The organism is Rhodobacter sp. 24-YEA-8, assembly GCF_900105075.1.
Taxonomy (GTDB): Bacteria; Pseudomonadota; Alphaproteobacteria; order Rhodobacterales; family Rhodobacteraceae; genus Pseudogemmobacter.
Genome location: NZ_FNSK01000001.1, coordinates 499609 through 557279 on the forward strand (window position 1 = coordinate 499609; position 57671 = coordinate 557279).

Here is a 57671-nt window from a genome sequence, read left to right on the forward strand (position 1 = left end):
CTGACGCGGGAAGCCGTTTGCCACGCCACCGAGCGAGATGACCGCATCGCGCAGCGCACGGTCGTTCATGTCCATCACGCGGCGCCAGGCGATGCGGCGCTCGTCGATGTCGAGCTCATTGCCCCAGTAGATATGGTTGTCGATCATGCAGGACAGCAGGTTATGTGCTGCGGTGATCGCGTGGAAGTCACCGGTGAAATGGAGGTTCATTTCCTCCATCGGCACGACCTGGGCCATGCCGCCACCGGCCGCGCCACCCTTCATGCCGAAATTCGGGCCGAGCGAGGCCTCGCGGATACAGATCACCGCTTTTTTGCCGATGCGGTTCAGACCATCACCCAGACCCACGGTGGTGGTGGTCTTGCCTTCGCCTGCCGGCGTCGGGTTGATCGCGGTCACGAGGATCAGCTTGCCATCGGCCTTGCCTTCCAGCGAACGGATGAACTCCTGGCCGACCTTGGCCTTGTCATGGCCGTAGGGCAGCAGATGCTCCGACGGAATGCCCAGTTTCGAGCCGATCTCCATGATCGGCTTTTTCTTCGCTTCCCGTGCAATCTCGATATCAGACTTGAACGCCATTGTGGCTCTCTCCCGTTGGCACTTTTCCCGCTGATGCATCCTTGTCTCGGATGGCACCAGATTCCCTTAACGCGTCCGGCCCCGGCAGGCCCGTCTCACCGGGCTATGCACCCGGGCGGCGGGCGCGACAGCTCGGCTGACGCGCTATTATTCTCGATAATAAATAGATATTCCTGACGGTCAACAAGTGACAGGTTCACAAACCCAGTTTCGCGCGATTTCTCTCCCATCTGGCGCGCCCCCCAGGTGCCGAGGGCGGTGACACTGCCCGCAAATGTCGCAAGGGCCAGAGAACATGATGTTTATTTGCTCTGTGCGGCTGAAACCGGCAATTCAGTGTAAATTTCCGTAGCCCGCAGACAGAGTTCGCCGATGCGCGATTCTCTTGCCTTCAGACAGGTGGTAGCGCAAACAGTAGCCGTGGCGCCGCAGCAGCAGACCAAAACAAGGAATATCGGCGATGAGCGACCAGGCCCCGATCCTGACCCTGACCCTCAATCCGGCGCTGGATATGGCAACAGATGTGGCCGAGATGCTTCCGGGCTGCAAGCTGCGCTGCTCCGAGCCGATGCTTGATCCCGGCGGCGGCGGGCTGAATGTCAGCCGGGCGATTCTCGCGCTTGGCGGCGACAGTCTGGCTCTGGTGGCGATCGGCGGGCTGACCGGTGACCGGCTTTCGGGTCTCATCCGCGAGGCAGGGGTGACCTTCCTGACGCTGCCCGGCCCGGGCGAGACGCGGCAATCCCTGACCGTCACCGAAGAGATCAGCGGCCAGCAGTTTCGCTTCATGCTGCCCGGACCCCTTTGGGGCGAGGCCGAGCGCAACCGGGTCTTCACACTCCTGCGTGCAACCTCGCGCCCCGGTGGCTATTCGGTCATCTCCGGCAGCCAGCCGCCCGGTGTTCCGGCGGACTTCCCGGCCCAACTGGCAGCTGCGATGCCGGGCTGCCGCGTGGTGCTGGATACATCCGGAAAACCCCTGACCGAGGCGGTGCGGGCACCAATCCCGGGGCTCGAAGTCCTGCGGATGGATGCCGAAGAGGCCGAAAGCCTGACCGGCCATGCCCTGGAAAACCGCGAGGCGACGGCTGATTTCGCGCAAGACCTCGTCCGGCGCGGCGTGGCGCAAAAGGTGGTGGTCGCGCGCGGTGCCGAAGGCAACATCCTCGCCACCGCTGAACGCCGCCTCTTCGCCAATGCCCCTAAGGTTAAAGTGAGATCGGCGGTCGGGGCAGGGGACAGTTTCGTCGCGGGCCTCGTCCTCTCGCTCGCGAGGGGGCAAAGCGATGATGAGGCACTCGCTCTTGCTGCCGCTGCCGCCGCCGCTGCGGTCTCCACTGATGCGACCCAGCTTTGCCGCCCGGCAGATGTCATGCGCCTGCGGCCCGGCGTCACGGTGGTGGAAATCTGAAGAATTTCTTTGCCGTCTGACGACGGCAATGCCTCCGGCGGGGATATTTAGAGACAGATGAAAAACCTTTGCTGCTTTCATCTGTCCTTAAATATCCCGGGGGTAAGCCGCAAAGCGGCGAGGGGGCAGGGCCCCCTTACCCGGCTGCGCGCCCCGAGATCAGGCCAGATGCGGCCGGAACGCCGCCACCACCTGCTCATAGACCGCGCGTTTGAACGGCACGATGGCCGAGACAAGGTCATCGGCCCGGATCCAGCACCAGGACGAGAATTCCGGGTGGGTGGTGGCGATGCCGATCTGATCATCGCTGCCGAGATAGCGCAGCAGGAACCATTTCTGGCGCTGGCCGCGATACTTACCCCCCCAGACTTTGCCGATCAGCTCTTCCGGCAGGTCATAGGTCAGCCAGTCATCCGTCTTCGCGATCTTTTCGACGAGATCGGCGGTCACGCCGGTCTCTTCCCACAGCTCGCGCAGCGCCGCGGCCTTTGGCGTCTCGCCCTCGTCAATCCCGCCCTGGGGCATCTGCCAGGCCAGCCGGTCGGGGGGGCTGGTGGCCCGCCCCCCGTCGATACGCTGCCCTGCAAAGATCAGGCCTTCAGAGTTCACCAGCACGATCCCGACGCAGGGCCGGTAGGGCAGATCCGCCGCCTTCACCATCACAGTCACTCTTCCCGGAGGGTGTTCAGCCCCTTCAGAATATCCACCGCATAGGCGAGCTGATAATCCTCATCGCGCAGTTTGGCGGTCTCTTCCGCATGTTCCTGCTCTTCGAGATAGAGCTTTTTCTCATCCTCGGTCATCGAATCATTGGTGATCGCACCGCGCAGCCCGGCTTCGGTCCGGGGCTGGATTGCCGTTTTGGGCTCAGCCGCGGGGGTGTCGGTCGCCGGATTGGGGCGCGCCGGCTGCTGCACCACGATATCGGGCGAAATGCCGAGCGCCTGGATCGAACGGCCCGAGGGCGTGTAATAGCGCGCCGTCGTCAGCCGCATCGCGCCTTCGTCGCGCAGCGGGATCAGCGACTGGACCGAGCCCTTGCCGAAGCTCTTGGTGCCGACCACCACCGCGCGGCGGTGATCCTGCAACGCGCCGGCCACGATCTCGGAGGCCGAGGCCGAGCCGCCATTGATCAGCACGACCATCGGTTTGCCTTCAGCCAGATCGCCGGCTTTGGCGTTGAAACGCTCGCCGTCTTCGGGGGTGCGGCCACGGGTCGAGACGATTTCGCCCGAATTCAGGAAAGTATCCGAGACGGTGATCGCCTCGTTCAGAAGCCCGCCCGGATTGTTCCTCAGATCAAGGACCACGCCGTCGATATTCTCAACGCCGCCAAGCTCTGCAATGCCTTTTTCAAGTGCGGTTTTCAGATCGCTGGTGGTCTGGTCGTTGAAGGTGGTCACGCGCAGGACCACCGCCTTGCCGACGGTGCGGCCCTTGACCGCGTCAACCTTGATCGTATCGCGGATGACCGAGACGTCGAAGGGCTGATCAGTCCCGACCCGCACGACGGTGATGATGATCTCGGAGCCAACCGGCCCGCGCATCAGATCCACCGCCTGGTTCAGGTTGAGCCCGAGGATCGATTCCCCGTTCACATGGGTGATGTAATCGCCCGCCTGGATGCCAGCCTTGTCGGCGGGGGTGCCATCCATCGGCGAGATCACCTTGATGAAGCCCTCTTCCTGGGTGACCTCGATCCCAAGCCCGCCGAATTCGCCCTTGGTCTGGACGCGCATATCTTCGAAATCTTTCGCGGAAAGATAGGACGAATGCGGGTCAAGCGAGGTCAGCATGCCGTTGATCGCGGCCTCGACCAGTTTCTCGGTATCAACCGGTTCGACATATTGCGCGCGCACACGGTCGAAAATGGTGCCGAACAGATCGAGTTGCTCATAGACCGAACTGTCACGGGAGGCCTGCTCGGCGATCAGGGGACCGACTTGCGAGGTCAGGACCACACCGGCGACGGCACCGCCCACGGCGGCAAGCACGAGTTTCTTCATAAGGACCTCAGTCTCCTGTCGAGGCAGTGGCGGCGAACCATTCGGTCGGATCGACCGCAGTGGCCCCCATTCTCAATTCCAAGTAAAGCGTTTCCGTGGCTTCTGCACCAGCCCCGCTTTTCGATCCGCCCGGTGCAAGCGGCGCCTGTTCGGTGGGGACCGGCACGGATCCGCTGCCGTCACTGCCGCCCATCAGCCCAAGCGGCGCGCCGGTTGCGACAACTTCGCCCACTTCGCCATAAACCGTCCCGAGCCCGCCCAGAACCAGAAGATAGCCGTCACCGAGCTCGAGGATGATCACATTTCCGTAGTCGAGCAGTGGCCCGAGATAGCGGATGGTGCCGGGCCAGGGGGCGGTGACCAGAGCGCGGTCGCGGGTGGCAAGCGTCATACCGGGGCGGCGCACGCCGGCGCCATCGGCTTCATCGGGGCGCCGGATCAGGCTCCCCACCACCGGCAAAGGCAATACACCCATCGCGGTGACAAAGGGGCGCGGTGCCGCGCCATCGGTCGAGGTCTCGATCAGCCCGGCGGCGAAGCTGTCCAGCGTATCGGCGCTTTCCAGCAAGGCGCGCAGGATCACCGGATCATCGGTGAAGCGTTTGGGCAGATCGGTGCGCGCCGAGATTGCCTTTGACAGCGCGGTACGTGCCGCCTGGGCCGAGGCGAGCCCGTCGGTCAGATGCTGTCCGGCCGAGACCTGCAGCGCCCTGAGATCGGCCAGTTCCTGAAGTTCGCGTCGCAGCTGATCGGCCTCGGCCTGGATCAGCGGCGTGACTTCGGCCACCAGCATGCCCGAGCGGGCAGTGCCAAGCGGCCCTGCCGGATGGATCAGCAATAAGGGCCCGCGGTTCTGTTCCATCTGCGCCAGCGCCGAGACCAGCTGCCCCACGCGGTCGCGCTTGGCATTAAAGCGGAGTTTCAGCACTTCCTCGCGTAGTTCTGCCTGGCGCAGGGCTTCGCGCAGCGCGGCGAGGCCTTCCTCATAGGCGCGCACGGTCTGGGTCAGCGCGGCCACCTGGGCGCGGCCCGTGGTCGCTGCCTCCATTGCCGCCACAGCGTCACGCAGCTGACCAGAGGCACGCGCCGCCTGGTCGGAAACCGTCAACCCGGCATCGGTCGTCACTGCTGGCTCTGCCACCGGCAGCGCGGCTGAAATCTCGTCCGGCTCTGCCTCCTGCGCGCAGGTCATCGCGGGCGCCAGCATCAGCGCGAGCGCGAGACCGCCGCAGAGAAAAGAGCCGTGCGCGGATATCATCGCAGGATCAGGCTTTCGCCGGTCATCTCGGCTGGTTTGTCCAGCCCCATTAGATCCAGCAGCGTCGGTGCCAGATCGGCAAGCCGGCCACCGCTGCGCAGATGCGCGCCGCCCTGAATGCCGGTCGGCCCGCCAACCAGGATCACCGGCACCGGGTTCAGCGTATGGGCAGTATGGGGCTGATGCGTGACCGGATCGGTCATCACATCGCAATTGCCGTGATCGGCACAGATCACCATGGCGCCACCGGCTTTTTCCAATGCGGCAAGCGCAGCCGTCAGACCCTGATCCACCGCCTCGCAGGCCTTTATGGCGGCCCCGATCTTGCCGGTATGGCCGACCATATCGGGATTGGCGTAATTCACCACGATCAGGTCATAGCCTTTTTCAATGGCTTCGACGAATTTCGCAGTCACTTCCGGCGCCGACATCTCGGGTTGCAGGTCATAGGTCGCCACTTTCGGCGATTGCGGCATGAAGCGATCTTCACCGGGGAACGGCTCTTCACGGCCCCCATTGAGGAAGAAGGTCACATGCGGATATTTCTCGGTTTCCGCGAGGCGGAACTGGGTCTTGCCCTGTTTCGCCACCCATTCGCCCAGCGTGTTCACGATATCCTGCTTGGGGAACATCGTGGTCATATAGTGGTTATGGGCCTCGGAGTAATCGACCATGCCGAGGCGCGCGACCAGATGCGGGCGGGTGCCGGGGTCAAAGCCGTCGAAATCCGGCTGGCCAATGGCGGCGAGGATCTCTCGCGCGCGATCGGCCCGGAAGTTCAGGAAAAAGAGCCCGTCGCCGTCTTTCATGCCCTGGTAATCGCCCAGGACCGTCGCCGGGATGAATTCATCGGTCACGCCCGCAGCATAGGCCCGGGCAATCGCCTGACCCGCACTGTCTGCCGTCTCGCCTTTGCCATGCACCATTGCCTCATAGGCGGTGGCAATGCGTTCCCAGCGATTGTCGCGGTCCATCGCGAAATACCGGCCGGTGACGGTGACGATCTTCACCGAAGGCGGCAGCGCGGCTTCGATCCCGGCAATCTGGCTCGCAGCGGAAGAGGGCGCCACGTCGCGCCCGTCGGTGATTGCATGGATCACGACCCTGACGCCTTCGGCCGCGATGATCTTCGCGGCTTCGATCAGATGCGCCTGATGGGCATGGACACCGCCGGGCGAGCAAAGGCCTGCCAGATGCGCGGTGCCGCCAGAGGCCTCAAGCGCCGCAATGAACTGCCGGAGCGCCGGCTCCGCGCCGAAAGAGCCCGTCTCGATCGCGAGGTCGATCTGGCCCAGATCCATCGCCACCACGCGGCCCGCGCCGATATTGGTATGGCCGACCTCGGAATTTCCCATCTGCCCGGTCGGCAGCCCGACATCGGGACCAAAGGTCACGAGGGTGGAATTGGGCCGCGTGGCCATCAGGTTGCGGAAGGTCGGGATATTGGCCTGGGCCGGGGCCGAGGTTGTCGGATCCGGTCCGATCCCCCATCCGTCGAGGATACATAAAACGACGGGTTTCGGAACAGACATGCGCGACCTCTCAGGCAGTAACGGGCCAAGTTTTACGCGCGGCCCGGGGGCAGAGCAACCGCAGAAAGCCGCCATTCCCACCCGCCGGGGGCTCTGTCACAGAGCTTTGTTGTTCCGTGCGCGAACCCGCTGCCGCCAGAGCGTGAAAAGCCCGGCCGCGACCACGATCACCGCCCCGATCACCACATTGATGCGCAGGTTCTCATTGAGGAAAACCAGACCGAGGAAAGACACGAATGGCAGCTGGAAATAGGCAAAGGGCTGGATATCAGAGGCCTCGGCCACATCATAGGCCTTGATCAGCAGCCAGTGCCCCAGCACGGCGGTGCAGCACAAAATGGCCATCAGGCTCCAGTCGAAGCCGGACATGTTCTGCCAGTGCATCAAGCCGAAAGGCGTGATGAAAACGGCACCCGAAATCCCGGTCCAGAAGAAGCTGGTCGAGGCACTGTCCTCGCGCGCCACATAGCGGGTCAACAGCCCGTAAAGCGCAAACATGGCCGCAGCCGAAAGCGGCAAAAGCGCCCAGGGGGTGAAAACGCCGCCGCCCGGGTTGAGGATGACAATCACCCCGATAAAACCAACCAGCACCGCCAGCCAGCGCCGCCAGCCGACTTTTTCACCAAGGATCGGGCCCGAAAACAGCGTCACCAGCAGCGGATAGACCACGAAAACCGCATGGGTCTCGATCAGGCCAAGTCTGATGAAGGCCACAACCATGACGCAGATTTCTGCCACCAGCAGAAAGCCGCGCAGGATCTGCAACAGGGGATAGCGGCTCTTTGCCGCCGCTTTCAGCCCGCCCGGGCTGCGCGCGGCCAGCGCCAGCACGAAAACGGTCATGAACCAGAAGCGGATCATCACCACCATATAGATGTTCACCGACTCGCCGAGATGGCGCGAAAGACCATCCTGAATCGCAAAAATCGCCGAAGTGGCGATCATCAGCAGGATACCGAGTCGGGTGTTTTGGGGCGCGCTCATGATGCTGTCACCGCTATCACGGAGAACAGGGCTGCAACAGGGGCGAGGGCCGCGATCCTGCCCCCGTGACATTTCAGGCAGCCTTGCGCTTTTTGCATGGCACTGTCGGTTCAGCCCGGCCCGGCGTCCCGGCCCGGCAGGACGGGCGTGGCGTCCGGGGCCAGCTCCTCGAAGTCGAAATTATCAAGCCGGCGGGCTCGTTTTCCGGCCTTGTCCGAAGAGATACGGATCTCTTCTATATCCCGCACCGCCATCTGGAAATGACGGTCAAGATTGCCGACCCGCGCGCCAAGCCGATCCACATCCTGCGACAAAAGCGAGAGCTCTTTGCGGATGGCGCCGGCCTGTTCGCGCATCCGCGCGTCTTTCAGCACCGCGCGCATGGTGTTCAGCGTCGCCATGCAGGTTGTGGGCGAGACGATCCAGACCCGGGCGGCAAACCCCTCACGCACGAGCTCGGGGAAATTCGCATGCAGTTCGGCATAGACCGCTTCCGAGGGCAGGAACATCAGCGCGCCATCTGCGGTCTCGCCCTCAAGGATATAGCGCTCGGAGATGGCGCGGATATGGGCGCGCAGCGCCTGGCGCAACTGCTGGGCAGCCTCATGGCTCTGGCGCGGGTTTTCGGCGCGGCGCAGCGCCTCGTAGGGTTCCAGCGGAAATTTCGCATCGATCACGATGGGGCCGGGAGGCTTTGGCAGATGCACAAGGCAATCCGCACGGCGGCCATTCGGAAGCGTCGCCTGCATCGTATAGCTGTCGGCGGGCAGCGCTTTCGAGACGATGTCATGCAGCTGGATCTCGCCAAAGGCGCCCCGGGTCTGTTTGTTTGCCAGAATATCCTGCAAGGACAGAACGTTGCCGGAAAGTTTCTCGATCTTTTCCTGCGCCTTGTCGATGGTTTCCAGCCGCTGGTGCAATTCCCCGAGAGACCGCGCCGTGCGGGTCGATGTGCCATGCAGCGCCTCGGTCATCTGGCGCTGCACATCGGCAAGGCGGGCTTCCATCAGTTTCAGCATCGAGACCTGCGATGCGGCCTGCGCTTCAGATACATGGCTCAGCCCGCCCGAGAGCCGCTCCTGCCCCTCGGACAGGGCCTGGACGCGGTGGCTCATCCAGGCGATCTCGTTCATCAGGGGCTGCGCGGAATTGCCCGCTCGACTGGCGGCCCGCAGGATCAGGATCAGAAGGGCAATGATCCCGAAGCCGATCGCGCCGCCGATCAGGATCTCAGGGGCGCTCCAGGCATAAGTCTGGCCGAAAAGCGTGATCATCTGCGCCCGAAAAGCCGTTCGATATCATGGAGCTTCAGCTCGACCCAGGTGGGGCGGCCGTGATTGCACTGGCCGGAATTCGGTGTGACCTCCATCTCGCGCAACAGCGCGTTCATCTCTTCGGGGCGCATCTGCCGGCCAGAGCGGACCGAGCCATGGCAGGCCATGCGCGACAGCACCGCGTCGATTTTCGCGCGGGTCAGCTGGCTGTCGCCCTGATCCGACAACTCGTCGAGAATATCGCGGATCAGCGCGGCCGCGTTGACTTCGCCGAGGATCGCCGGGGTTTCGGTCACCGATATCGCCGAACCGCCGAAGGACTCGATGATGAGGCCGGCGCCGGCGAGGCTTTCAGCAGCCGAGAGGATCAGGCTGGCATCGGGCGAAGAGAGGGTGATGATCTCGGGGATCAGCAGCACCTGACGCGGGATCTCGCGGCTGGCCATCTGCGCCTTCAGCCGTTCATAGACGAGGCGTTCATGTGCGGCATGCTGGTCGACGATGACGATGCCGTCCGGCGTCTGGGCGATGATCCAGTTTTCGTGCAGCTGGGCACGCGCGGCGCCGAGGGGGAAGCTCTGCGGCGCGGGCGCGGGCCCTGCCGGATCCTGATCCCGGATCTGCGCCGGGGTCGCGCCCAGGTCTGCAATCGTGTTGACCTGAGGGGCTTCGGCGAAGCCCGGGGCGGGCAGGGGCGCCTGAAAGGCGAAGGCCTGGGCGAGGCTGCTCTGCGCAGGACGGTGCGGCAGGTCATGCGCATAAGTCGGTCGCATCGGCTGGGGCGCGAGGCTCTGGCCCGGCCGGAAAGCCCCGATTGTCTCGGCCCCCACGGTGGTCGAGGCCCGATGGCCCGCTCCGCTCAGGGCCGTCCGGATCGCGGTGACGATCAGCGAGCGGGCGGCATCGGGCTCGCGAAACCGCACCTCGGATTTCGCCGGATGCACGTTCACATCCACCCGTTCGGGATCGACAATCAGGTTCAGCACCGCCGCCGGATGGCGGTCGCGTGACAGCACGTCGAAATAGGCGGCCCGCAGCGCACCGAGCAGCAGGCGGTCATTCACCGGGCGACCATTGACGAAGAGATATTGCTGCGTCGAGGATCCGCGCGAATAGGTCGGCAGCGCGGCATAGCCCAGCAGGGCGAGACCGTCGCGGCTGGCATCAATCGCCATGGCATTGGCGGTGAAATCCGCGCCGATGACCCGCGTAAGCCGCCCCTGCAATGCGTCAAACAGATCGCCCTGTTCGGGGTCAAGGCGCAGGATCACTCTTGGCCCGTCTGCGGTAACCTCGGACAGGGTAAAGCCCACCGCCGGCTCGGCCATGGCAAGACGTTTGACCACTTCATGGATCGCCTGGGCCTCGGCCCGGTCTGATCGCATGAATTTCAGCCGTGCGGGCGTTGCATGGAACAGATCGCGCAACTCGACCACGGTGCCCGAGGTCAGTGCGGCCGGTCGTGGCCCGTCAAGCCGCCCGCCGGTGCAGGTGATCAGGGCTGCGTCAAATCCCGCCGCGCGCGAGGTGATCGCCAGCCGCCCGACGGCGCCCAGGGAGGGCAGCGCCTCGCCGCGAAACCCGAAAGACCGGATGTTCAGCAGATCACTGCCGTCGATTTTCGAGGTGGCATGGCGGCTCAGCGCCAGCGGCAGATCCTCGGGCGTCATGCCGCAGCCATCATCGGTGACCCGGATCAGCGTCTTGCCACCATCGGTATATTCGATCCGGATCCGTGTCGCGCCTGCGTCTATCGCGTTTTCCACCAGCTCTTTCACGGCGGATGCGGGCCGCTCCACAACTTCACCTGCGGCGATGCGGTTGATCGCGGCTTCGTCCAGCTGACGGATCACAGGACGCGTGGTTTCTTGCGAGAGGTTGGGGGCGAACTGGCTCATGCCGCAATATCTAGCAGCGGATGGCGAGTCGCGAAAGGCCCGCCAGATCTTGCCCGGCCTGCGGGTCTCCCCGCACAGATCCCCCCGCGCGCGGCGGGGAGGGGGCCGGGGAGGGTAGCCCTCCCCGGCTTTGTTCAGGAAAACACCGCCCTGTCAGGTGCTGCGCCGCGCGTCACGGTGACGGGGTCACATCCACCGGCTGGCCCACCACCACGAAACGCAGGGCCTCGGGCTGATAAAGCCGCGCCGCGACCCGTTTCACATCCTCCATCGTGACCGCTTCGATCTTCGCATTGCGGGTGTTCGGATAGTCGATCGGCATCCCCTGCATCTGCATACCCACAAGGATCGAGGCAATCGGCGCATTGCCGTCAAAGCGCAACGGATAGGCGCCGGTCAGATAGGTCTTCGCATCGGTAAGCTCTTTCTCGCTGATCCCTTCGATCGCGATTTTTGCCCATTGCGCCCGGATCACGCTGATCGCCTCGGCGACCTTGTCATTTGAGGCCTGGAACTGCCCGAGATAGCTGTCCGAATGATCCATCCCCACGAGGTAGGTGCCGATCCCATAGGTCAGGCCGCGCTTGTCGCGTACCTCGGTCATCAGCCGGGCCGAGAACCGCCCGCCGCCCATCACCTCATTCAGGATGAAGGCGGCAAAGAAATCCGGATCCTTTTGCGAAATTCCCGACTGACCAAACACCACCACCGATTGCGGCGAGGGGAAATCGATCACGCTCACCCCCGGTGGCAGCAGCCAGGGCGCCGCCCCGGGCAGGGGGGCGCCGGCTTCCGGCAGACCGCCCAGCACGCGGTCGATGATCAGCCCCAGCTCTTCGGCGGTGATATCACCTGCAGCCGAGATATAGACATTCTCGCGCGCAAGAGCGGTCTTCCATGCCTGGACGACATCGTCGCGGCTCAGGGCCGCAACCGATGCAAGCGTGCCGCGCCCGGTGCTGCCATAGGGATGTTCGCCATAAGCCAGCTGATCAAAGGTCTGCGACGCAATCGAAGAAGGATCGCGCAGGTTCGAGCGCAGCCCGGAGAGCACCTGTTCGCGCACCCTGATCACCGCATCTTCATCAAAGCGCGGCTTGTTCAGGGCCAGGGCCAGGAGATCCACCGCCTCATCGCGGTTCTCGCTCAGAAACCGGGCCGAGACCGAAAAGGTATCGGTTGAAGCCGCGAAGGAAAACGAGGCCGCAAGACTGTCTCGCGCCTCGGCAAAGCCCTTGCTGTCGAGATCGCCGGCGCCTTCCTCGATCAGCCCCGACATGAGGTAAATCGCGCCGCGTTTGCCCGGATCATCCAGCGAGGTGCCGCCGCGAAAGCGGATCTCCAGCGCGGTGAAGGGGATATTGTGATCTTCAACCAGCCAGGCGGTCAGCCCGCCTGGGCTTTTCACTTCTTTGATCGGAATATCGGCGCAGGCGAGACCGGGGAGAAGGATCGCAAAAGCTGCGACCAGAGCACGAAACATCATTCTGCGGCCTCCGTTTCACCTGTTGCCGGTTCCGTCCCGGGGGCTGCCTCAGCCGGAGAGGCGGATTGGTCCGGTGACGCTTCCGGCGAGGCTTCCGGCGGGCGCTCCAGCCAGCCGGTCACCGCATTGTTGCGGTTCAGCACCTGATGCGCGGCCTGCATCACATCTTCGATGGTCACCTCATCCAGCACCGACGTATAGCTTTGGATATCCTCAAGGCCGAGGCCGACCGAAAGCTCCTCGCCGTAGAGTTTTGCCAGCCCCATCGCATCGTCTTTGGCATAGATATCCGAGGCACGGATCTGGGTCTTGATCCGGTCAAACGCCTCCGGATCGGGGCCTTCCTCAAGGAATTTCGCCAGAACCGCATCCATCGCGGCCTCTGCCTCGCCAAGGCTCACCCCGGGTGCGGGCACGACATAAAGCCCGAAAGTCGCGTCATCCAGCGCAGTGCCATCGTAAAAGGCCGAAGACCAGACCGCGACCTGGCTATCGAACTGAAGCGCGCGCGGCAGGATCGCCGTCTGACCATTGCCGCCGAGAAGCTCGGCCAGGATCGACAATGCGGCTGCGGTCTTCTGATCGCCCGGATTGCGCTCCGGCGCCAGGTAAGAGCGGTAAACATAGGGGTCAGAGACCCGCTCATCGGCATAGGCCAGCCGGCGTTCCGCCAGATGCGGCGGCTCTTGCGGGCGGATGCGCGGTTTTATGCCTTCCGAGGGCGCGATGGGGCCGTAATATTTTTCGGCCAGTCCCTTCACCTGATCGGGGGTCACATCGCCCGCGATGATCAGCGTGGCATTGTTCGGGGCGTAATACTGCTCATACCAGGCCAGCGCATCCTCGCGGGTCAGCTCGGCAATCTCATGGCGCCAGCCGATGATCGGAACGCCGTAGCGGTGGTTCAGGAACAAGGCCGCCCGCATCTGTTCGCCCAGCAGCGCGCCCGGATCGGAATCGGTGCGCTGCGCGCGTTCCTCAAGGATCACCTGGCGTTCGGTCAGCACTACGGCGGGGTCGAGTTTCAGCCCCCGCATCCGGTCGGCCTCCATCTCCATCACCATTTCCAGCTTATCGGCGGCAATGCGCTGGAAATAGGCGGTGTAATCCCAGGAGGTGAAGGCATTGTCATCACCGCCATGCGCTTCGACCGTGGCCGAGAACTGGCCGGCGGGCACTTTGTCGGTGCCCTTGAACATCAGATGTTCCAGAAAATGGGCGATGCCGGATTTGCCTGCAGTCTCATCAGCGGCGCCGGCGCGATACCATATCATCTGGACGACGACCGGGGCGCGGTGATCTTCGATCACCACCACATCGAGACCGTTTTCCAGCCGGAAAGCCGAAACCGTTTCGGCCTGGGCGGCAAAGGCCGACAGTGCCGCAAGCAGCGGCAAGGCAGGCATGATCCTCGCAAAGCCGCGGGTTTTTCCCCTGGCTTTACGGGCAAGTCGGGTCACAAGACGCATCCGTCCTCCGATGTTTTTCCGCTGTATTCCGTGCGCTGCCCGGCAAGAGGCAGGTTTAACGGGCTCCTGGCGGCTGAGGTCCGGGGCGCGCGGCTTACGGGCGCATCCCCGACATCAGAACAGCTGGAGGCCGCCGCGCTTCTTCTTCTGGCGTTCCTTTTCTTCCTTCTGCTTGTCATAGCCTTCCGGCGGAGCAGATGGGGTCAAAAGACCGCGAGAACGCCAGTATTCCAGTTCACGATACTGATTCAGCGACTGGTCTTTATAGGCGCGGTAATAGGTGTTGACGCTGAACATGCGCTCAAGAATGCGGCCCTTGTTGTCGCGGCGCCATTGCAGATCTTCCGAGGCCAGCTGGCTGCGGATATCGGCCTGGGTGCCATTGCGCGCGGCATGGGCGTAAAGTGCGGAATCAGCGGCGGGGATGCCACCCGAGGCGCCGGGCTTACCGCCAAGCGCCACCACAGCATCATCAAGCGGGCGCTGATCGGTGCGGTTGCCGCCGCCCGGCGTGGGCGCGGGCAGGTCCTTGAGACTGGTGGGCATTTCCAGCGCCTTCGGCGGCAGGACCGCGAATTCATCCGGCCCGTCTTTCGAGCGCAGCCGCATCAGATCGGTAGAATCGCCCTTGTCGGCGGCACATCCGGACAGCACCAGCGCAATCGTCAGCGCGATCATGCCCTTGCCCGGTCTTGCCTGCATCCTGTTCCCCGGCATTCGTCTTTCCGTCTTATGCTGCCCTTCGGCCTTTGAAGTCTCTTAGCCTATGGGATTGGTCGCGTCACGGGGTCTTTCGGCCAGGGCACCGGCCCGGCACCGTCAGAAATCCGGCTCAGCCCTTTTTTGCCCCCGATTTCCTGCCCTCAGCCGGCTTGCCGGTAAAGAGTACCAGGCCAAGGGCCCCGGCAAAGATCGCGATATCGGCGACGTTGAACGCATAGGGATTCTCGAATCCGCAGCAGGACGTATTGAGGAAATCCGCCACCGCGCCGTACCAGATCCGGTCGATCACATTGCCAAGCGCACCGCCGACAAGCAGACCGGCGGAAATCTGCGCAAGGGTGCCAGGGCGCGAGCGCCGCACCCAGATCCAGACCCAGCCCGAGATCACCAGCGAGACCAGAACGATTCCCCACCGCACCGCCTCGGCATCCCCGGCAAAGAGGCCGAAATTGATGCCGCGATTCCAGGCCATGCGGAAGACGAGGAAGGGCGGCCAGACATCGATCTCGCCGCGGCTGATAAGATCGAGCCCCTGGACCACCGCCAGTTTGGACGCCTGGTCGAGGCCGAAGGTGATGAGGGCGGAAAGCCAGGCTGCGCGCATGTCAGTGCCGGAAATGGCGCTGGCCGGTGAAGACCATCGCAAGACCAAGCCGGTCCGCGGCTTCAATCACATCGGCATCTTTCATCGAACCGCCGGGCTGGATCACGGCTTTCACACCATTCCCCGCCAGAACTTCGATCCCGTCGGCAAAGGGGAAGAAGGCGTCCGAGGCGACGACCGAACCAACCGCCGGACTTTCGCTCAGCCCCAGTGCCTGGGCGATCTCGCCGGCTTTCCTCGCGCCGATCATGGTGCTGTCGACGCGGCTCATCTGGCCCGCGCCGATGCCGACCGTGGCCCCGTCTTTCACATAGACGATGGCGTTCGATTTGACATGTTTCGCGACTTTCCAGGCGAAGAACAGGTCTTCCAGCTCCTGGTCCGAGGGGGCGCGTTTCGTCACCACTTTCAGATCGGAGGGCGTGATGGTGTCAACATCCGAGTCCTGGACAAGAAAGCCACCCGCGACCTGGCGGAACGAGAGCACGCCCTGCGACGCATCCGGCAGCGCGCCCGTGGTCAGGAGGCGCAGGTTCTTTTTCGCCGCAAAGACCGCTTTCGCCGCATCGGTGGCCGAAGGCGCGATCACGACTTCGGTGAAGATCTTCACGATCTCTTCGGCGGTGGCAGCGTCAAGTTCTTGGTTCAGCGCGACGATGCCGCCGAAAGCCGAGGTGGTGTCGCAGGTCCAGGCGCGCTGGTAAGCCTCGAGCAACGAAGACCCTTTGCCGACGCCGCAGGGGTTCGCATGTTTGATAATGGCAACCGCCGGGCCCTGGCCCGCAAACTCCGCAACCAGCTCGAATGCGGCATCGGTATCGTTGATATTGTTGTAGCTGAGCTCCTTGCCCTGCCACTGTTTTGCGGTGGCGACGCCGGGCCTGTTCGATCCGTCCAGGTAGAAGGCCGCTTTCTGATGCGGGTTCTCGCCATAACGCAGGGTCTGTGCAAGTTTGCCGGCCATGGCGCGGTAACGTGGCGCGGGTTCCGCAATCGCCGCCGCCATCCAGGTCGACACGGCGGTATCATAGGCCGCGGTGCGGGCATAAGCGGTCAGCGCGAGCCGCTGGCGGAACGCATAGCTCGTGCCGCCATTCTGTTCGATTTCTGCAATTACACCGGCATAATCTTCGGTATCGGTCACCACCGCGACAAAGGCGTGGTTCTTGGCCGCCGCCCGGATCATCGCCGGGCCGCCAATGTCGATATTCTCGACTGCGGTGGCATAATCGGCGCCCTTCGCCACGGTCTCTTCAAACGGGTAGAGGTTCACGACCAGGATATCGATCGCGCCGATCCCGTGATCCTCCAACGCCGCGACATGATCTTTATTGTCGCGCAAAGCTAGCAGCCCGCCATGCACCATCGGATGCAGTGTCTTGACACGGCCGTCCATCATTTCCGGGAAACCGGTGATCTCGGCCACGTCCTTCACCGGCAGATCCGCCTCGCGCAGCGCTTTTGCAGTGCCGCCGGTCGAGAGCAGTTCGACCCCGTGGCCATGCAGCGCGCGTGCAAACCCGATCAGCCCGGTCTTGTCCGATACCGACAAAAGGGCGCGGCGCGGGCGGACGGGCGTCGTAGGGGCAGCGGAGCTGGGCGCGGAAATCGACATGGGGCCTCTCTGACGGGTAATTCAGATGGGAACCGGGTCATCCCGGTCCAGATCGCGGATCGCGAGCGGAGTATCCTGGGCTTTCGCAAGCGTCCAGCCGATACGGTTGTCATAGTGCTGGGCAAAGCCCAACAACACGATCTGTTGTGCATGGCGGGGCGCAAGCCGGCCACGTTCAAGCCAGGCCGAAGGCTCCAGCGACAGATCGGCGCCGCTGTCATGGCGGAAAACCCAGATCTCGCCGGAGCGCAGCTGCATCGACACCGCCGCGCCCCCCATATCCAGCGAGGCATCGACATCGGGATGCAGATGAAAGCGGATGGTGAAGGGCAGTCCCCCGAGCGGCGAGCGTTCTACCATCCGGTCGAACTGCGCGCGGGCATCCGGTGTGGTCGAGGACAGAAGATCCGTGCCGCTCAGCCGCCGCCCGTCAGGCGAGAGATGCAGCTCGCGTGTGGCGATGAGGCCGTGACCTGCCTGCCAGCCATCATGGCTGAGCCGCACGAAAGCACCGTCGGCTCCGGCGAAATGCAGGTCCGAGACATGGGCGCGCTCGCTCAGATGGCTGGTCGAGGTTCCGAAGCGCGACGAGGAAAACCCGGTCAGCGACAGGGCCGAATGCGACTGCGTCGCCCGTGCCGCGAGCCGCCATTCCGGCCCGGCGCTCTGACCCGGGCCGCAATTGACGATCAGCGGGCGGCGCCCGGAACTCAGCTCAAACGCGGTGGTCGAGGCATGTGCATGAAGCGCCGCCGGGCCACCGGGCGGGTCGGCCACATCAAGAATGACGCTGGTGCGGGCGGCGGAAAGCCGTGCATAGCCCATCGCCAGAGTAACATGCCCCGCCGCGGGCAGCGCCCGTGAGGCAGCGAGTGCCTGGTCAAGCCGCCCCTCCGTCCCTGTACCGCCGGAATGGAAGCGCGCCAGCCCGCCATCGGAATGGCGCAGCGCGCGCAGGCAGGGCGCGATCCGATCCAAAGCCGCCGAAAGCGCTACCGGAACCGTGTGCCCCGCATCCGAGAGGCTTTGCACCACCCAGCCGAGTAGGGTAAAAATCTCCAGCAATTCCTCGGGGTTGCGGCTGTTGATCGCGCCGCTGCGGTCAATGCGCTCGTCGCATTCCTTTGCCAGAGCGGTCAGGGCCTGGGCCAGTTTTGGCGCCTCTTCCTCCAGCGAGAGATGGGTGTAGATCAGGCCGGTCAGCGCCTCGATCCTGGCAAGGCCAGGTCGGGCCGAAGCCGCGCGGCGCGCCAGAAACCCCGCCTGCCGCGCGAGAGAGGCGAAGAATCGGGCGCGGTCTGAAGGTGCTTCGCCCTCGAGCAGGAAATCGGAATGGTGGATCCAGCGGATCAGCCGTCTGCCCGTCAGCGCCGGGGTCCAGCCGGGGCGGGTGCCATCGCCGAATCGCCGGATCCAGCTCCAGGTCCAGGCACGGGCCCGGTCGCGCGCCCGCGATGTGCCAAGCGCTGCCAGGTCATCAAGCCAGGTGAAGCCATGCGCCTCTTCGGTAAAGGCGGGGTCGGGCGCGGTCAGATCCCAGATCTCGGCTTCGGCAGTTGCGTCCCCGGCCTCGACCAGATGGCCGGCCAGGACGATATTCCCGGCCATGATCTGCTTGCCGCGCGCATAAAGCCCGATGGAGCGTGGTTCGGGGCGCAGCGAAAAGCCGTCCGCCGGTTTTGCATGGCGCGCGGCCCAGGCTGCATAGCGATTTGCCAGCCGCTCGCGCCGGCCCGGCGCCTCAGCGCCCCCCGCAAAGATGCGATCACCGATGCGATCATTGGCGCGTGTCACCCGCTTCTGCCCTTCCTGCCAGACGCCCTCCGATTGTTCCCCGGAGGCGGCGCGGAGAATAGCCGCAGCCCGGAGGAATGTCACCGGGCGGTCGGTGGGCGGGCGCGTGAAACTGCGGGCGTCACGCGGCGACGTGGCGGGCAGGGGCCGGTTTTCGCATCGTTTTCAGCCTGGAAACGCAGCTTTTTCTGCCCCGCTGTGGTAACTGCGAAGAATTAAGGGCAAAATCATCCGGTGATCCTTCTGTGGCAGCCAGGGAACAAGCTGTGAAAAAGCCGATTCTTCTGCTGGCGGGCGCCATTCTGGCCTGCGTCGTTCTTCTGGGCGCGGTGCTGAGCCTGCCATTCGTGCTGCCCGGCGCGGCGCTGGGGCGCGAATTGTCGCAGGAGGAATTTGCCGCGCGCTATGAGGTGCCGCTGGCACTACCGGTCGGGCCGGTTGCGGTCTACCATCTGGGCCATTCGCTGACCGGGCGCGATATGCCGGCGATTCTCGCGGGCTTCGCCGGGCATGACTGGAACAGTCAGCTCGGCTGGGGGGCAAGCCTGAACGCGCATCGCAAGGGCGAAGTCGCCGGAATGGCTGAGGAAAACGCGACAACCGCCTTCCGTCCGGCGGGTGAGGCCATTGCCAGTGGTGAATATCCGGTGGTGGTGCTGACCGAGATGGTGGCGCTGGAAGACGCGATCCGCTGGCATGATGCGCCGGGCGCGCTGGCCTTCTGGGCGGCCGAGATCCGCAAGGCGCGTCCTGATGCGCGGGTCTATCTTTACGAGACCTGGCATTCGCTGAACGACACGTCGAACGACCCCGGCGACTGGCTGGGGCGGATCGGCCAGGACCTGCCCGCCCTGTGGGAGGGCGCGCTGCTCCGCCCGGCCATGGCGGCAGAGGGCACCGGCACCATCCATGTCATCCCGGGCGGCCAGGTGATGGCCGCAGCAGTTCGCGCGGCAGAGGCGGGTGAGTTGCCTGGCCTTCGGGGTGTCGAGGATTTCCTGAGCGATGACATCCATTTCAACGATACCGGCGCCTGGCTGATGGCGGTGGCACATTATGCGGTGATCTATGGCCGCTCGCCGGTGGGGCTGCCCGTCGCAGTCTCCCGTGCCGATGGCAGCCGCATCAATATTGATCCGGTGGCGGCAAGGCGGATGCAGGAAATCGCCTGGGATGTCGTGACCGCCTATCCGCCAAGCGGTGTGGTACAAAGGCGGGAGCCGTGAGGGTGGCGCTGACCCGCCGGGCTTTTGGCAGAACCGTTGCGGGCGCTGTTTCGGGCGCGATGGCTGTGCCGCTGTTGCCCGGCATCGCCTGGGCAGAGGCGAGGGCGCGGGGCCTCGGCATGGGGCTTTTGGGCGGGCGCGACTGGTCGCCGGAGCAGCCCTTCCTTGATGTGATGAAATCGGCGCGCGACTGGATCGGGCATCAGCCGGGGCAATGGGGCGGCCAGGAGCATGACGCGCTGGCAGCGGCGGGCGTGCTGGATGATCAGGGCTGGCCGCGGCGCATCCCCGAAGGACTCGACGCCATCGGCACCGTGCTTCTGACCGATATGCCGCCCGGCGCGCGCGATCTGGCCGGCCGTTATCTCGTGACCTGGGGCGGCACTGGTGATGTTGCGGTTGGCGGGCTTGCGCGCAATCCGCGCAGGGATGGCAGCCGGATCATCTTTGATTTTACGCCAGGACCGGGGCTCGTCGATCTGCGCATCACCGCCAGCGATCCCGCCGATCCGGTCCGCGACATCCGCGTCTTGCGCGAAGACCGTGAGGCGCTCATGGCGGCGGGTGAGGTTTTCAACCCCGATTTCCTTGCGCGGCTCAAAGGGATCGGGCTTTTGCGCTTCATGGACTGGCTGCAGACCAATGACTCGCTGCTGATCACGCCCGAAGACCGGCCCCGGCCCGGGGATTACACCTGGACGCGGCGCGGCGTTCCGGTCGAGATCGTGGTAGAGCTTGCGAACCGGCTGGAGGCCGATCCCTGGATCACGCTGCCGCATATGGCGTCGGATGCGCTGCTGCGCGAGATGGCGCAGATTGTGGCAACAGGTCTGGCGCCGGGCCGTATGGCTTGGGTGGAATATTCCAACGAGGTCTGGAACTGGCAGTTTTCCCAGGCCGCATGGGCGGATCAGCAGGCAAAGGCCCGCTGGGGCGGGGAGGGCGGCTGGCTCGCCTTTTATGCGCTGCGCGCGGCCGAGGCCATGGCGATCTGGGCTGAGGAAATAGCTGATCCGGCGCGGCTGGTGCGGGTCCTGTCGACCCAGACCGGCTGGCTGGGGCTGGAAGAGCATATTCTTGCGCCAAAGCAGGTGACGGATGAGGGGCGGCCCGCACCGGTGATCAGCTTTGATGCCTGGGCGGTGACCGGCTATTTCTCGGGCGCGCTGGGCCATGAGGACCGTCTGCCGATGATCCGTGCCTGGCTTGACGAAAGCAAGGCGGCAGCAACGGATCACGCGGCGCGGCTGGGGCTTGAAGGTCGGTCACTGGAGGCCTGGGGCGAGAAATACGGGCTCGACGAGGCGATTGAGCGCGCGGTGGCCGAGCTGCGCGATGGCGCGGTTTCCGGCAGGCCTGATGACACGCTTGCCCATCTGATCGATGTGGTCTGGCCCTATCAGGCTGAAATCGCAAGAAAACACGGGCTTCGCCTGGTGATGTATGAGGGGGGCACCCATGTGACCGGGATCGGACCGGTCGCCGATGACGCCGAGGTTACTGCCTTTTTTACCGCTCTGAATTACTCGGACGGAATGGGTGTGCTTTATGAGGACCTGCTCGCGTCCTGGGCTGCGCTGACCGATGCGCCTTTCACCCATTACGGCTTTGTCGCGACGCCTGGGCGGCATGGCAGCTGGGGGGCGCTCAGGCATCTCTCGGATGACAATCCGCGCTGGCGGGCGCTGATCCGGGCCTGTGGCACATGCTGAACCCGCCGTCCGCGCTCAGCGTCATCATCCCGGCCTCGAATGAGGAGGCCTGGATCGGCCCCTGCCTCATGGCGGTCTTTGCCTCGGATCCTGTGCCAGGAGGGGCCGAAGTGATTGTGGTGGCTAATGGCTGCCGCGACCGCACGGCAGAGTTCGCGCGGCGGGTCGCGGTGCCGGAGGGCTGGGAGATGACGGTGCTTGATCTCGCCGAGGGCTCGAAACCAGGCGCGCTGAATGCGGGCGAGGTGGTGGCGCGGGGGCGCATTCTCGCCTGGCTTGATGCCGATTGCCTGGTGTCACCGGGGGTGATGGCGGGGCTGGTGGCGGCGCTGGCCAGCCCCCGCGCGCTTTATGCCGGGGCCACGCCGCGGATCCCGCGGGCGAAGTCATGGATCACCCGCGCTTATGCGCGGTTCTGGCAGCGCCTGCCTTTCGCACAGAGCACTGCGCCGGGCTACGGGCTTTACGCCACCAACCCGGAGGGCCGCGCGCGATGGGGGGAATTTCCCCGGCTGATCTCGGATGACACTTTCGTGCGGCTGCAATTCGAGCCTGAGGAGCGGGTGCAGATCGCCGCACCTTATTCCTGGCCGATGGTCGAAGGCTTTGCCGCCCTGGTCAGGGTACGCCGCCGTCAGGATCTTGGCGTGCGCGAACTCGCCGCGACCTGTCCCGGCATTCTGGAACGCGAGGGCAAGGCCTCTTTGGGCGCGGGCGGGCTGATGCGGCTCGCGGCGCGCGACCCGCTGGGCTTCGCGGCCTATGCGGCGGTTGCACTGGCGGTGCGGCTCAGGCGCGGCACTACGGAGTTCACCCGTGGTCGCTGACCGGATCCTGGCCTTCGGCCGGCAGGCGCATCGCAGCGCGGAAATGGCGGGCGAGCTTTGCGGCTTCGATATTGATGTCATGGCGGGCAAAGACATCGGCCCGCGCCTCGCGCCCCATCCTGGCCAGCACCCCGACCGGCACCGCGGCAAAGCCGCGCATCGCATCGGCCAGCGCATCGGCGTCACCTGCGGGCACCAGCCAGCCGGTGCCGGGCGTGACCAGTTCCGGAATGCCGGCAATGGCGCTGGCAATCGCGGGGCGCCCGGCGGCGAAAGCCTCCATCAGCACCATCGGCAGGCCCTCGGCGAAAGAGGGCAGCACGAGTGCATGGGCGCGGGCGAGTTCATCGCGGACACCTGCCTCATCAAGCCAGCCGGTCAGGGTGATGCGGTCCTCAAGCCCCGCCGCGCGGATCTGCGATTCGATCATCGGGCGCAGCTCGCCCTCGCCGATCAGGGTGAGGCGCAGATCGGGCAGATCGGTTTTCACCCGCGTCATTGCCTCGATCAGCAGCGGAAAGCCCTTTTGTTCCGACATGCGGCCAATGGCGACCAGGCGGCGCGGTCCGGTATCGCGCATCGGTGCGGGCTCGGGAAAGCGCCAGGTCTCGATGCCGCAATGCACGACCTCGATCGTTGGCCAGTCCTGCACCCCGGCCCAGCGGCAAAGCTGCGAGCGCCCGAAAGACGAAATCGCCACCGAGAAATCGGCGCGCGCGGCTTTCTCACCGAGATTATGGGCGCGGGGGGCGTCGAACTCTTCGGGCCCATGCGTGGTGAAGGAAAAGCCAAGCCCGCCGATTTCGGCCGCAAGCATGGCAACCGTGGTGGAATTGGTGCCGAAATGCGCGTGAATATGCGGCAGGCGCGCCAGGTGGCAGCGCCGCGCGACCTCGGCCCCTTCGATCCAATAGACCAGATGACGCAGCCGCCCGCCGGTTCCGGGCGCGCCGCCCGCGCCATTGGCCCCGCATTTCAGCGCCAGTCTGAGGCTGCGCCAGGCTGCGCCAGGGCGGCGCAGGGCGAAGGGCATGGCGCTGCGGATCAGACGGAACAGCCCGTGTTCCAGCAAATGTTCGGTGCGGCTGTCTTCGGCAATATCGGCGGCTTCGACCAGTGCCGCGTGTGCCGAGCGCATGGCGAAACGATGCACCTGCCAGCCCATCCGCTCCAGCGCGTGAATCTCGCGGCGGATGAAAGTCTGCGAGGGCAGCGGATAGCTGTTGACCAGATAGGCGAGTTTCATGATCCGAATTTATGGCAGCGGCAGCGAATGCCAGGATCGGGTGCGGCCGTGCCGCTTGCAAGCGTAAAGCGCCCGGGCCAAAGGGATGAGGGCAAAGCGTTGCACAGGGGCACTTATGGCGGCACTGACGGCGGTACTTCTGGCCGCATCATGTGTCGTATGACGGGCCGGGGCAGGGCAGAAAAGGGCAGATCATGGAACTGACCGGAGGCAAGAGCCTCTTCCGGCGTGCGCTTGGCGGCGGTGCCTTTGTCGCGGGGTCTTACGTTTTCGCGCAATTCGCCCGGCTGTTGTCGAACCTGGTTCTGACGCGGCTTTTATATCCCGAGGCCTTCGGGGTGATGGCGCTGGTCATGGTCGTGCTGGTCGGCCTTCAGATGTTTTCCGATGTCGGCATCGGCCCGGCGATCTCGCGTTCTGCGCGGGGCGATGACCCGGATTTTCTGAACACCGCCTGGACGCTGAATGTGTTTCGTGGTGCGGGGCTCTGGGTTCTGACCTGCCTTGTCGCCTGGCCCGCTGCCTGGTTTTACGGCGTGCCGGAGCTTGCACTTATGGTGCCTGTCGCGGGGCTGACGCTGCTGATCGGTGGCTTTAACCCGACGCGGATCGACACGGCGAACCGACATCTGCTTCTGGTGCGGGTGACGCTTCTTGATCTCGCGGCGCAGATCGGCGGCATTGTGGTGATGGTGGGTTTCGCCTGGATCACCGGCTCGATCTGGGCGCTGGTGGTGGGGGCGGTGGCGCAGGTCCTGCTGAAACTGTGCCTCAGCTCGGCCTTCCTGCCCGGAGCCGCCAACCGTTTCCGCTGGGAACCCGACGCCGCGCGCGAACTGGTGCATTTCGGGAAATGGATCCTTGCCTCGACGGCCGCGGGGTTCCTGCTGACCCAGGGCGATAAGGCGGTGCTGGGGTCTTATCTCAGCATGGCCGATCTCGGGCACTATAATATCGGCTTTTTCCTTGCCTCCTTCCCGGTACTGTTGGCGGGGCTGGTGGTGACGCGGATCATGATCCCGATCTACCGCGAACTGGGCCCGCATGCCGATCCGGCGGGCGTGCGCAAACTGCGTCATTTGCGCTTTGGCCTGACGATCCCGATGCTTTTGGTGATGGGCGCCATGGCGGCGGGCGGCGACCTGATCGCCGGCGTTTTATACGATGCGCGCTACCAGGATGTGGGCGTGATCATCTCGGCGGTGGCGATGGCGCAGATGCCGATGCTGATCGGGCTGACCTATGACCAGGCGGCCCTGGCGGCCGGAGACGGGCGGGGCTTTTTCTTCGTTCAGGCGATAAGGGCGGCGTTGCAGACCACGGCGCTGATCATCGGCGCAGGCTGGGGCGGGCTTGGCGGCGCCCTTCTGGGCCAGGGGCTGGCGCTGGCGCTGACACATCCCTTCCTGATCCGGCTGGCGCGGCGTCACAAGGCCTGGGATCCGCGCCATGATCTGACGGCCGCCGCGCTGGCACTGGTGCTGATAATTGCACTTTGCTGGTCCGGGCGTGACGAATTGCTGACATTATTTGGATAGATATGACGGATGCGGCCTGTTCCGTGCCCCGAAAGCTGCAGCACTTGCGACAGGCGGCGCGGGGCTTATGGAGGGGCAATGCCCGTTGATGACGATGCCTGATTGTGACCCCGACTGATTGTGCCCGCCCCGATTGCGACCCCTGAGGAAGACCACCCAGATGCAGACCGAAGCCACCGCCCTTCCCGAAGTCCTCCTGCTGACGCCGAGCCGTTTTGGCGATGCGCGGGGCTGGTTCACCGAGACGTTCAATGCGCTTCGGATGAAAGAGGCCGGGATCGATATTGACTGGGTGCAGGATAACCATTCTTTTTCCGCCGCAAAAGGCACTTTGCGCGGCCTGCATTACCAGTCCTCCCCCCATGCCCAGGACAAGCTGGTGCGCTGTTCCCGCGGCGCGATCCTTGATGTGGCGGTGGATTTTCGCGAAGGCTCGCCCCGCTTTGGCAAATGGGTCGCCGAAGAGCTGTCGGCAGAGAACGGGCGCCAGCTTCTGATCCCGCAGGGCTTTTTGCATGGCTTTGTCACCCTGACCCCGGATGTCGAGGTGCAATATAAATGTTCCGATTTCTACGCGCCCGACTGTGACGGCGCCGTCCGCTGGGATGACCCGGAGATCGGGATTGACTGGGGCCTCGACGGCGCGCAGCCGGTTTTGTCCGACAAAGACAAGGCCGCGCCGATGTTGAAAGATGCGGGCCGCCCCTTCCGATATGAGGTGAAAGCATGAAGCTTCTCGTGACCGGGGGCGCGGGGTTCATCGGATCCGCCGTGGTGCGGCTGGCGGTCTCGCGTGGGTACAGTGTTGTGAATGTCGATGCGCTGACCTATGCGGCCTGCCTGGAAAATGTCGCCGCAGTCGGGAACAGCCCACTTTACGCATTTGAACAGGCTGATATCCGGGACCGGGCGGCGCTTGACCGGATTTTCGACGCGCATAAGCCCGATGCAGTGATGCACCTGGCGGCGGAAAGCCATGTTGATCGCTCAATCGACGGGCCGGGGGACTTCGTCGAGACGAATATTACCGGCACCTATAACATGCTTGAGGCCGCGCGGGCCTGGTGGACGCGTGCCGGCAAACCTGCGGCTTTCCGGTTTCACCATATCTCGACCGATGAGGTCTTCGGCTCGCTGCCGCGTGATCCGGCGGTGAAATTCACTGAAGACACCGCCTATGACCCGCGCTCGCCCTATTCGGCATCGAAAGCGGCCTCGGATCATCTGGTGCGCGCCTGGGCCGAGACTTACGGCCTGCCGGTGGTGCTCACGAATTGCTCGAACAATTACGGGCCGTTCCATTTCCCGGAAAAGCTGATCCCGGTGATCATCCTGAACGCTCTGGCCGGCAAACCGCTGCCGATCTATGGCGATGGCTCGAATATCCGCGACTGGCTTTATGTCGAGGATCACGCCGATGCGCTGCTGCTGGTTGTGGAAAAGGGTCAGCTGAACCGCAGCTATAATATCGGCGGCGAGAATGAGCGTACCAATCTGGAACTGGTACAGACGCTTTGCGCCATCCTTGACCGCAAACGCCCGAAAGGGGCGGGCTCTTACACCGATCAGATCACTTTCGTGACCGACCGGCCCGGCCATGATGCGCGCTATGCGATTGACCCCTCGCGCATCCGTGAGGAACTCGGCTGGCGGCCGTCGGTCACCGTCGAAGAGGGGCTGGAGCGCACGGTCGACTGGTATCTCGCCAATGAGGCCTGGTGGCAGCCATTGCTGGCCCGTCGGGGCGTGGGCGAGCGGCTGGGGGTTAAGGCATGAAGCTGCTCGTTTTCGGAAAGACCGGCCAGGTCGCGACGGAATTGCAGCGCCGTCTGCCGGCGGGCGTGCAGGCGGTGTTCCTTGGCCGCGATCACGCGGATCTCGCCGACCCCGCCGCCTGTGCGGCCGCGATCGCCGATGGGCGGACCGAAGCGGTGATCAATGCCGCTGCCTGGACCGCGGTCGACAAGGCCGAAAGCGAGGAGGCGCTGGCGAGTGTGGTCAATGGGGACGCGCCCACCGCCATGGCCCAGGCCTGCGCAAAAGCGCGGATCCCCTTTCTGCATATTTCGACCGATTACGTCTTTTCGGGCCGGGGCGATCAGCCCTTCTGCCCTGGCGATCCGGTCGCGCCGCTGGGCGCCTATGGCCGCTCGAAGCTGAAGGGCGAGGAAGGCGTGCGCGCCGCCGGCGGTCAGCATCTGATCCTGCGCACCTCCTGGGTATTTTCGGCCCATGGCGCGAATTTCGTCAAAACCATGCTGCGGCTCGGGCGCGAGCGTGAGACTCTGAACGTGGTTTCAGATCAGCATGGCGGCCCGACCCAGGCTTCGGCAATCGCCGATGCACTGCTGGTGGCCGTGCAGGCGATGAAGGCGGGGGCGCCGGGGGGCACACATCATTTCTCTGGCGCGCCGGATACGACCTGGGCGGATTTCGCGCGCGAGATCATGACCCGTGCCGGGCTTTCCTGCCGGATCGGGGGTATTCCGACCCGCGAATATCCGACCCCGGCGCAGCGGCCGCTCAATTCGCGGCTGGACTGTTCAGCGCTGGAGGCGGCGTTCGGCATCCCGCGTCCTGACTGGCGGAGCGGGCTTGATGAGGTTCTGAAGGAGCTGGCGGTATGACACAGGGCATGGCACGCAAAGGCATTATTCTGGCGGGCGGTTCGGGCACGCGGCTCTATCCGATCACCATGGGCGTCTCGAAACAGCTGCTGCCGCTTTATGACAAGCCGATGATTTACTATCCGCTCTCGGTGCTGATGCTGGGCGGCATCCGCGAGATTGCGATCATCACCACGCCAGACGACCAGATGCAGTTCCAGCGGCTGATGGGCAATGGCAGCCAATGGGGCCTTTCCCTGACCTGGATCACCCAGCCCTCGCCCGATGGTCTGGCCCAGGCCTATCTGCTGGCCGAAGATTTCCTCGATGGCGCGCCTTCCGCGATGGTACTGGGCGATAATATCTTCTTCGGCCATGGTCTGCCGGAAGTTCTGGCCTCGGCCTCAGAATGCGAGACCGGCGGCACGGTGTTCGGCTATCACGTCTCTGACCCGGAACGATATGGCGTGGTGGATTTCGACCGCGACGGCAATGTGCGCGCAATCATCGAGAAACCGGCCAATCCGCCATCGAATTTCGCCGTGACCGGGCTGTATTTCCTTGACGGTCGCGCATCGGAACTGGCGGCGCGGGTGAAGCCTTCCGCACGCGGTGAGCTGGAGATTGCGGATCTGCTGGAGATCTACCGGGCCGAGGGCACTCTCCGGGTCGAGCGGATGGGGCGCGGCTATGCCTGGCTCGACACCGGCACCCATGGCAGCCTGCTCGATGCGGGGAATTTCGTGCGCACGCTGACGCTGCGGCAGGGGCTGCAGGTGGGCTCGCCCGATGAAATCGCCTTCCGTCAGGGCTGGATCGACGCGGCGCAGCTGGCCGCGCGGGCCAAGCTCTTCGGCAAGAATGATTATGGCCGTTATCTGTCAGAGCTGGCCGCCGACTGAGAGCCTCCTCCGCCTGAATCGCCTGCCGGCTGTGTCACCCTGTGACTGATATCCCTGGCAGGCGAGCGGGCTGCCCTGTGGTTTTTCTGCGCAACATTCGGCAATTATTAACCTGTTTTACAGCAATCCTTGCAAAATTCCTGCTTTTGCGCTGTTCTGAGGGGAGTAGCCGCGGCCCCAGGTCGGGACACGCCGCGTTGCAGGTAGTGTAAGTAGCGGTGACATATGATAGCAGGATATCTCGCGCTCTCGGTTCTGGTTGCTGGTCTTGCGCTCAGTCTCTCTGTCATGGCGGGCCACCCGCCTCTGGCCTGGCTGCTCTGCTATTCCGGGGCAGGGGCTACCTCTCTTATGACGATGGCTTTTTTCCACACAGGCGACTGGGAAGAGACCTCGGGCGCCGGTGACGCCTGAAAAACCGCGCGGCGATACGCCTGTTGCCAGGGGGCAGAGCGGCCAGATCTCGCCGATTGTAATAGAATACGAAACAACATTTTGGGACTTTTCAGCCGCCTCACCGAAAGCCCGCAAGCTGTTCGGCGATCAACGGCTCCGAATCGCGTCTGGGACTTTGTGTCCTTCGCCGGGCGCTTCCGGGCCGGAACGTGACATTTCCGGCGCGAAGACAGGAGCTTCCCCCCTGTTATGGCCAAAAATCTCTGAATTGCGTCGGAATTGTGGTGATCACATGGCGATCATGCTTTTCGCGCCCCATCGCCATCGGATAAAATAGTCCCTGGGGGCATTCTGACCGGGTGCTGTAAATGTGGTTAAAAGTTCTGCCAAATTTTGATGTGGCGACGGTGAATATCGTCACCCGGGGGGTCTGTGCTGTGCCTCATTCGCCGAATTTGTTGACCGAGCGCTGACAATGTCAATCATGTCAGCAAAAACCGCAGGGGCTGCGGGCGCTTCACCATTGTTGCGGAAAGCACCTGATAATGGCGAGCAGGTGTTGAACCTGCCCGGCCGTGGCGGTGTCTATCGCCATGCTTTCAAACGGGCGCTGGATCTGTTCGCCATATTGGCGGCGGTGCCGATTATGGTGCCGGTGGTTCTTGTGCTGGCGATCCTTGTGGCGCGCGATGGCGGCAGCCCCTTCTACAGCCAGATGCGGATCGGCAAAGGCGGGCGTGCGTTCCGGATGTGGAAGCTGCGCTCGATGGTGGTTGATGCGGATCAGCGGCTGGAAGCCTGGCTGGCGGCCAATCCCGCGGCGCGCGCGGAATGGGACAGCACGCAAAAACTGCGCAATGACCCGCGTGTCACCCGGTTTGGCCATTTTCTGCGTCGCTCGTCGCTGGATGAGCTGCCGCAGCTCTGGAACGTCTTCATCGGCAATATGAGCCTTGTCGGCCCGCGACCGATGATGCTGAACCAGCGCGACCTCTATCCCGGCACGGCTTATTATGCGCTGCGCCCGGGTGTGACAGGCTACTGGCAGACCGCAGGCCGCAACCGCACGACCTTTGAGGCGCGGGCGGAATATGATGCGGTCTATGAGGAACAGCTCTCTCTGATGACTGACCTGCGTATTCTGGCACGGACGGTGAGCGTGGTGCTGCGCGGCACTGGCTGCTGAAACACGGATGTCTATGAGCGGGGCGTTTTTGCCCCCGCAAAAATCCTCTAAAGCTTTTCACTACAAGGATGCAGATCCGGCCTCGCGGCCCGATGTTACGGGACGCGGCCAGTAGACTGGTCAGGGCTGCGCGGGGCGGTGAAGGAGGTGCCGGGATATCTGGTCGCGAGATCCAAAAGCGCGTCCAGCCGTAATGCCGGCTCGCGCTGCACTCAGAAATGTCTGCGACCCAAGCCCCCCGTGGCGCATAGCGCCGATGTAAGCGGCGGAGCGATTGCCTTGTCCTTGCAGATCATCCTGACGCGCTGGCGCCTGCCCGTTTGTGATGGCCGGTAGGGTGGATTTCCGGCAAGGCAATGATCGGGCGCAGACCAAGTTCGCGTTCCATCTGCGCTGACGTGCGGATCACCGGCCTCAGCAGATCGAGCAGGAAGGCAAGGATCAGCCCGCCGAGCAGCCCCGCAATCGCCCCCGCTGCCACGAACATCTTGCGGCGTGGGCCGTCGGGATGTTCGGGCGTGATGGCGCGGTCGAGAATGCCGAAACGTTCGCCCTGCTGGCGTTCGGCCAGCCGCACCTGAGAATCTGCTTCGGCCAGCGCATCCGACGCCTGGTCGAAATTGCGCTGGATCTGACCAAGGTCCCGCTCGAGATCCGCGAGACCGCGTTCCGCCACGGCAACTCCCGCGAGCCCGGCTTCGATGCCGGCGGCACGGGTCTTCAGCGCCGCTTGCTGGCCCGCGATCAGCGTGGTCTGGTCATCCAGCTCGCGCAGCCGCTGCCGGTCGGTCGGGCGCAGCGTCTCACGCGTCGAGATGCGGCGGCGCTCTTCATCGACCAGCAGCAGATCACGGTCGAGCCCGCGCAGATCGGTTTCGATGGTTGTCAGTTCTTCGCGCCGCGTCGCCGATACCGGCGGCAGCATTTCGGCATTTGTGTTGCGCCAGGAGATGATCTTCGCCTCCTGCGCCTGGATCTCGGTGTTCAGAACCGCCAGCCGGTCGGAATGGAAAGTGTAGCTTTCGCGCGCCCGTGCAAGCTGGCCCGAGGCCGAGAGATCCACCACGCTTTGCGCCAGATCATTGGCGATCCGCGCAGCATTGTCGGCATCCCCGAAGGTCGTGCTGATCACCACCGCAGAGACCTGGGTCGGCTGGCCATAGGCGGGATCGCCTGAAACCTCGACCGTGTCAAAGCGGATCGCCGCGCGCAGGGCGGTCACTTTCGCCTCGGTCGACATCGCCGGCAGGTCGCTGAACAGCTTGTGCCGTTCGATGATCGTGACCAGGTTTTGCCGCGTTGTCAGCCGATGTTGCAGCGATTGCACCAGCTGCGCCGAGCCGGAGGCCTGATTGGCCTCGGCCGGCTGTCCGACGACCGGCACCCGGACCTGGGCGGTCTGGATCTCGATCGAGGCCCAGGCGGTATAATTGTCAGGGCGGGCTTTGGCGTAAAGCGCGGCCAGCACGACCGCGATCAGCGCGCAAAGCGCGATCAGCCAGCCGCGCCGCAGCAGAAAGCCAAGAAGATCTTCGATATTGCGCAGATGTCCCATGGTGTTCGTCCCTCAGCCGCGCCCGAACCAGCGGCTGATCGTGCCCCCGAACAGGCGGTCGGCCAGGCCCTGGCCCGCCAGCAGCCCGCGATCCTGGGCCCGGTTCAGCACCACCGCGAGCAGCGGCACGCGGCCCTCGAACATCCGTTCGCAGGCGGTGATATCGGCGGCGGTGGTACGGGTGCCATCCACCACCAGAAGCACCGCATCGACCTGGCCGCTCAGCGCAATCATATCGTCATATTCCAGCGCCGGCGGCGTATCGAAAAGCTGGATATCGGGCTGCAGCAGGTCACTTGCCGATTGCAGCGCGGCGGTGGTCTGCGGATCCTGGAGTGTCTCGGCCGGGCGGGCGACAGGCTCGCTGTTCAGCGCCAGCGCAAGGTTCGGGCCGATGCGGCGGAACTGGCCCTCAAGCGGCTGTTCGCCCCGGAGGAATTCCAGCAGCTGCGGCGACGGTGTTTGTGCAAAGAGGCTTGCGAGGCGCGGGTGGCGCAGATCGAGATCCATCAGCACCGTCCGGCACGAGGGCAGCCGGCCCAGCGACAGCGCGAGATTGGCGGCGACATAGCTCTTGCCACAGCCGGCGCGCGGCGAGGTGATGGCAAGCCGGCTCATTCCTTCTTTGGTCATCGCCTGGGCGATGCGGGTGCGCAGCATGTCGAAATAGCGGGTGATCTGGTGGTGTTCCGGTTTCATGAACAAACCGTTTCTGACCAGTCGGGCCGCATCGACATGGATTTCTCCGATTGATTCCCAGACTTTCGACGGGTTCGGGCTGGCAAAAACTGCGGGCGAGATAGAGATCTCGCGCCCGGTGCGCTGGTCGAGCGCGATGGGCAGATTGATGCGCGGATGGCCGGGTTTGAACAGTGAGACAGCGGTGCCGCGCGCGGCGGCCCCGGCTTTGCGATCCTGGTTGTTATCTTCTGCGCCCATCAGGGGAAATCCCATATCCAGGGGGTTTGAACCGAAAGGGCCATGTATGTTGTGGCGGCTCATCTGTAATCCGGTTCCGACAGAAGGGCCGCAGCAGGACTGCGCGCCCGGAATTGATACCCCCTGCCGGATGGCAGGCGCGATGCCGGTCCCGGATGCGGGATCTCCTCCGGGGCCGGTCTGGCCTGAAGGATGCAGCCTGGAGTCCGGGCCCCCGCCCAGAAGAGCATTCCTAACAGATGGAGGGTAAAAATGAAACCCCGGCGCAGGGGAAATGGCTGTGATCTCAGCTACTTTACCGGCCGCGCGGGGGGCGCCTGTGGCACCCCGCTGCCCGGGCCGGGGCGGGCGGGGGCGCGGCCGCTGCACAGGGCTTTGACTTTGAAACCTGGCGGGCTTAGGCGTGATGGTCATGACAGCCGACACGCCTCATATCCCTGCGCGACGGGACCCGTCTGCCCCAGCCGGGCCGGTCGTTGATGCCGTGGTGATTGGCCGCAATGAGGGGGGCCGGCTTGCCGCCTGTCTCGCCTCGCTCAAAGGCCAGGTGCGGCGGCTGGTCTATGTCGACAGCGGCTCGACCGATGGCTCGCAGGCGCTGGCGCGGGGGGCAGGCGCGATTGTGGTCGGGCTTGACCTTTCGCGCCCCTTCACGGCGGCGCGGGCGCGCAATGCCGGTGTGCTTGCGCTGGCTGCAGCGGGCGCAGCGCCCGATTACGTCCAGTTCGTCGATGGCGATTGCGAGGTGGTGCCTGGCTGGGTGGCGCGCGGGCTGCGGGGCTTTCGCGACCACCCCGGTGCTGTGGTGATCTGTGGCCGCAGACGCGAGCGGCACCCGGAGGCTTCGGTCTATAACCGGTTCTGTGACCGCGAATGGAACACGCCTGTCGGCGAGGCGCTGGCCTGCGGCGGGGATGCGCTGATGCGGCTGAGGGATTTCCAAACGGTGGGCGGCTACCGCGAGGACCTGATCGCGGGTGAGGAGCCGGAGCTTTGCCAGCGGCTGCGCCGGGCGGGCGGGCAGATCTGGCGGATCGACGCCGAGATGACGCTGCATGACGCAGCGATGACGCAGCTGTCGCAATGGTGGCGGCGCACGAAACGCGCGGGACATGCTTTCGCCGAAGGTGCGGCCCTGCATGGGCGCGGCCCCGACCGCCATTGGCGCCGCGAAACGGCGCGCGCTTTGGTCTGGGGCGCCTTACTGCCGGTTTTGGTAGTGCTGGCGGGGCTGACCCATCCGGCGTTCTGGCTCGCGGGTCTGATCTGGCCCTTGCAAATGCTGCGTCTCGGATTTCGCTGGCGCCATGAGGGACGCGCGGGCGCTGAGGCCGCGGTTCTGACGGTCCTGGGGAAGTTTCCTGAAGCCCTGGGCGCGCTTGGCTATCTGCGTGACAGGGTGTTGCGTCGCAGGCGTGGCCTGATCGAATACAAATAGATCTTGCGACCGCAGCTGCCAAGCCTTCCTGATCTCATCCGGCAGGATCGCGAAGCAGGCGGCATAGCGCGGCAGCAGCCGGCGCGGCGAAGCCACCGCCCGCCAGGCCCATTCCAGCGCGATTTTCCGCACCCATTGCGGAGCGCGCGTCTGATCGCCCGAGAGAAATTCGACCCCGGCCCCGACGGAGGCAAAGCCCATCCGGGGCGCAAGGCTGCGGCCAAGGGCGGCAAAACGTTCCTGCTTGGGCGCGCCAAGCGCGATCAGGCACAGGCCAGGCCCAAGCGCGTCAAGGCGGGCGAGGGCGTCGCGAGCCTCCGGACCTTCGGGGTCAAACCCCATGGGCGGCGCGATCAGAAGCCCTTTCCGATAGCCGGGGAGTACCCGTGCGAGCTGCTCGCTGGCGCCTTCCAGCGCAGCTTCGGTGGCGCCCAGCATCGAGACCGGCAGACCTGCCTCCGAAGCGAGCCAGCACAGCGGCACCACCAGATCCGACCCCGGCATCAGATCGACGGGCTTTTTCGCGAGCTTCGACAGCCAGACGATCGGGTTGCCATCCGCAACCACCATATCCTGACGCGCATAGGCTTCGAGAAATGCCGGGTTTCGACGCAGTTTGACGAGATGATCAACGTTGATTGTCGCCAGCGCAAAGCCCTTGCCCCGACGCATCAGCCGTTCCACATCGTCAAGCAATGCGGTGCGGCTCGCGTGAGTCACCTCGATACAGGTCTTTTGAATGGTGAACTGCAAGGCGATCATCCTGACAGGGCGGGCTGATATCATTGTAGCGCGTGCGAGCGTCATAGGCGACTGGTTCCCGAGGTCAACACTCTGTTTCCAACTCGTGCAGAGTGGGGGCGACGCCGCGCCCTGTCCCGGCCTCGCCTCGGGGAGCGGCTCATGCTAGGGTACAGGCTTAAATTGCGCCCGGTTAAAGCGCGAGCAGAACGGATCCCGGCCGGATGTCATCTACGATTGCCCTGCTGGCGCTTTTGATCTGGCCCTTTGTGGTCTGGGTTTTCTACAACCGGATGGCGCCGGGCCGGGCACTGATCTGGTCGGTTCTGACCGGCTATATGTTCTTGCCAGAGCTGGCGAAAATCGACCTTCCGATGCTGCCGGACCCCGATAAACACATGCTGCCGGCGCTGGCGGCGGCGGTGATCTCCTGGCTGATGCTGGGCAGGACCCTGCCGGTTTTCACCGGCAATATGATGGTCAGGGTTCTGGTTGCGGGTTTTCTGATCTCGCCGGTTTTTACCGCCCTTCTGAACACAGATCCGATTTTCCTTGGCCATGGCCGCGAGATCCAGGGCATGCGAATCTATGATTCCATCGCCATCACGGGCACCGAGGCGATGTATCTTCTGCCGCTGTTCCTTGCGCGGCGCGATCTCGCGACGCCCGAGGCGATGCGCGACCTTCTGATGGCACTGACGATTGCGGCGCTGCTTTATACCGGGCCGATTCTGATCGAGACTGTGATGTCGCCGCAGCTGCATATCTGGGTCTATGGTTATTTCCAGCACGACATGTCCCAGGCGGTGCGATTTGGCGGCTGGCGGCCCTTTGTCTTTATGCCGCACGGGCTTTGGGTGGCGTTTTTCGTGCTCTCCTGCCTGATCGCGGCGGGGATGCTGCTCCGGCTGGGTCCGGCGCCGGCGCGGGTCTGGCAGTTGCCGGTCTTCCTTCTGACCTGTGCGCTTCTGATTATGTGCAAAAGCTTTGGTCCCATCGCCTATGCGCTGGCCGCCGCGCCGCTGGTCTTTCTTGCGACCCCGCGCCAGATCCTTGGCGTTGTCGGGCTGCTGGCGGTGGTGGTGATCCTGTATCCGCTTTTGCGCGGCGCCCATCTGGTGCCGGTTGATTATATTTCCAGCTTTGCCGGCGATCTGAGCGAGGACCGCGCCCAGAGTTTTGGTTACCGGCTGATGAATGAGGATCTGCTGCTGGCCCGCGCCGCAGAGCGGCCGCTCTTTGGCTGGGGCGGCTATGGGCGCGGTTTCCTCTATGATCCGGTGACCGGCATCGTCGAGACGGTGGCAGATGGCGCATGGATCATCCGGATCGGGGCATTCGGCTGGGTCGGCTATCTCGTGCAATTCGGGCTTTTGTGCCTGCCCTTATGGCTTCTTGCGCGCGAGGCGAGGCTGCAACCCGGATCGGTCGGCCTGCCGGCGGCGGGGGTGGCGCTGATCCTTGGGCTGAACCTTGTTGATCTTTTGCCCAATGCGACGCTGACGCCGCTGAGCTGGCTGATGGCCGGCGCGCTCCTTGGTCAGGCCGAGGCTTTGCGTGCCATGCGCGAGGCCTCACTTGCAGAAGTACGGCGAACCCAGCCGCGCCGCACCATTATCTGAGCAGGTCTCGCCATCAGATTGACGGAAACCTGGTCGGGGCTGCGCCAAATGCGGCATAAATGCGGCGCTAATGCGGCGGGCTTGTGGCATTGTTGCCTCGCGGGATAAGAACTGGTCACGGGTGCGCTCAGGGTATGAGTTTGCCTTAAATTGAGCTAGATTAACGCGGATAATCAACAGACTGGCAGGGGGCTGTCTGTCAGGGAGGGAACGCTTCTGTTCCACCCCGGATCCCCTGAGCCACTGAACCGAAGTGATGGATGATATGACGCGCAGACCCTCAGGTGTGGCCGCGACCGACATAGCGATTGTCGGCATGGCCGCGCATTTGCCGGGTGCGGGTGATATCTCCACCTTCTGGGCCAATCTGCGCGCTGGCGTGGAATCGATCCGGGTGCTGTCGCGCGACGAGCTGCTGGCCGCGGGCGAGAGCGCGTCAAAGATGGCGCGACCGAATTACGTTCCAGCCGCCGCCGTGCTGGACGGGTTCGAGACCTTCGACGCCGACTTCTTCGGCTTCTCGCCGAAAGAGGCCGCGATCCTTGATCCGCAGCACCGCCAGTTCCTCGAAGTGGCCTGGGAGGCGCTGGAAAATGCCGGCCACCCGCCAGAGAAATTCCCGGGCGCCATCGGGGTCTGGGCCGGCTGCGGCATGGGGTCGTATTTCTATTTCAACCTCTGTTCGAACCCGGATCTCGTCGAAGAGACCGGTATGTTCCTTTTGCGCCATACCGGCAATGACAAGGATTTCCTCGCCACCCGCGCGAGCCATATCCTTGATCTCAAAGGCCCTTCGGTGAATGTGCAGACCGCCTGTTCAACCTCGCTGGTGGCGATCCATTACGCCTCACAGGCGCTGTTGAACGGCGAATGCGATATGGCGCTGGCGGGCGGCGTCACCATCGAATTGCCCCATGCGCGGGGATATCTCTTCCAGGAGGGCGAGATCCTGTCGCCCGATGGTCATTGCCATGCCTTTGACCACCGCGCGCAGGGGACGGTGTTCGGGTCGGGCGCGGGCTGTGTGGTCTTGCGCCGTGCGGTCGATGCGATCCGTGACGGCGATCATATCTGGGCGATCCTGAAGGGCACCGCGATCAACAATGACGGCGCGGCCAAGGCGGGTTATCTTGCACCATCCGTCGACGGGCAATCGGCCTGCATTGCCGAGGCCCAGGCCCTGGCGGGCGTCACCGCCGATACCGTGACCTATATCGAATGCCATGGCACCGGGACATATCTCGGCGACCCGATCGAGGTCGCGGCGCTGACCGGGGCCTTCCGCGAGACCACGGATGCGGTCGGCCATTGCCGTATCGGCTCGGTCAAAACCAATATCGGCCATCTCGACACGGCCGCCGGGGTGGCGAGCCTGATCAAGGTCGCGCTTTCGCTGCATCACCGCGAATTGCCGCCGAGCCTTGGCTATGAGGCGCCGAACCCGTCGATTGATTTCGAGACCTCGCCGTTTCGGGTCAATGACCGGCTCACGCCCTGGCAGGCGCCGGTGCTGCGCGCGGGCGTCAACAGCCTGGGCGTCGGTGGTACCAATGCCCATGCCGTGCTGGAAGAGGCGCCCTTGCGCGCCGCATCGCAAGACAGCGACTGGCCGTTCCAGCCGCTGGTGATATCGGCGCGTTCAAAAGCCGCGCTTGAGGGCCAGGCGAGCCGGCTTGCTGCCCATCTGCGCGCGCATTCGGATCAGAAACTGGCAGATGTGGCCTGGACGCTGAAAGAGGGCCGTCGCGCCTTTGAGAAGCGCAGGGTGATCGTGGCGGAAAGCCACGCAGAGGCGGCGGACCTGCTGGAAGGCGCCAATCCGCGTCTTGTCTTCAATCATGATCATCTGGGCGAGAACCCCGAAGTCATCTTCATGTTCCCCGGCGGCGGCGCGCAATTTGCCGGCATGGCGCGCGACCTTTACGAGACCGAGCCGGTTTTCAAAGACTGGATGGATCGCGGCCTGGCGGTGCTGGAGCCGCAGTTGGATTACGATATCCGCGCGCTCTGGCTGCCCGTGAAGGGGGCTGAAGCGGCGGCGGATCAGGCGCTGAAAAAGCCCTCGGTGCAGCTGCCGCTGATTATGATCACCGAATACGCGCTGGCGAAACTTTATGAAAGCTGGGGCATCACCCCCGCCGCGCTGATCGGCCATTCGATGGGCGAAAATACCGCCGCGGCCTTGGCCGGTGTGATGTCATTCGAGGATTGCATCGGGCTGGTCCTTTTGCGCGGGCGGCTTTTTGACACGGTGGCACCGGGGGGCATGCTGTCTGTGCCGCTGCCCGAGGCAGATCTGGCGCGCTACTGGGCCGATGATCTCGATATGGCCTCGGTCAATGCGCCGGGGCTTTGCGTGGTCTCTGGGCCTGACGCGGCGCTGGATGCGCTGGCCGCAAGGCTCGCGGCAGATGAGATCGAGACGCAGCGAATTGCGATCGATATCGCCGCACATAGCCGGATGCTCGCACCGATCCTGCCCGCCTTTGGCGATTACCTGCGCGGCATTCGTCTCTCTGCGCCGCAGATCCCGATCATTTCGAACCGCTCGGGCAAGGTGCTGACGGATGCCGAGGCGACGGACCCGGATTATTGGGTTGCGCATCTGAGGAATACCGTGAATTTCCAGGCCGGGCTGGCGGAACTGACCGCGACCCCGGGGCGGGTCTATATGGAAATGGGGCCGGGCCGTGCGCTGTCCTCGCTTGCGGGCGCCAATGGGGTCGGACCGGGCCAGGTGGTGCCGGCCTTGCGGCACCCCGAACAGAAAATCGACGATGATGCCTGGCTGGTCGGATCCATCGCGCGGCTCTGGGCCTGCGGCGTCGCGGTCGACTGGGGTCAGATCTGGGGCGGGCGTCTGCGCCAGCGCGTACCGCTGCCGGGCTATGCCTTTCAGCGCAAACCGTTTTTCATCGCGCCGGGCGAGGCGGCGCCGGTGGCGGCAGAGCTGCCCGCGCGGGTGGAAGACCTGACCGGCTGGGGCTGGAAACGGCATTGGACCCCTTCGCCTGCAGGCTTTGACATTGATGATCTGGGCGTGGCGGCACCGGCAAGCTGGCTGGTCTTTGCCGATGATGCAGGGCTTTGTCTGGCTGCGGCAGACCGGCTGCGCGCGGCGGGGCATCGGGTGATCCTGGTGCATCCGGGTGACAGTTTCCGCGCCCTCGGCGAGGATCGCTACAGCCTTGCGCCCGAACGCGGGCTGGAAGGGTATGAGGCGCTGATCCGCGATCTGGCGGGACGGGGCATCGCGCCCGCGCAGGTGCTGCATGGCTGGCTTGTCACGAAAGACGAAAGCTTCCGGCCCGGGTCAAGTTTCGCGCAAAGGCTGATCGAACAGGGGTTCTGGTCGGCTTTGTTCCTGTTGCAGGCCATGGCGGGAGAGAACCTTGCCCAGGGGGTGAAGTTCACTTTCCTGACGAATGGCGCGGCGGCGGCGAAAGGCACTGTGCTGCGCTGGCCGGAAAAGGCGCTGCTGCGCGGGCCGGTGCTGGTGGCGGGCAAGGAATTGCCGGGCGTTGCGCTGGCGCAGCTGGATCTGGAGCTGCCGGTATTGCGGCGCGGCGAAAGCCTGCCCGACTCGCTGAGTGATGCGGTGATCGAAGAGGCGCTGGCGCCAGAGGGTGGTGTGGCGGTCTTGCGCGGCGCGCGGCGTTACACCGAGGCGCTGCGCCCGGCGCCCTTGCCCGAGGCGGGGTTCGAACTGCCATATGGCGCGCATGTGCTGATCACCGGCGGCTTCGGCGGGATCGGGCTGACGCTGGCAGAAGACCTGATCCGGGAGCGCGGTGCGAAAGTCACGCTGATTGCGCGCTCGCGCCTGCCGGAGGGGGCTGCTCGCGCAGCCTGGCTGCGGGCCCATGCGCCAGAGGATGCGGTCTCGCGGCGGATTATGGCGGTGGAGCGGCTCGAAGCACTGGCGCGTGAAAGCGGCGGCGGGATTGCGCTGGCCCGGGCCGATGTGGCCAATCTGTTCGAGATGCAGGCGGTGGTTGAGGCTGCGATCGCGCGCATGGGGCCGGTAGATGCGGTGATCCATGCGGCGGGGATGGTGGCGGATGGGCCGATCCTCGGCAAGGATCCGGGCAGTGTGGAAGAGGTTTTCGCGCCGAAGCTGCATGGAACCGAGGTCATCGACCGGCTGTTCCCGGATGGGGCACTGAAGCTTCTGGTGCTGTTTTCCTCGACCTCGACGGTGACGGGGCCGGCGGGACAGGTCGATTATGTGGCGGTGAATGAATATCTGAATGCCTTTGCCGAGGCGCGGGCCGGGGGGGCTACGCGTGTGGTCGCGCTGAATTGGGGGATCTGGCAGGGCGTCGGCATGGCGGCCGAGAGCCTCGCGGACCGGATGGGGCGCGAGGCGGCGCCGCCGGTGCCGGTGCGCCAGCCGATGCTGACAGCAGCCGGGTTTGATGTTGCGGGCAACCGGGTCTTTACCGGCGATCTGTCCTGTCAGCAGTGGATCTTTGATGGCCACCGCACCCGCGAGGGTCAGGCTTTGCTGCCGGGGACCGGTTATCTGGAACTGGCGGCCGAGGCCTGGGCCCTGCAGGAAGGGGCGGTCGGGGTGCCGGGAACTGGCGCCGGGTTCGGGATCCGCGATCTGACCTTCTTTGCGGCGCTTGATCTCGCGGAAAGCGAGACGCGCCCCCTGCGGGTGCGGCTGAGCCGCAGCGAGGCAGGCTATGATTTCGAGGTGCAGACGCTGATGCGGGCGGGAGGCCGGGATGGCTGGGCCACCCATGCCACGGCGCGGCTGTTTGCGCTGACCGGGGCGCAGGCTGCGATCTCGCCGGGGATCGACCCCGGCGAGATCGCGGCGCGGCTTCGCGCGCCCGAGATGGGCCAGCCGCAGGAGGGGGAGGCAGATGGCTGGCTCTCCAGCCCGCAGGAGGCGCATCTCGCTTTTGGCCCGCGCTGGAGGGTCTTGCGTTCGCGCGCTTATGGTGCGGGGGAGGGGCTGGCGCGGCTGGCGCTGCCCGGGCGGTTCCGGCGCGAAGTGTTCGGCGGCGATCCGGTTGCGGGCGATCCGGTTACCAGTGAGCCGGCGGGGGGCTGGCTTTTGCATCCGGCGCTGCTGGATCTGGCCACCGGCTGGGCGATGGATCTGATTGCAGGCTACCAGCCGGACCGGCTCTGGGTGCCGCTGTCTTACGGATCGGTGCGGGTCTTTGCGCCCCTGAGCGCTGACCTCGTCAGCCATATCCGCAATGCAGGCGAGAACCGCGCTGACCGGCCGACCGCCGTGTTTGACATCACGCTTGCCACAACGGATGGCCGGGTGCTGGTCGAGATCACCGGCTTTACCATCCGCCGGCTGGATGCGGCTTTGTCCTTTCCGGCCCCGGATCCGCGCCTGCTGGAGGCGCCCGAGGGCGGCCCCGCTCGGGCGCTGTCACCGGCGGAAGAGCGGCTGATGATGGCGTTCCGTCAGGGCATCCGCCCGGAAGAGGGGACCCGGGTCTTTGGTCGCGCGCTGAATGCAGGGCTGTCGCAGATCCTTGTGTCTTCGCTGGATCTGCCGGCCCTGGTGCGCCAGACTGCGGCAGTCATTGAAGCGCGCAAATCGGGGCAGAGTTTTGAACGCCCCGATCTCGACACGGATTACATCGCGCCGCGGGATGATATCGAGCGCAGCCTGACCGGCTTCTGGCAGGATCTGCTCGGGGTTTCGCAGGTGGGGGTCGAGGATAATTTCTTCGACCTCGGCGGGCACAGCCTGATCGCGGTCCGGCTTTTCGCGATGGTGAAAAAGACCTGGGCGGTCGACTTCCCGATCTCGGTGCTTTTTGAGGCGCCGACAGTGGCGGCCTGTGCGGGCCTGATCCGCGAGGCGGCGGGGATCACCGGTGAGAGCCTCGTTGCACCCGGGGGCGCGGGTGCAGACCCGGTGCCGGTGGCAAAGGCCGTGAAACAGTCGCGCCGCTTTACCCATCTGGTGCCGATGACGCCCGGGGCAGGGAAATCCGGCGCATCGCAAGGGGCGAAGACACCCTTCTTCCTCGTCTCGGGCATGTTCGGCAATGTGCTGAACCTGCGCCATCTGGCGCAGCTGGAAGGGCGGGACCGGCCGTTTTACGGCCTCCAGGCCCGCGGGCTTTACGGCGAGGATCGGCCGCATGATGATTTCACCGAAGCCGCGCGCGATTACATCGCCGAGATCCGCCAGGTGCAGCCTTCGGGCCCTTACCTGCTGGGCGGTTTCTCGGGCGGCGGGCTGATCGCCTGGGAAATGGCGCGCCAGCTGGAGGCTGAGGGGGAAGAGGTGGCGCAGCTTGTGCTCCTGGATACGCCTTTGCCGATGCGACCCGGCCTCAGCCGCCGCGACAAGGCGCTGATCAAGCTCGCAGAGCTGCGGCGCAAAGGGCCGGGCTATCTGGCGGAATGGGCGAGAAACCGGCGCGACTGGGAGCGGCGCAAACGCGCCGGCGCCCCGGTCGGGGAAGAGGGCTTCCATAACAGCGCCATTGAAGCGGCGTTCCGCGCCGCGCTGCCGCGCTATCAGATGCGCCCGCGCCAAGGCGCGACGGTGCTGTTCCGGCCAGCCCTCGATCGTCATTGGCAGGTCACGGGCGGGAGATGGGTCTCGGCGGCGAAGGAATTTGTTTATGATGATAATGACCTGACCCGCTTCGCCCCGAAGCTGCGGGTGATCGAAGTGCCCGGTGATCATGATTCGATGGTGCTGGAGCCGAATGTACGGGTGCTGGCGGCGGCGCTGAAGGCGCTGCTGGCCGAGGCTGAGGCGCAGGACGACACAGTGGCAACGGCGGCGGAATAGGCGATGGCAACGGTTCTCACCATCATTCTCAACTGGCGCTCGCCGGAGATGACGCTGCGCTCGGTCGAGGCCGCGCTGGTCGCGATGCGGGGGATCCCGGGCGCAATCACCATCATCGATAACGATTCCGGTGACGGATCTTTCGAGATCATGCAGGCAGGGGTTGCGGAGCGCGGCTGGGACCGTGCGGAAACCCCGGTCCGGGTGTTGCAATCGGGGCGGAATGGCGGCTTTGGCGCCGGGAATAATGTTGGTATCCGGGCGGGTCTGCCGGATGGATTTGCGGGCGGGTCACGACCGGATTACGCCTATGTGCTGAATTCGGACGCCTTTCCGGCGCCGGATGCGATCCGGGTGCTGCTGGATCATCTGGAACGAACACCTGCAACTGGCTTTGCCGGCAGCTATATTCACGGCGAAGACGGCACGCCGCATCACACCGCCTTTCGCTATCCGACCGCGCTGAATGATTTCGAGCGTCATATCCGGCTGGGGGTGGTTTCGCGGACGATGAAGGACAGCATGGTCGCGATGCCGCTGCCGGATCGGGTGACGCGGGTCGACTGGCTGGCGGGGGCCAGCCTGATGATGCGGATGGATGTGCTGGACCGGATCGGTCTCTTTGATGAGCGGTTTTTTCTCTATTACGAAGAAACCGATCTTTGCCTGCGCGCTGCCCGGGCCGGTTTCCCGACCGATTATGTGCCCGAAAGCCGGGTGGCGCATATCGGTTCGGTCTCGACCGGGATGGGGAAATGGCAGCGCATTCCCGGTTTCTGGCTGGATTCGCGGTTGCATTATTTCGCCAAGAACCACGGGCGCGCCTATGCGGCGGCGGCGACGGTTCTGGCAGCCCTTGGTGGCGCAATCTGGCGGGCGCGGCTTCTGGTGCAGCGCAAGCGCGACCGCATCGATCCGCCACATTACCTCCGCGATTTGATTCTACATGATATTCGTCGTGGCTTTGGCATGAGCCCGGAGCCCGTGACCGACCATTCCCGGAAAGAGACCTGAGATATGAGCCTGACCGCCATTCTGATCGGCAATGAGACGCTGACGCGCGAATGTGGCGCGCTCTGGCTGGCGCGCGGGCATCGGATCGTCGCGGTGGTCAGTGAGGCGGGGCAGGTCAGGGACTGGGCGCTGGGGGCGGGGCTGATGCTTTGCGATCCGGAAGATTTACCGGAGGCGGAGTGGATCCTGTCGGTCGCCAATCTGCGGCTGCTGGGGCCCGGGGTGCTGGGACGGGCGTCAGCGGGTGCGGTGAATTTCCATGACGGACCCTTGCCCGATCATGCCGGGCTGAATGCGCCGGTCTGGGCGATCCTCGCGGGTGAGGCGCGGCATGGCGTGACCTGGCATATGATCGAGGGTGGCATCGATCAGGGTCGCATCTTTGCGGAGCGCCGCTTTGACCTCGACACCGATGAAACGGCGCTGACGCTGAACACGCGCTGTTTCGAGGAAGGGCTCGACAGTTTCCCCGAGGTGATGGCGGCGCTGGAAAGCGGTGCGGAGCCGCGTGCGCAAGCGGCGGGGGGCGGCGTGATGCATCGCGGCGCGGATCGGCCGGCGGCGATGGGGCGGATCGATTTTGCGCGGCCTGCGACCGAGGTGGTGCGTCTGGTCCGTGGCCTTGATCACGGGCGCTACTGGAATCCGCTGACAACGGCAAAAATTGACACCGGGTCTGAGGTGCTGAATGTCGGTTCGGCCGGACTGGCAGCGGGGGGGGGCGCGCCGGGCGCGGTGCTGCATGCCGGGCCGGAGGGGCTGGTGGTGGCCTGCGGTGAGGGGGCGGTGCGGCTTGACCGGCTGAGCTGCCAGGGCTCGGGCCGGGCGGTGGCGGCAGATGTGGTGAAAGCGGCTTCCCTGCCGCTCCTCGCTGCGACGGAGGCGGAGGTGCTGACGGCGGAGCTTGCAGCGGTTGCGCCGCAGGAGGCGCGGCTCCGGGCGGCGCTTCTGGCGCTGCATCCGGTGGCGCTGCCGGTGGTGTCGTCTATGGTGTTGCGGGCAGAACAAGGCGGCGCGGCTGAGTGGCACCGGATCCCGTTCGGGCGCCGGCACGGTCTGGGGGAACTTGCGCTGGCCGGCCTCCGCGCGACCGGAACCACCGCCGGCGATTTCGCGAGGGCGGCTAAGGGCCGCGCCGGATATATCGCGGCCTGGGAGCCTTTGCGCGCGGGTGGCGGGGCCGCCGGTGAGACGGTGACGGCGGCGCTGGCCTCGGTCGAGGCGGCTCTGGCGCGACCGGCGACCGGCTGGCCGCTGGATCTGATGGCGCGGGATGCGGCGCTCCTGGGCGTGGCGGTGCCACCGGTCGCATTGTCTGAGGCAGAGCCGGTTCCGGGGGCGGGGCTGGTGCTGACGCCGGAGGCGGTGCTCTGGAATGCGGCGCGGCTGGATGAGGCGGCGGCACAGGCGCTGGCTTTGCGGATCGACTGGCTGGCGGGTGAGGTTACGCGGGTGGTTGCCGCAGCCGCAGATCTGCGTCTTGCGGATCTGCCGGCGCTGACGCCTGCGGAATATGACCTTGTGATCAAGGACTTCAACCAGACGGCGGTAGACCATGACCGCGCGATCCTGGTTCATACTGCCTTTGAGGCGCAGGTGGCGCGGACACCCGATGCACCGGCGCTGGCCTTTGAGGGCGAGGAGTTCAGCTATGCCGCGCTGAATGCGCGGGCCAATCGGGCGGCGCATGTGTTGCGCGAGATGGGGGTCGGGCCGGGCGTGCTGGTCGGGCTGTCTGCCCGGCGCAGCGTCGATCTGGTGGCCGGCGCGCTTGCGATCCTGAAGGCGGGTGGCGCCTATGTGCCGATGGATCCGGCCTATCCGGCCGAGCGCCTGGCTTTGTTCGCGGAAGACAGCGGTGCCCCGGTGATCGTGACGCAATCGGATCTGGCGGCAGGTCTGCCCGCAGGGGTGGAGAAGCTGGTGCTGGACCAGGACCCGCGCCTTGCCCTGGCCCCCGAAACCAATCCGGAGAGCGGCGCGCGGCCCGAAGATGTCGCCTATATGATCTATACCTCGGGTTCGACGGGGCGGCCCAAAGGGGTGCAGGTCGAACACAGGAATGTTGCGAATTTCTTCACCGGCATGGATCAGCGGATCGGGCCTGAGCCTGGGGTCTGGCTCGCGGTGACCTCGCTGTCTTTCGACATCTCGGTGCTCGAGCTGTTCTGGACACTCGCGCGCGGGTTCAAAGTGGTGATTTCCTCGGATGAGAACCGGGCGCTTGTGTCGGGCGCGCCGATCACCTCGGTAAGGGCGATGGATTTCTCGCTGTATTACTGGGGCAATGATGACGGGCCGGGGCCGAAGAAATACCAGCTTTTGCTGGATGGCGCGCGTTTTGCCGATCAGCATGGGTTCTGCGCCGTCTGGACGCCGGAGCGGCATTTCCACGCCTTTGGTGGCCCCTATCCGAACCCGAGCGTGACCGGCGCCGCGGTGGCGGCGGTGACCACGAATATCGGGGTCAGGGCGGGGTCGGTGGTGGCGCCGCTGCATCATCCCGCCCGGATCGCCGAGGAATGGGCGGTGATCGACAATCTGACCGCAGGGCGGGCGGGGCTCGCCTTTGCATCGGGCTGGCACCCGGATGATTTCGTGCTGCGCCCGGAAAATGCGCCGCCGAAAAACAAGGCGGCGATGTTCCAGGCGATCAGGGATGTGCGGGCGCTGTGGCGCGGCGAGGGTGTGGATTTCCCCAAAGCGGATGGTACGACTTTTACGGTAAAGACCCAGCCGCGACCGGTGTCTGCAGAGCTGCCGGTCTGGGTGACGACCGCCGGCAACCCGGAAACCTGGGCCGAGGCGGGCCGCGCCGGGGCCAATGTGCTGACCCATCTTCTGGGCCAGTCGATTTCCGAAGTTGCGGAAAAGATTGCCCTTTACCATGGCGCGCTGCGCGAGGCCGGCCATGATCCGGCCGATTTCACCGTCACGCTGATGCTGCATTCCTATATCGCGGCCACGCGGGAGGAGGCGCGGGCTGTCGCCGAAGCGCCGATGAAATCCTATCTCGCCTCGGCGGCGGCGTTGGTGAAGCAATATGCCTGGGCCTTCCCGGCCTTCAAGAAACCTGCGGGCGCGGCCAATCCTATGGATATTGACCTCGCGGCTTTGTCGGCAGAGGAGAATGAGGCGATCCTCGATTTCGCTTTCCAGCGCTATTTCGACGAGTCGGGCCTGTTCGGCACGGTCGGGGATGCGCTGGACCGGGTGGAGGCGCTGAAGGCGATTGGCGTGGACGAGGTGGCCTGCCTTGTCGATTACGGCATCGCGCCGGAGGTGGTGCTGGAGGGGCTGAAGCCTTTGGCAGAGGTTGTGCGGCTGGCCAATCAGGGCGGGCCGGCGCCGGATGATTTCTCGATCGCGGCGCAGATCCACCGTCATGGGGTTACGCATCTGCAATGCACGCCTTCAATGGCGCGGATGATCCTGATGGATGATGAGAGCCGCCGCGCGCTTGCGGGTGTCCGGACGATGATGGTTGGCGGTGAGGCCTTGCCGGGCGCGCTGGCGGCCGAGCTGAAAGCAGCCGGGGTGGGGCGGCTTCTGAACATGTATGGCCCGACGGAAACGACGATCTGGTCTTCGGTGGAGGAGGTTCTTGCGCCGGAGCCGGTGGTGAATATCGGGACGCCGCTTGCGAACCAGCAGCTTTACGTGCTGGACGGCGCGCGCAGGCCCGTGCCGCCAGGCGTCGAGGGTGAGCTCTGGATCGGCGGCGAGGGTGTGACCCGGGGCTATTGGCAGCGGCCTGACCTGACGGCGGAGCGCTTTGTCGAAAACCCGTTCCATCCCGGACCAGGGGCGGCGGGGCGGATGTATCAGACCGGAGACCTCGTCCGGCTGCGCCCCGATGGGCGGGTCGATTATATCGGACGGGCCGACGCCCAGGTGAAGCTGCGCGGCTACCGGATCGAGCTGGGGGAAATCGAGGCGGTGCTTGAGGCGCAGCCGGGGGTGACCCAGGCGGTGGTGATGGTGCGGGAAGATCAGCCGGGTGATCTGCGGCTGGTGGTCTATATCAGCGGCGCTGCGGGTGAGGCGGGACTGCGCGCGGCGCTGGCGCGGGAGCTGCCGGACCATATGAGGCCTGCGCATTATGTTGCGGTGGAACGCTTCCCGCTGACACCGAACCGCAAGGTTGACCGTAAGGCGCTGCCGGCACCGATCCGCTTCTTGCCCGACACCGGGCCAGCAGCGCCGGAGGCCCTGGCGCCTGTGGTGGCGTTTGCTGTCGCGCCGTCGCAGCCTGGCGTCGGGCGGGGCGGGGTGGGCCCCGTGACTGGCCCGGCGACTGGCCCCGCAAATGGCGCCGCAAATGGACCGGCGCTCGGCACTGAGATCGCGAAGATCTGGGCGCGGGTGCTGGGGGTGGCGCGGGTCGGGCCGAAGGACAATTTCTTCGCGCTTGGCGGCCATTCGCTTCTGGCGGTTCAGACCCATCGCGAGATTCGCGAGCGCCTGCCGCAGGTGAAGGTCTCGATCACCGATATCTTCCGCTTCCCGGTGCTCGACGCTTTGGTTGCGCATATCTCGGGCGGTGCACCGGCTGCGGTTGTGCCCGTGCGGGCGCCGGTTTTTGCGCCCGCTTCAGCCCTGGTGGCGGCTGTGGCTCCGGTTCAGGTCTCGCCTGCTCCCGTGGCGGTTGCGACCGGGCTTGACGAGGCCATGGCGCGGCGGAGGGCGATGCGGCTGGCGCGGCGGGGCATGGATGCCTGACGCGGGCGGGACCCTGGCGGCGCGGGCGGCGGAATTGCTGCCGGCGGGGTGCTTTACCGCCTCTGCCGATCCGCGGCGCACCTGGCCGCTATGGCAGGGTGAGGAGGGCCAGGGCATGGTGCCACGGCGCCTGGCCGAGTTTTCCGCCGGGCGTCAGGCGGCACGGCTTGCGATGGGTGCGGCAGGGCTGCAGCCGGTCGCGGTTCCAAAGGCGCCGGACCGGGCGCCGGTCTGGCCTTTTGGCCTTGCGGGTTCCATCAGCCATTCTGATCTGGCCTGTATCGCGGCGGTCTCGACCGGTCTTGCGGGTCTCGGTCTGGATCTGGAACCGCTGCGCCCCCTTGACCCCGCAGTTGCGGCGCTGGTGACGGGGCCTGAGGACCGGGTCGTTGCAGACGGGGATCCGGGGCTGCTGGTGTTCTGTGCAAAAGAGGCGGCTTACAAGGCGCAATATCCGCTGACGCGCCGGCTTTTCGGGCCGGAGATGCTGGCGGTGATGATCACGGGCGAGGGGTTCCGGGCGCGATTTCGCGGGGCGGTTGCGCCCTTTGAGAGGGGTGCAGAGATTGAAGGGCGCATCACCCTCTGCGCCGGGCATGTGCTGGCGGTGGCCTGGATTGCAACCCGGGCCACCGCCTGAACGCGGTCAGGCCGGATCGGGGCGGCGGATCTTTTCAGAGGCCTTGATCACCAGCGGGCGCAGGCCCTCGCCACCGGCGTCGATCAGCTGAAAGAACTGGCGGCGCATCCGGGGTTCCCAGAAGTCATTGATATGGCTGGAAAGACCCTCGATGCCTTCGGCCTCGGGCTTGCTCTCCATGAACATGGCGATCTGGTTGGCCATGCGCGTGATTTTCGGGTTGATGCCGTCAGTTTGCATGGGATTGCTCCGTCACGATGCGGTCAGAATGGGTGAAAAGCTCGAACCGCTCCGGGCGGGCGAGCGCGATTACAGTGATGCCGAGATGGTCGGCCAGCGCCACGGCATCAGCGGTCGGGGCCGAGACCGCGATCAGCATCCCGGCGCCGATGGCCGCGACCTTCTGCACCATATCGGTCGAGACGCGGCTGGTCAGGACCACCGCGCCTTCGGGATGATCGTGGCGGATCAGATGACCCGCGAGTTTGTCGAGTGCATTATGCCTTCCGACATCTTCGCGCGCCGCGAAAAGCCCGCCCGGCACCCAGTAAGCGGCACAATGGGCGGCGCGGGTGATATCATGGAGCGGCTGATGCGCGGGCAGGGCTGCAATGGCCTCGCGCACCTGAGCGGGGGTCATGCGGAAGGGAGAGGGCGGCACGGGGGGCAGGTCGCGCAGCGCCTCGTTGATGCTGTCGATACCGCACAACCCGCAGCCGACAGGGCCTGCCATGGTGCGGCGGCGTTTGGCCAGCCGCGCCTCGGCCTCCGGGACCAGCCAGGACTGCACATCGATGCCGCGCTCACCTTCGACCACGGTGATCTCTTCGACCTCATGTGGGCGGGCTATGCCTTCGGTCAGCGCGAAACCATAAGCGAAATCAACCAGATCATCGGGGGTCGCCATCATCACGGCCTGTGTCGTGCCATTGAACGACAAGGCCACCGCAAATTCCTGCGGCAGGGTGCGATTGCCCTGTTCGATGGTATCCCCACCCTCCCGCGCCCCGAAGAAGAGGCGCGGAACCGGTTTCGCTCCGATGGTCATTTCCGCTCCGCCCTTACTCTGCGGCAGGCAGGATCCGACGCGACAGGGTAGCCTGAGCGTTATACTCTTCCTGCCAGTCCGATGGCCCGTTCGAGGGGCTGACCTGCACCGCCGTCACCTTATATTCCGGGCAGTTTGTCGCCCAGTCCGAGAAATCGGTGGTGATGACGTTAGCCTGAGTGTCGGGATGGTGGAAGGTGGTATAGACCACGCCCGGCGAGACTTTGTCGGTGATGTCGGCCCTGAGCGAGGTCACACCGGCGCGCGATGCAAGCCGCACCCAGTCCCCATTGCGGATGCCCCGGTTTTCGGCGTCATGCGGGTGGATTTCCAGCATATCCTCGGGGTGCCAGGCGGTGTTGTCGGTGCGCCGCGTCTGCGCGCCGACGTTATACTGGCTGAGGATGCGGCCGGTGGTCAGCAAGAGCGGGAATTTCGGCCCGGTCTTTTCATCGGTCGCGACATATTCGGTGCGGATGAACTTGCCCTTGCCGCGCACGAAACCGTCGACATGGACCAGCGGCGTGCCTTCCGGCGCCTTGTCGTTCACCGGCCACTGCACCGAGCCCATGGTCTCGATCTTCTCATAGCTCACACCGGCGAAAGACGGCGTGGTCATGGCGATCTCTTCCATGATCTGGGCGGGGTGGGTGTAGCCCCATTTCGCCCGGCCCTGGTCTTCCAGCATGCGGTTCGCGAACATCTGGGTGATTTCCCAGTCGGCATAGCCCTGTTTCGGGGCCATCACCTTGCGGACCATATTGATGCGGCGTTCGGCATTGGTGAAGGTGCCGTCTTTTTCCAGGAAGGACGAGCCCGGGAAGAAGACATGCGCGTAATTCGCGGTCTCGTTCAGGAAGAGGTCATGGACGACGACACATTCCATCGCGGCAAGGCCCGAGGCGACGTGATGGGTGTCGGGGTCGGATTGCAGGATGTCTTCGCCCTGGCAATAAAGACCCTTAAAGGTGCCCTCGACCGCCGCGTCCAGCATGTTCGGGATCCGCAGACCGGGTTCCGGGTCGATCTTCACATCCCAGAGCGTCTCATAGATCGCGCGGACTTCCGGGTTTTTGACGTGGCGATAGCCGGGCAGTTCATGCGGGAACGAGCCCATATCGCAGGAGCCCTGGACGTTGTTCTGACCGCGCAGCGGGTTCACGCCAACGCCGGGGCGACCGATATTGCCGGTCAGCATCGCGAGGTTTGCGATCCCGATCACGGTGGTCGACCCCTGGCTGTGCTCGGTCACGCCGAGGCCATAATAGATCGCCGCATTGCCGCCGGTGGCGTAAAGGCGGGCCGCGCCGCGCACCTCTGCCGCCGGAACGCCGGTCAGCATCTCGATGGCTTCGGGCGAATGGCGCGGGTCGGCGACGAATTCCATATAGTCCTGGAATTCATCCCAGTCGCAGCGGGTGCGGATGAATTCTTCGTTGTAAAGACCCTCGGTCACGATCACATGCGCCAGTGCGGTGACCACAGCCACATTGGTGCCGGGCTTCAGCGCGAGGTGATGTTTCGCACGGTAATGCGGGCCTTCGACCGATTCCGTGCGACGCGGGTCGACGACGATCAGCTTGGCCCCCTTGCGCAGGCGCTTTTTCATCCGGCTGGCAAAGACCGGGTGGCCGGAATGCGGGTTGGCGCCGATTACGAGGATCACGTCAGCCGCTTCGACCGAGTCGAAATCCTGGGTTCCGGCCGAGGTGCCGAAGGTCTGGCCAAGCCCATAGCCGGTCGGCGAATGGCAGACGCGGGCGCAGGTATCGGTGTTGTTGTTCTGGAAGACGGCGCGGGTCAGTTTCTGAACGAGGTAGGTTTCCTCATTGGTGCAGCGCGAAGAGGTGATCACGCCGACCGACTGACGGCCATATTTTTCCTGGATCGCCTTCATCCGCGACGCGGCGAAATCCATCGCTTCGGTCCAGGAGACTTCCTGCCAGGGATCGTTGATGCTGTCGCGGATCATCGGGCTGAGGATGCGGTCCTTGTGGCTGGCATAGCCATAAGCAAAGCGGCCCTTGACGCAGGAATGGCCACGGTTCGCCTTGCCATGCTTATAGGGCACCATGCGCACCAGCTCGTCGCCGCGCATCTCGGCCTTGAACTGGCAGCCGACGCCGCAATAAGCGCAGGTGGTGACGACGGATTTGTCCGGCGTGCCGATGTCGAGCACCGATTTCTCGATCAGGGTCGCGGTGGGGCAGGCCTGAACGCAGGCGCCGCAGGAGACGCAGTCCGAGGCGAGGAAGCTGTCATCCTTGACGCCGGCATGGACGCGGCTCTCAAAGCCACGGCCCTCAATGGTCAGCGCGAAAGTGCCCTGGACTTCCTCGCAGGCACGAACGCAGCGGTTGCAGACGATGCATTTCGACGGGTCGTATGAGAAATAGGGGTTCGAGTCATCCTTCGGCAGCCAGTCGATATTGGCCTCGCCCGAAGTGTTTTTCGCCAGGAAGTGATTGGCTTCCGCCTCATAGCGCACATCGCGCAGGCCCACGGCACCGGCCATATCCTGCAGCTCGCAATCGCCATTGGCGCCGCAGGTCAGACAGTCCAGCGGGTGGTCGGAGATATAAAGCTCCATCACGCCTTTGCGCAGCTGCTTCAGCTTGCCGGTCTGGGTCTTGACCTTGATCCCGGGCGCGACGGGCGTGGTGCAGGAGGCCGGAGTGCCATTGCGACCCTCGATCTCGACCAGACAAAGCCGGCAGGAGCCGAAGGCGTCGATGGAATCCGTGGCGCAAAGCTTCGGCACGGTGATGCCAAGCTCGGCTGCGGCGCGCATGATCGAAGTGCCTTCGGGCACGGTGACCTCAAAGCCGTCGATCTCCAGCGTCACTTGCGTCTTCGACTTCGACGCGGGCGTGCCCATGTCGCGGTCGGAGAACATCGGGGCGGGGATGATGAAATCTTTCATCTCATATGTCCTTCTGGCTCAGCGCATGAGCAACAAGCGCATTGGCGTGGCCGTGGCCAAGACCGTGGTTTTCTTTCAGCCACCCGACAATCTTCATATGGGGCTGGCCGGTTTGTGTCGCAATGAGGTCCAGCCAATGTTGTATTGGCTGGCCATATTTCGCCTCGATCGAGGGAAAGTAAGAGGCGGGCCCCTTAACCTGTCCGCTGATCGGGGCGTTGGTCATTCGGCGGCCTCGCGGGCGGCGCCCGTGAAATCATCCGGGAAATGCGTCAGCGCCGACATCACCGGGTAGGGGGTAAAGCCGCCAAGCGCGCAGAGCGAGCCGGATTTCATCGTCTCGCACAGATCCGTCAGCAGCGGGATCGCCGCTGTGTCTCCGCGCGCGATGCGGTCAAGCGTCTCGACGCCGCGCACCGCACCGATCCGGCAGGGCGTGCATTTGCCGCAGCTTTCAATCGCGCAGAATTCCATCGCGAAACGCGCCATCGCCATCATATCGGCGGTGTCATCGGCAACGGTCAGACCGGCATGGCCGATCAGCGCATTCTGGCCGGCATATTCCTCATAGCCGAAAGGCGTGTCGAACTGGCTGACCGGGATCCAGGCGCCCAGCGGGCCGCCAACCTGCACCGCCTTGACCGGGCGACCGGACGCCGTGCCGCCGCCGATCTCATTGACGATCTTGTCAAGCGTCAGACCAAAGGCGATTTCAAAAAGGCCGCCATGTTTGACATTGCCCGCGATCTGCAGCGGGATGGTGCCTTTCGAGCGGCCGATGCCGAAGCTTGCATAATGCTCGGCGCCTTCCGCCAGGATCACCGGCACCGAGGCCAGCGAGATGACGTTGTTCACCACCGTCGGGCGGCCCATGAACCCCTGCAGCGCCGGCAGCGGCGGCTTGGCGCGCACCGTGCCGCGCTTGCCCTCAAGGCTGTTCAGCAGGGCGGTCTCTTCGCCGCAGACATAGGCGCCGGCGCCGACGCGCAGTTCCAGCTCGAACACCTTGCCCGATCCGAGCACGTTCTGCCCCAGGAGCCCCTCGACGCGGCCCACCGCGATGGCAGCCGCCATCACCTCATTCGCGTCCGGATATTCCGAGCGGGAATAGATAAAGCCCTTGGTGGCGCCGACCGCGATCCCGGCAATGATCATGCCTTCGATCAGGGTGAAGGGGTCGCCTTCCATGATCATGCGGTCGGCGAAGGTGCCGGAGTCGCCTTCGTCGGCATTGGTGACGATGTATTTCTTCTCGCCCAGTTCCGGCTTTATGGGCGCATCATGGACGGTTTTCCATTTGATGCCGGTGGGGAAGCCCGCGCCGCCCCGGCCGCGCAGGCCGGAATTCAGCACTTCCTGAACAACTTCGGCGCCGGTTATTGCCAGCGCCCGGGTCAGGCCTTTGAGGCCGCCATGGGCCCGATATTCATCCAGCGAAACCGGATCGATGATGCCGCAGCGGGCGAAAGTCAGACGGGTCTGCGCCTTGAGCCAGGGCAGGTCTTCGGTCAGGCCAAGCGCCAGCGCGCCACCGTCGAAAATCTGCGCCACGTCTTCCGGCGTCATCGGGCCAAAGGCCACGCGGCCTTCAGGCGTTTCCACCTCGACCAGGGGTTCCAGCCAGACCATACCGCGTGATCCGTTGCGGGTGATCGTCACCTCAACACCACGGCGCGCCGCCTCGGCCTTCACGGCCGATACAACCTCTTCAGCTCCAAGCGCTTTTGCGCTTGCGTCGCGGGGGATCCAGATCCTCATCAGCGCATACCCTTCACGATAGCGTCAAGTTTCGCCTCGGTCAGGCGGCCAACCACTTTGCCGTCGACCAGCGCCGACGGGCCGCAGGCGCAAAGGCCAAGGCAGAAGATCGGCTCCAGCGTGATCTTTCCGTCGGGTGTCGTCTCATGCCAGTCGAGGCCCAGGGTCTCTTTCGCATGGGCCGCCACACGGTCCGCACCCATGGTCTGGCAGCTTTCGGCACGACACAGCTTCAGCACATGGGTTCCGGCGGGTTTGGCCCTGAAATCATGATAGAATGTCATCACGCCATAGGCTTCGGCCTTAGAGATATTCTGGTGCCGCGCGATCTGCGGCAGCACCTCCTCCGGCACGTAACCAAAGCTTTCCTGCACCGAATGCAGAATGGGCAAAAGCGCGCCCTCGGTGCCCGAATGGGCGGCGAGGATCTCTTCTACACGGGCGGCGATGTCTACAGAATCAAGCATATGCGGGCCTTTCGCTGGCCCGTTGATTTGTAAACCTTATGATAGGTCAATCAATTCATATTGCCCGTTATGCGATAGGATTTTCCTATCAAATCTCGAGAGATTTGGTTGGTTTTGCCTTTCGGATCTCAGCGCCGCGCGCGGTACTTCTGCGCCTCGTCAATCAGCGCTGCGATGACGGGCGTTTGTGGATCGCGCCGCGCGCAGATCAGGCCGACCATATGTTCGACTTCGGGTTCGACCAGCGGCACGGTGACGATCTGGCCGCCGCCGGCAAAGATATCGGCCAGGCGTTTCGAGACGATGGAGCACCAGTTGCCCGTCAGCACATGGCTCACCAGCACGATCGAGGAATTGCTTTCGACGCCTGGCGTGCGCAGCCCCCCGGCCGCCGCGAGATTCTGGTCGACAATGCGGCGGTTCTGCATGTCCTGGGTCAGCAGGCAAAGCGGCTGCGTCGCGGCTTCGGACCAGGAGATGCGGTCGCGCCCCGCCATATCCGACCCCGGCGTGCAGATGAACCTGTAGAATTCCGGATAGAGCGGCGCCTGGGTCACGCGCCCCAGCGGCTCATTGTCGAGATAGGTGATGCCGGCATCCAGATCGAGGCTCTCGATCCCGGTCAGGATCTCGGTCGATGTTCTCGACAGCACCGAAAGGGTAACATTGGGGTGGCGGGTAAGGAAAGGGCGGGTCAGTTCTGCCACCATCGGCAGTGCCGTCGGGATCACCCCGATCCGCAGATGCCCCGAAAGGCCCGAGCGCGCCACGCGCATTTCATCGCGCAACGCACGCACATCGCCGACGATCTGCACCGCGCGTTCCAGCACGCGTTTGCCTTCGGGCGTCAGCCCCTGAAAGCGCGAACCACGATGCACAAGCTGCACACCGAGCGTCTCTTCCAGCTGGCGGATCGCAGAAGACAGCGAGGGCTGGGTGACGCCGCAAGCCTCGGCCGCGCGCCCGAAATGCCGTTCTTTCGCCAATGCGATGAACATCTGCAGCTTGTCGATCATTCCGGTTTCCGGCCACTATTATTATTTGCTAATTTTTCATGCGGTTATGGCAATGGGATCTGCCCGCAGACCTGCATATGCTCCGTCACACGCAGCTATATACAGAACCCTGAACATCGCCAGAACGCAAGGCCGCGCAAATGGACCTGCTGCCCGCCCTGCCGGAAGCGCCAGGCATGGCCAGGCGCCTCATTATTTTCAGTGAGCTGCGGGCGGCCCCATTGCCCCGGCTGTGTCATCCGGTCTCTCAGCCCGGAAGCCTGGCAGGTGGGGTATTCCGACCTGTCGCAGACGAGCGAAAGCTGGCTTGTCTTAATTGTTTTCTGCTTCCGCAACCGGGCCCGGACGCGTAGCATTCGCGCGACGGCCCCGGCATCGGGGGCAGAGTGATCCGGTTGTTTGATGGAGGGCAGATTGTCGAATTTTGAAGCTCAGATCCTTGAGAGTGAAAAACAGGTCCGGGTGGCCCAGGACAAGATCACCGCGATCACATCGGTGATTGAAAGCGCACGGATCAAGGCCGATCAGGGCATCGAGATCGATGTGGAAAATGCCACGCTGGAAGATGTGCACAAACATACCGATGTGATGAATGCCAATATCGCCGAGCTGATCATGGGGCTTGACGATGTGACCGCCGCTTTCTCGAAAGATTTCGACGAAATGCGGACCAAGACCGGCTGGGAAAGCTTTGTCGGCATCTTTTCCTCGGGAAAATCGGAAAGCCTG

Annotated in this window: 42 protein-coding genes and 1 pseudogene (2 of these 43 only partly in view); 18 read left to right on the forward strand and 25 right to left on the reverse strand. The window is 64.6% G+C overall.

What is annotated here, in order from left to right; genetic code table 11:
• Positions 1-579, reverse strand: partial view of a formate--tetrahydrofolate ligase gene (locus tag BLW25_RS02450; RefSeq protein ID WP_092896016.1) — the start only. It extends 1098 nt beyond the left edge of the window; only the first 579 of its 1677 coding nucleotides appear in the window; its start codon is at positions 577-579; its stop codon lies off the left edge, out of view.
• Positions 580-1039: 460 nt separating this feature from the next.
• On the opposite strand from BLW25_RS02450, the gene BLW25_RS02455 reads away from it, so the two are divergent.
• On the forward strand, positions 1040-1990 hold the full coding sequence (locus tag BLW25_RS02455) for a 1-phosphofructokinase family hexose kinase (RefSeq protein WP_092896018.1): 951 nt from the start codon (positions 1040-1042) through the stop codon (positions 1988-1990).
• A 159-nt stretch (positions 1991-2149) separates the two neighbouring features.
• Here BLW25_RS02455 and BLW25_RS02460 read toward each other — a convergent pair whose 3' ends face one another.
• From BLW25_RS02460 to BLW25_RS02520, 13 genes are all read right to left on the reverse strand, one after another.
• Complete coding sequence (locus BLW25_RS02460; RefSeq protein WP_092896020.1) at positions 2150-2650, reverse strand: RNA pyrophosphohydrolase; 501 nt, start codon at positions 2648-2650, stop codon at positions 2150-2152.
• Between the two features lie 5 nt (positions 2651-2655).
• Positions 2656-3996, reverse strand: a complete 1341-nt coding sequence (locus tag BLW25_RS02465) for a S41 family peptidase (protein WP_092896022.1) — start codon at positions 3994-3996, stop codon at positions 2656-2658.
• Positions 3997-4003: 7 nt separating this feature from the next.
• Positions 4004-5254: a murein hydrolase activator EnvC family protein gene (locus BLW25_RS02470; RefSeq protein WP_253188177.1), complete on the reverse strand. Its 1251-nt coding sequence runs from the start codon at positions 5252-5254 to the stop codon at positions 4004-4006.
• The gene (gene gpmI, locus BLW25_RS02475; protein WP_092896024.1) at positions 5251-6786 is read right to left on the reverse strand and encodes a 2,3-bisphosphoglycerate-independent phosphoglycerate mutase; all 1536 of its coding nucleotides are present in this window, start codon (positions 6784-6786) and stop codon (positions 5251-5253) included. The genes BLW25_RS02470 and gpmI overlap by 4 nt, the downstream gene beginning before the upstream one ends.
• 96 nt (positions 6787-6882) lie before the next feature.
• Positions 6883-7770, reverse strand: a complete 888-nt coding sequence (locus BLW25_RS02480) for a DMT family transporter (RefSeq protein WP_092896026.1) — start codon at positions 7768-7770, stop codon at positions 6883-6885.
• 110 nt (positions 7771-7880) lie between these two features.
• On the reverse strand, positions 7881-9044 hold the full coding sequence (locus tag BLW25_RS02485; protein WP_092896028.1) for a DNA recombination protein RmuC: 1164 nt from the start codon (positions 9042-9044) through the stop codon (positions 7881-7883).
• The gene (mutL, locus tag BLW25_RS02490) at positions 9041-10942 is read right to left on the reverse strand and encodes a DNA mismatch repair endonuclease MutL (protein ID WP_092896030.1); all 1902 of its coding nucleotides are present in this window, start codon (positions 10940-10942) and stop codon (positions 9041-9043) included. The genes BLW25_RS02485 and mutL overlap by 4 nt, the downstream gene beginning before the upstream one ends.
• Positions 10943-11114: 172 nt before the next feature.
• Positions 11115-12428 (reverse strand): M16 family metallopeptidase, encoded by a 1314-nt coding sequence (locus tag BLW25_RS02495; RefSeq protein WP_394328420.1) that lies wholly within the window; start codon positions 12426-12428, stop codon positions 11115-11117.
• Entirely contained in the window at positions 12425-13834 is a 1410-nt protein-coding gene (locus BLW25_RS02500) for a M16 family metallopeptidase (protein ID WP_092901378.1), read from the reverse strand. Before BLW25_RS02500 ends, BLW25_RS02495 begins: the two co-directional genes overlap by 4 nt.
• 177 nt (positions 13835-14011) lie before the next feature.
• Positions 14012-14599: a DUF3035 domain-containing protein gene (locus BLW25_RS02505; protein ID WP_092901381.1), complete on the reverse strand. Its 588-nt coding sequence runs from the start codon at positions 14597-14599 to the stop codon at positions 14012-14014.
• Positions 14600-14729: 130 nt separating this feature from the next.
• Complete coding sequence (gene lspA, locus BLW25_RS02510) at positions 14730-15224, reverse strand: signal peptidase II (protein ID WP_092896032.1); 495 nt, start codon at positions 15222-15224, stop codon at positions 14730-14732.
• Position 15225: 1 nt separating this feature from the next.
• Positions 15226-16839, reverse strand: coding sequence for a bifunctional phosphoribosylaminoimidazolecarboxamide formyltransferase/IMP cyclohydrolase (gene purH, locus BLW25_RS02515; RefSeq protein ID WP_092896034.1), 1614 nt, complete (start codon positions 16837-16839; stop codon positions 15226-15228).
• Between the two features lie 21 nt (positions 16840-16860).
• On the reverse strand, positions 16861-18633 hold the full coding sequence (locus tag BLW25_RS02520; RefSeq protein ID WP_253188178.1) for a heparinase II/III family protein: 1773 nt from the start codon (positions 18631-18633) through the stop codon (positions 16861-16863).
• Positions 18634-18899: 266 nt separating this feature from the next.
• On the opposite strand from BLW25_RS02520, the gene BLW25_RS02525 reads away from it, so the two are divergent.
• The 3 genes from BLW25_RS02525 to BLW25_RS02535 are packed head-to-tail and all read left to right on the forward strand — an operon-like array spanning position 18900 to position 22398.
• Complete coding sequence (locus BLW25_RS02525) at positions 18900-19859, forward strand: hypothetical protein (RefSeq protein ID WP_092896036.1); 960 nt, start codon at positions 18900-18902, stop codon at positions 19857-19859.
• A 2-nt stretch (positions 19860-19861) separates the two neighbouring features.
• Entirely contained in the window at positions 19862-21571 is a 1710-nt protein-coding gene (locus tag BLW25_RS02530; RefSeq protein WP_092896038.1) for a hypothetical protein, read from the forward strand.
• Positions 21565-22398, forward strand: coding sequence for a glycosyltransferase family 2 protein (locus BLW25_RS02535; protein WP_092896040.1), 834 nt, complete (start codon positions 21565-21567; stop codon positions 22396-22398). The genes BLW25_RS02530 and BLW25_RS02535 overlap by 7 nt, the downstream gene beginning before the upstream one ends.
• On the opposite strand, the gene BLW25_RS02540 is transcribed toward BLW25_RS02535, so the two are convergent.
• On the reverse strand, positions 22382-23644 hold the full coding sequence (locus BLW25_RS02540) for a glycosyltransferase (protein WP_092896042.1): 1263 nt from the start codon (positions 23642-23644) through the stop codon (positions 22382-22384). The genes BLW25_RS02535 and BLW25_RS02540 overlap by 17 nt on opposite strands.
• A gap of 194 nt (positions 23645-23838) precedes the next feature.
• Between BLW25_RS02540 and BLW25_RS02545 the strand changes: the two genes are divergently transcribed.
• The 7 genes from BLW25_RS02545 to BLW25_RS02570 all read left to right on the forward strand — a co-directional run bounded on the left by BLW25_RS02545 (position 23839) and on the right by BLW25_RS02570 (position 30272).
• A complete protein-coding gene (locus tag BLW25_RS02545) occupies positions 23839-25182 on the forward strand; it encodes an oligosaccharide flippase family protein (RefSeq protein WP_092896044.1) in 1344 nt (447 codons plus the stop codon).
• A 160-nt stretch (positions 25183-25342) separates the two neighbouring features.
• Positions 25343-25912 carry a dTDP-4-dehydrorhamnose 3,5-epimerase gene (gene rfbC, locus BLW25_RS02550; protein ID WP_092896046.1) on the forward strand — a complete coding sequence of 190 codons (570 nt, stop codon included), beginning with the start codon at positions 25343-25345 and terminating at the stop codon, positions 25910-25912.
• Positions 25909-26958 carry a dTDP-glucose 4,6-dehydratase gene (gene rfbB, locus BLW25_RS02555; protein WP_092896048.1) on the forward strand — a complete coding sequence of 350 codons (1050 nt, stop codon included), beginning with the start codon at positions 25909-25911 and terminating at the stop codon, positions 26956-26958. Before rfbC ends, rfbB begins: the two co-directional genes overlap by 4 nt.
• Positions 26955-27809 carry a dTDP-4-dehydrorhamnose reductase gene (gene rfbD / locus BLW25_RS02560; RefSeq protein WP_092896050.1) on the forward strand — a complete coding sequence of 285 codons (855 nt, stop codon included), beginning with the start codon at positions 26955-26957 and terminating at the stop codon, positions 27807-27809. The genes rfbB and rfbD overlap by 4 nt, the downstream gene beginning before the upstream one ends.
• Entirely contained in the window at positions 27806-28690 is an 885-nt protein-coding gene (gene rfbA / locus BLW25_RS02565; RefSeq protein ID WP_092896052.1) for a glucose-1-phosphate thymidylyltransferase RfbA, read from the forward strand. Before rfbD ends, rfbA begins: the two co-directional genes overlap by 4 nt.
• Positions 28691-28915: 225 nt before the next feature.
• Positions 28916-29104 carry a hypothetical protein gene (locus tag BLW25_RS23845; RefSeq protein WP_143040420.1) on the forward strand — a complete coding sequence of 63 codons (189 nt, stop codon included), beginning with the start codon at positions 28916-28918 and terminating at the stop codon, positions 29102-29104.
• A 466-nt stretch (positions 29105-29570) separates the two neighbouring features.
• Positions 29571-30272 (forward strand): sugar transferase, encoded by a 702-nt coding sequence (locus BLW25_RS02570; protein WP_092901387.1) that lies wholly within the window; start codon positions 29571-29573, stop codon positions 30270-30272.
• Positions 30273-30564: 292 nt separating this feature from the next.
• Here BLW25_RS02570 and BLW25_RS02575 read toward each other — a convergent pair whose 3' ends face one another.
• Entirely contained in the window at positions 30565-31827 is a 1263-nt protein-coding gene (locus BLW25_RS02575) for a Wzz/FepE/Etk N-terminal domain-containing protein (RefSeq protein WP_092896053.1), read from the reverse strand.
• A 12-nt stretch (positions 31828-31839) separates the two neighbouring features.
• Positions 31840-32766 carry a CpsD/CapB family tyrosine-protein kinase gene (locus tag BLW25_RS02580; protein WP_143040421.1) on the reverse strand — a complete coding sequence of 309 codons (927 nt, stop codon included), beginning with the start codon at positions 32764-32766 and terminating at the stop codon, positions 31840-31842.
• A gap of 412 nt (positions 32767-33178) precedes the next feature.
• Between BLW25_RS02580 and BLW25_RS02585 the strand changes: the two genes are divergently transcribed.
• Positions 33179-34204: a glycosyltransferase family 2 protein gene (locus BLW25_RS02585; RefSeq protein WP_092901390.1), complete on the forward strand. Its 1026-nt coding sequence runs from the start codon at positions 33179-33181 to the stop codon at positions 34202-34204.
• 75 nt (positions 34205-34279) lie between these two features.
• On the opposite strand, the pseudogene BLW25_RS02590 reads toward BLW25_RS02585, so the two are convergent.
• Positions 34280-35011 (reverse strand): annotated as a pseudogene (locus BLW25_RS02590) (WecB/TagA/CpsF family glycosyltransferase); the annotation flags it as partial.
• Between the two features lie 158 nt (positions 35012-35169).
• Here BLW25_RS02590 and BLW25_RS02595 point away from each other — a divergent pair.
• From BLW25_RS02595 to BLW25_RS02615, 5 genes are all read left to right on the forward strand, one after another.
• Positions 35170-36567 carry a hypothetical protein gene (locus tag BLW25_RS02595; protein WP_092896057.1) on the forward strand — a complete coding sequence of 466 codons (1398 nt, stop codon included), beginning with the start codon at positions 35170-35172 and terminating at the stop codon, positions 36565-36567.
• A gap of 265 nt (positions 36568-36832) precedes the next feature.
• Positions 36833-43354, forward strand: a complete 6522-nt coding sequence (locus BLW25_RS02600) for a type I polyketide synthase (protein ID WP_171909458.1) — start codon at positions 36833-36835, stop codon at positions 43352-43354.
• A gap of 3 nt (positions 43355-43357) precedes the next feature.
• Positions 43358-44368, forward strand: a complete 1011-nt coding sequence (locus BLW25_RS02605; protein ID WP_092896061.1) for a glycosyltransferase family 2 protein — start codon at positions 43358-43360, stop codon at positions 44366-44368.
• A gap of 3 nt (positions 44369-44371) precedes the next feature.
• On the forward strand, positions 44372-49090 hold the full coding sequence (locus BLW25_RS02610) for a MupA/Atu3671 family FMN-dependent luciferase-like monooxygenase (RefSeq protein WP_092896063.1): 4719 nt from the start codon (positions 44372-44374) through the stop codon (positions 49088-49090).
• Positions 49083-49730 carry a 4'-phosphopantetheinyl transferase family protein gene (locus tag BLW25_RS02615; RefSeq protein WP_092896065.1) on the forward strand — a complete coding sequence of 216 codons (648 nt, stop codon included), beginning with the start codon at positions 49083-49085 and terminating at the stop codon, positions 49728-49730. Before BLW25_RS02610 ends, BLW25_RS02615 begins: the two co-directional genes overlap by 8 nt.
• Positions 49731-49736: 6 nt before the next feature.
• Here the strand turns inward: BLW25_RS02615 and BLW25_RS02620 are convergent, their stop codons facing one another.
• The 7 genes from BLW25_RS02620 to BLW25_RS02650 form a co-directional block, all read right to left on the reverse strand.
• A complete protein-coding gene (locus BLW25_RS02620; RefSeq protein ID WP_249498833.1) occupies positions 49737-49970 on the reverse strand; it encodes a formate dehydrogenase subunit delta in 234 nt (77 codons plus the stop codon).
• The gene (gene fdhD / locus BLW25_RS02625) at positions 49960-50778 is read right to left on the reverse strand and encodes a formate dehydrogenase accessory sulfurtransferase FdhD (RefSeq protein ID WP_092896067.1); all 819 of its coding nucleotides are present in this window, start codon (positions 50776-50778) and stop codon (positions 49960-49962) included. The genes BLW25_RS02620 and fdhD overlap by 11 nt, the downstream gene beginning before the upstream one ends.
• Before the next feature lie 13 nt (positions 50779-50791).
• Complete coding sequence (fdhF, locus tag BLW25_RS02630; protein WP_092896069.1) at positions 50792-53701, reverse strand: formate dehydrogenase subunit alpha; 2910 nt, start codon at positions 53699-53701, stop codon at positions 50792-50794.
• Position 53702: 1 nt separating this feature from the next.
• Positions 53703-53927: a DUF4287 domain-containing protein gene (locus BLW25_RS02635; RefSeq protein WP_092896071.1), complete on the reverse strand. Its 225-nt coding sequence runs from the start codon at positions 53925-53927 to the stop codon at positions 53703-53705.
• Complete coding sequence (locus tag BLW25_RS02640) at positions 53924-55459, reverse strand: formate dehydrogenase beta subunit (protein ID WP_092896073.1); 1536 nt, start codon at positions 55457-55459, stop codon at positions 53924-53926. The genes BLW25_RS02635 and BLW25_RS02640 overlap by 4 nt, the downstream gene beginning before the upstream one ends.
• Positions 55459-55926: a formate dehydrogenase subunit gamma gene (locus BLW25_RS02645; protein WP_092896075.1), complete on the reverse strand. Its 468-nt coding sequence runs from the start codon at positions 55924-55926 to the stop codon at positions 55459-55461. Before BLW25_RS02645 ends, BLW25_RS02640 begins: the two co-directional genes overlap by 1 nt.
• 128 nt (positions 55927-56054) lie before the next feature.
• Complete coding sequence (locus tag BLW25_RS02650) at positions 56055-56942, reverse strand: LysR family transcriptional regulator (RefSeq protein ID WP_092896077.1); 888 nt, start codon at positions 56940-56942, stop codon at positions 56055-56057.
• A gap of 402 nt (positions 56943-57344) precedes the next feature.
• On the opposite strand from BLW25_RS02650, the gene BLW25_RS02655 reads away from it, so the two are divergent.
• Positions 57345-57671, forward strand: partial view of a hypothetical protein gene (locus BLW25_RS02655; RefSeq protein WP_092896079.1) — the start only. 756 nt of this gene lie beyond the right edge of the window; 327 of the gene's 1083 nt are visible here — the first part of the coding sequence; its start codon is at positions 57345-57347; its stop codon lies beyond the right edge, outside the window.

What these genes read in the sequence shown, in the direction of transcription:
- BLW25_RS02635 (WP_092896071.1), bottom strand. Translation starts at nt 53,927, where the DNA reads ATGACCAACGCCCCGATCAGCGGACAGGTTAAGGGGCCCGCCTCTTAC.
- BLW25_RS02500 (WP_092901378.1), bottom strand. Translation starts at nt 13,834, where the DNA reads ATGCCTGCCTTGCCGCTGCTTGCGGCACTGTCGGCCTTTGCCGCCCAG.
- mutL (WP_092896030.1), bottom strand. Translation starts at nt 10,942, where the DNA reads ATGAGCCAGTTCGCCCCCAACCTCTCGCAAGAAACCACGCGTCCTGTG.
- BLW25_RS02540 (WP_092896042.1), bottom strand. Translation starts at nt 23,644, where the DNA reads ATGAAACTCGCCTATCTGGTCAACAGCTATCCGCTGCCCTCGCAGACT.
- BLW25_RS02580 (WP_143040421.1), bottom strand. Translation starts at nt 32,766, where the DNA reads ATGGGCGCAGAAGATAACAACCAGGATCGCAAAGCCGGGGCCGCCGCG.
- BLW25_RS02480 (WP_092896026.1), bottom strand. Translation starts at nt 7,770, where the DNA reads ATGAGCGCGCCCCAAAACACCCGACTCGGTATCCTGCTGATGATCGCC.
- rfbC (WP_092896046.1), top strand. Translation starts at nt 25,343, where the DNA reads ATGCAGACCGAAGCCACCGCCCTTCCCGAAGTCCTCCTGCTGACGCCG.
- BLW25_RS02505 (WP_092901381.1), bottom strand. Translation starts at nt 14,599, where the DNA reads ATGCAGGCAAGACCGGGCAAGGGCATGATCGCGCTGACGATTGCGCTG.
- BLW25_RS02495 (WP_394328420.1), bottom strand. Translation starts at nt 12,428, where the DNA reads ATGATGTTTCGTGCTCTGGTCGCAGCTTTTGCGATCCTTCTCCCCGGT.
- BLW25_RS02600 (WP_171909458.1), top strand. Translation starts at nt 36,833, where the DNA reads ATGACGCGCAGACCCTCAGGTGTGGCCGCGACCGACATAGCGATTGTC.
- BLW25_RS02595 (WP_092896057.1), top strand. Translation starts at nt 35,170, where the DNA reads ATGTCATCTACGATTGCCCTGCTGGCGCTTTTGATCTGGCCCTTTGTG.
- fdhD (WP_092896067.1), bottom strand. Translation starts at nt 50,778, where the DNA reads ATGACCATCGGAGCGAAACCGGTTCCGCGCCTCTTCTTCGGGGCGCGG.
- BLW25_RS02465 (WP_092896022.1), bottom strand. Translation starts at nt 3,996, where the DNA reads ATGAAGAAACTCGTGCTTGCCGCCGTGGGCGGTGCCGTCGCCGGTGTG.
- BLW25_RS02645 (WP_092896075.1), bottom strand. Translation starts at nt 55,926, where the DNA reads ATGCTTGATTCTGTAGACATCGCCGCCCGTGTAGAAGAGATCCTCGCC.
- BLW25_RS02610 (WP_092896063.1), top strand. Translation starts at nt 44,372, where the DNA reads ATGAGCCTGACCGCCATTCTGATCGGCAATGAGACGCTGACGCGCGAA.
- BLW25_RS02485 (WP_092896028.1), bottom strand. Translation starts at nt 9,044, where the DNA reads ATGATCACGCTTTTCGGCCAGACTTATGCCTGGAGCGCCCCTGAGATC.
- gpmI (WP_092896024.1), bottom strand. Translation starts at nt 6,786, where the DNA reads ATGTCTGTTCCGAAACCCGTCGTTTTATGTATCCTCGACGGATGGGGG.
- BLW25_RS02640 (WP_092896073.1), bottom strand. Translation starts at nt 55,459, where the DNA reads ATGAGGATCTGGATCCCCCGCGACGCAAGCGCAAAAGCGCTTGGAGCT.
- rfbD (WP_092896050.1), top strand. Translation starts at nt 26,955, where the DNA reads ATGAAGCTGCTCGTTTTCGGAAAGACCGGCCAGGTCGCGACGGAATTG.
- purH (WP_092896034.1), bottom strand. Translation starts at nt 16,839, where the DNA reads ATGTCGATTTCCGCGCCCAGCTCCGCTGCCCCTACGACGCCCGTCCGC.
- BLW25_RS02545 (WP_092896044.1), top strand. Translation starts at nt 23,839, where the DNA reads ATGGAACTGACCGGAGGCAAGAGCCTCTTCCGGCGTGCGCTTGGCGGC.
- BLW25_RS02615 (WP_092896065.1), top strand. Translation starts at nt 49,083, where the DNA reads ATGCCTGACGCGGGCGGGACCCTGGCGGCGCGGGCGGCGGAATTGCTG.
- BLW25_RS02455 (WP_092896018.1), top strand. Translation starts at nt 1,040, where the DNA reads ATGAGCGACCAGGCCCCGATCCTGACCCTGACCCTCAATCCGGCGCTG.
- BLW25_RS02460 (WP_092896020.1), bottom strand. Translation starts at nt 2,650, where the DNA reads ATGGTGAAGGCGGCGGATCTGCCCTACCGGCCCTGCGTCGGGATCGTG.
- BLW25_RS02620 (WP_249498833.1), bottom strand. Translation starts at nt 49,970, where the DNA reads ATGCAAACTGACGGCATCAACCCGAAAATCACGCGCATGGCCAACCAG.
- lspA (WP_092896032.1), bottom strand. Translation starts at nt 15,224, where the DNA reads ATGCGCGCAGCCTGGCTTTCCGCCCTCATCACCTTCGGCCTCGACCAG.
- rfbB (WP_092896048.1), top strand. Translation starts at nt 25,909, where the DNA reads ATGAAGCTTCTCGTGACCGGGGGCGCGGGGTTCATCGGATCCGCCGTG.
- BLW25_RS02570 (WP_092901387.1), top strand. Translation starts at nt 29,571, where the DNA reads ATGTCAGCAAAAACCGCAGGGGCTGCGGGCGCTTCACCATTGTTGCGG.
- BLW25_RS02585 (WP_092901390.1), top strand. Translation starts at nt 33,179, where the DNA reads ATGACAGCCGACACGCCTCATATCCCTGCGCGACGGGACCCGTCTGCC.
- BLW25_RS02605 (WP_092896061.1), top strand. Translation starts at nt 43,358, where the DNA reads ATGGCAACGGTTCTCACCATCATTCTCAACTGGCGCTCGCCGGAGATG.
- BLW25_RS02535 (WP_092896040.1), top strand. Translation starts at nt 21,565, where the DNA reads ATGCTGAACCCGCCGTCCGCGCTCAGCGTCATCATCCCGGCCTCGAAT.
- BLW25_RS23845 (WP_143040420.1), top strand. Translation starts at nt 28,916, where the DNA reads ATGATAGCAGGATATCTCGCGCTCTCGGTTCTGGTTGCTGGTCTTGCG.
- BLW25_RS02470 (WP_253188177.1), bottom strand. Translation starts at nt 5,254, where the DNA reads ATGATATCCGCGCACGGCTCTTTTCTCTGCGGCGGTCTCGCGCTCGCG.
- BLW25_RS02575 (WP_092896053.1), bottom strand. Translation starts at nt 31,827, where the DNA reads ATGGGACATCTGCGCAATATCGAAGATCTTCTTGGCTTTCTGCTGCGG.
- fdhF (WP_092896069.1), bottom strand. Translation starts at nt 53,701, where the DNA reads ATGAAAGATTTCATCATCCCCGCCCCGATGTTCTCCGACCGCGACATG.
- BLW25_RS02650 (WP_092896077.1), bottom strand. Translation starts at nt 56,942, where the DNA reads ATGATCGACAAGCTGCAGATGTTCATCGCATTGGCGAAAGAACGGCAT.
- rfbA (WP_092896052.1), top strand. Translation starts at nt 27,806, where the DNA reads ATGACACAGGGCATGGCACGCAAAGGCATTATTCTGGCGGGCGGTTCG.